The organism is Terrihabitans rhizophilus, from assembly GCF_033898525.1.
Taxonomy (GTDB): domain Bacteria; phylum Pseudomonadota; class Alphaproteobacteria; order Rhizobiales; family Methylopilaceae; genus Flaviflagellibacter; species Flaviflagellibacter rhizophilus.
On sequence record NZ_JAXAFJ010000010.1, the window covers coordinates 55343 to 105571 of the forward strand.

Below are 50229 nucleotides of genomic sequence, written 5' to 3' on the forward strand. Positions count from 1 at the left end.
CGCCTGTGGGCCCCGCTTCAGGCCCATTTCGGCCGGCGCGCCACCGGACCGCGGTCTGGCTGGCAAGCACGGGCATCGCAGCCCTGCTGGCTACCGGCGCTGCGGCGGAGACCATCGACAGCGAAGTCACGGTGCCCGGCACCCGGCCATCCCCTTTCATCGTGGCGGGCGACCTCACCGTGGGCGCGGTGACGTCCGGCTCGCTCCAGATCGTCGACGGCGGTGATGTCGCGAACGCCAATGGCACGGTTGGCGCAGCAGCGGGCGCCACCGGCTATACCCGGGTGAACGGCGCGGGTTCGACATGGACCAACAGCGGCAGCCTCACCGTCGGCGGCAACGGCACCGGAACCGTCGATGTGGTGTCGCAGGGAGCACTCACCTCCAATGGCGCCAGCATCGGCCTCGGCGCGGGTTCGACCGGCGCCGTCACGGTGGACCGGGAGGGAACCTGGACCAATGCCGGCGCGCTGACGATCGGCGGCGCAGGCACCGGAACGCTGAACGCCACGGCCAGCGGCAAGATCAGCAGCGGATCGGTATCCGTGGGCTCCAGCGGCGGCTCAGGCACGGTCTTCGTCAAGGGGCAGAGTTCGTCCGTCAGCACGGTCGGGCCGTTCCTCGTCAATGATGGAACCGTTGCCGTCGAAGGCGGCGGCACCGTGTCCAGCGGCTCGACCGCGCTTGGCGTGGCGGCCGGCAGCGGGGCCAATGTCCGCGTGCAGGATGCCGGTTCCCGCTGGGTCAGCACGGGTGCGTTCGATGTGGCACGATCGGGCAGCGCCTCCGTGCGCGTGGAATCGGGCGGCGCCATCAGCAGCGCCTCGTCGCGCATCGCGGACGGCACGGGCTCCATCGGCTCCGTCGTCGTCACCGGCACAGGATCGACATGGACGAACACCGGCGACCTCGTCGTCGGACGCGCCGGCAACGCAGCCCTGACGGTTGAGGGCGGCGGCACGGTCAACAGCGGGGCCGGATCCATCGGCATCAGCGGCACCAGTTCCGCCAAGGTCACCGGCACGGGATCGTCGTGGACCAGCACGTCCGGCCTGTCGATCGGCAGCGGCGGCAACGGCGACCTGACCGTGGAGGCCGGCGGACAGGTCAACAACACCACCGCCGTGCTCGGCGACACCGTGGCCGGCAACGGCACCATAAGGGTAACGGGTGCCGGGGCGCGCTGGACCAGCAGCGGGACGGTCGATATCGGACGCGCCGGACAGGGCACCCTGACGGTGGACGCGGGCGGTATCGCCAGCAGCGGCGGCGCCAGGATCGGCGGATCGGCGGGTCTGGAGTCTTCGGCGGTTGTTTCCGGCACCGGATCGGAATGGCGCAACACCGGCTCGCTCGATGTCGGCGCAACGGGGCGCGGCACGCTTGCCGTCAACAATTCCGGAGGCGTGCGGACCACCGCCTTCCGCGTCGGAGCGGAAGAAGCCGGCATCGGCACCGCGAGCGTCACGGGCACAGGCTCATTTCTCGTGACCCAGCAAGACCTCGTGGTCGGCGGTGCGGGACGCGGAACCATGAGCATCACCGCAGGCGCCACAGCTACGGCCGAGACCGTCATCGTCGGACAAGCCGCGACGGGTAACGGCACCCTCATTGTCAGCGGCGTGGATTCCAGGCTGACCTCGTCGAGCGTCGTGGTGGGCGGCGCGGGGGCGGGATCCCTGACGGTGGCAGCCGGCGGCACGCTCGACACGGAACGCGTGGTCATCGCGCAGGACGCGGCGAGCACGGGAGCCCTGAACATCGGCTCGGCCTCCACGGCGCCGTCGGAAGCCGTGGCTGCTGGCACCATCACCGCGAAGCGCATCGCCTTCGGCGCGGGCGCCGGCGTGCTGAACCTGAACCATTCCGAGACCGCGCTCGACATCGATGCCGATATCTCCGGCCGTGGCACCATCCGCCAGATTGGCGGCACGACCGTGCTCAGTGGCGACAGCGAGGCCTTCACCGGCACCGCCCGGGTGACAGGCGGCACGCTCCGGGTCAACGGCACGCTGGGCGGCAGTGTCCGGGTCGATGAGGGGCGCCTGGAAGGACGCGGCACCGTCGGCAGCACCGCCGTGGACCGGGGAACGCTGGCGCCAGACGGCATCTTCACCGTGAACGGCGACCTCGCGCTCGGCGGCAACGCGACCGTCGAGATGGGTGCGGAGACCGATGGCCGCTGGCGTGACCTGATCCGCGTGACCGGAACGGCCGATCTTGGCGGAACGCTCGAGATCACGAACGCGCCGGACCGTTACCGCGCACTTACCACCATCCTCACCGCGACGCAGGTGACGGGCGAGTTCGACGAACTTGTCGCCAGCTTCCCCTTCCTCGACGCGGAACTTGCCTACACCGCCACGAGCGTCGGCCTTTCGCTCGAGCGCAACGACGTGGCGTTCGAGGATGTTGCCCGCACCCGCAACCAGCGTGAGACGGCGCGGGCGGTCGGAACCCTCGCCGTTGACGGAGAGATCTACGATCGGGTTATCGTCTTGAGCGAGGAAAGGGCGCGGCAGGCCTTCGACAACCTGTCCGGCGAGGTTCACGCAAGCGCCCTCTCCGCCGGCTTCGCGGACGCCCTCACCTATCGCGGGGCCGCTCTGGCCCGGCTTCGGTCCTTGCAGCAGGAACCGCTCGCCCCTCCCGTCCGCGGTCCGCATATTGCGCTTGGCTTCGCAGGCCCCATAGCCGATGCCCCGACCCCCTATGTCGAGGAAGAGACGGCGGACGGCGTGATGCAGACCGCGTTCGGCGTCTGGGCGCAGGCTCTCGGCTCCTGGCGCCACACCCGCTCGGACGGCAATGCGGCAGCGATGGACGCCCAAAGCGGCGGCCTGATCGCAGGCGCAGACGCAGCCGGGGAATTCTGGCAGCTCGGATTTGCCGCAGGCTACGGATACACCTCGCTCGATGTGCCCGACCGCACGTCCAGCGCCAATCTGCAAAGCGCATCGGCCACGCTTTATGGGGGCGCGCTGCTGGGGCCGGTCAATCTCCGGCTTGGCGGCAGCTACGGCTTCAATGCGGTCGACACGGACCGCCGCGTTGCGATCGGCACCTTCGAGGACACGCTGACGGCAAGTTATGACGGCTACACCGCGCAGGGCTTCGCGGAGATCGGCGTGCCACTTAATTCCGGACTTGGCACGGTCGAGCCGTTCCTCGGCGGCGCGGTGGTGCGCGTCAACGGCGGCGAGTTCGCCGAGAGCGGTGGCGCTGCCGCACTCGAAAGTGCCAAGAGCGACAACGATCTCGCGCTGGCGACCTTGGGCGTGCGCGGCGAATGGGAACTTGGCCTGCTGCCCGGCCGCTTCAACGGATCAGTCGCTTGGCAGCACGCCTTCGGCGATGTGACGCCAGAGCGCGTGCTCGCTTTCCGCGCCGGCAGCGCCGGCTTCGAAATCAACGGCGTACCCGTGGATCGGGATCAATTGCTGGTGGAGGCCGAGCTGGCATTCGAAACCGGGGCGGCATCGCGGTTCGGCGTGAGCTATATCGGCGCTATCGGACCCGAGACACAAAGTCACGGCGTCCGCGGACGCTTCGAGGCGCGGTTCTAAGTTCGGGGATGTGCGGTAGCGGACCCGTATGTTTCGGGGTTGCATTTTGTTGGAATATGCACGCTTAAGTTGCCTCTGCTCTCCAGCAACCGAGGCCGCCCGTGCCCGACCGCGTCCATCATTCCATCAAGGCGCTCTACGAGGCTGCGCTCAACCCAAGGTTGTGGCCCGACGCGCTCGCGAAGATCGCGGAGCTGTTCGAAGCCCGGTGCGCCGTCATCGGCCCGCTGGCGCGCGCGGACCGACAAAGCATGGTGCTGTCATGCGGCTGCCCTGAAGCGGCCAATTCCTGGCTGGATACCGGGTCGCTGCAAGACGGTTTCTGCGATCTGCTGGCCGCCAAGCGCTATCCCATCTTCGATGAAGAGCATCTGTGGGTCGATGAAGAATTTGCCCCAGGCAAGGCGCGTCACGTTATTGCACCCCGCATCGGCATCGCAGTCGAGACGCTTCCCAACCACACCATCGGCTTGCTGATCAGCCGGGGCCCGGAAGGTGCGCAGCAGGCGGCAGCAGATCGAAGGCTCCTGGCCATCCTGCGCGGACATCTGGAACGGGCGGTTGCGCTTGCACGTGCCCGCCTTCAGCCCGAACAGGCCTGGGACGCACTGCCCCTGATCCTCGACAGCCTGGCACCGGCCGCCGCGCTGATCGACGGACGCGGCCGGGTCGTCTGCGCGAACCTCCACCTTCGCAGGCCGGGCACCGGCCTGACCACGGAGCGCGGCGTGCTGCGCACGGAGCACCCGGAAAACCAGCAAGCGCTCGAGGCCCTGCTGCGGGAGGTGCTGGAGAGAGGTGCCGACACCTCTCCCCGCCCCGTCGTCGTTCGCCGCGAGGGCCGCCACCCCATCATGATCCATGGGTTGCCGATACTGCTCGATCCCGAACCCGATCCGCTTTGGCCGCAGGCCATGCGCCAAAGGCTTGTGGTTCTGGCCTGTGATCCGGAACTCGCACGTGGGCCATCCAATGCACTCGACCTGAAGCTTCTTGGCCTTACCAGGACGGAGGCGCGCGTGGCTTCGTTGATCGCCGAGGGGTCCTCTCCCGATGAGATCGCGGCCATTTGCAACAGCGAGGCCTCCACCGTACGGGTGCACCTGAAGCGCATCTACGCAAAGCTTCAGGTCAGCGGGCAGGCCCAGCTGGCAGTACTGCTTGCGCGCATGGGCAACCCGCTGGGTGGTGCAAGGATGCAACAGCATCCGTGAGAAGCGCGACGTTCACTAAAACAACCTCCAGATGTACCAAGCAGGAGATGCTACTAAAGTCGCAAATTGGAAAAGCTCGCAGCAGCCGGGTTCGAAAGCCCGAGCCTGATCATAGGGGGCTTTCCGATGTCCAAGAAAATGCTGCTTCTCAGCGTGCCGATGGCACTGCTGCTTACCGCCTGCAACGGCGACGACCGCAAGCCTTCGGCTGGTCTGCCGGATAACGGCCCGCGCACCGTTACCGCGACAGCGGCAAACGATGACGTCGACCAGGCGATCGCGGCTGGTACGCGGGTCCAGGCGAGCAATACGGCGACCCTGACGCGCACCCGCACGCCCGATGGTGACGGTTCGACCACCACCGTCACCCGTTCCGCACCGAAGGTCGATATCGCCATTCAGGAAGTCGCTGAGGGACCTGACGGAGCGCGCCTGACGGTCGATGGCACGACCTATGAATTGACGGAGAACGAAGAGGGGAATTTCACAAGCGCAGACGACGCCAGCACCGAGGTGGTGGCTCGCCTGGTCAACGCCCCGAACGAACAGTCAGGGCTTGTCCGGTATGACATCCGTTCCGGCACGCCTGAGAGCAATTCGCTTGCTCTCGGCTTTGCCGCCTTCGGCGCTCTGACGCCGGAAGGCCGCGTTCCCACGGGTGCAACCGAGACGGCCACCTATGAGGGCCGCACGGCGATGAGCACCTTGGACGCCGACGGCAACCGCGAGAACTACAGCGGCAGCGCCACGGTCATCGCGAATTTCGGCGCCTCTGAAGGCGACCGCTTCAATGGTTCCGAATTCGGCCTCGGTGCCGGCAATGGCCGCTTGCGTGTGCGTGAAGGGTCCGCGAGCCACTCCGGCAATGCGTTCTCGGCTTCGCTGTCGACCAGTGAGAACACCGTGTTCGGCATGAACGGCTCGGGCACCATGAACGGAAACTTCTTCGGCTTCGACGCAGAGGAGGTCGCGGGCACTCTGACGGCGACGGGCAACGGCGTTGCCGGCTCCGGCGGCTTCGCCGCGAGCAGCGTCGCTCCGTAAGCGTCCGCAACTCACCAACACCACCTTCCGGCGGCAGCGTCGCCGGAAGGTTTCCTATCCATGCCGGGGAAACTGTATGGCTCGCATCTCGGCTATCGCTGTTCTGCTCTTGTGTCTTGCCGCCGCCGCACCTGCTTTGAGCGAGGGCGCGAAGGACGCGCCGGCTCGGTCTGGCCCCAGCGTTGTAGACCTCATCGCCAAAGGGCAATACGACCTCGCGCGTGATCAGACCCGCACCATCACCGAAGGCAAGCGCGATGCCGATGTGCAGCGCCTCTTCGTCGAAGGCCTGATCTTCGTCCACAAGGGAGAAGATGAGAACGCGATCGCCGTATTCGAGCAGATCGTGCGTTTCCGTCCGGCCTTTCGCCTTGCGCGCGTGCAGATCGCACAGGCCTATGCCCGTCGAGGCAATTACGACCTCGCGCGCGCACAGCTGAGCGACCTTGCCCAGCAATCTCAGAACCCCGTCGAACGCTCGGCCTTCGCACGCTACGCCGAACTGGCCCGGCAGGCCGAAATTACCAAGCGCGGCTACGATTACTCCATCTATTTCACCATCGCGCCGTCCACGAACCTGAACCGAGGCGCGGGCGGTGACACCATCCTGCTCGGCAATCGTGAATTCGTCATAGACGAGAACAGCCGCAGCAGTTCCGGCGTGGGCGTAGCCTTCGGCGGGGCCTATACCCGGAGCTTCAAGCTGGGCCAAGGCTCGCTGAACTGGCGCTCATCGCTGGACGGCAAGCTCTACGGCAACGAAGACTACAACCTCTTCGTCTTCGGCCAGTCGCTCATGTACACCCAGAGCTTCGGCCGCACGATCATGTCCATTGGTCCCGTGGCAGATGTGAAGACTTATGGCGACGAGTACTACAACACCCGCGTCGGCGGGCGGCTGGACGTGCTGCACCAGATCAACAAGTCCTGGAGCGCGCTCGCCTCCACCTCCCTGCTGCACCAGAGCTACGGACAGGGTCGCGAACATTTGGACGGCTGGATCGGCTCGTTCGACGCCATCGCCCGCTACCAATTCAACCCGCTGACCTTCGTTGCCTTCGGCGGCGGCGTCACGCGCGAGACCACGGAAGAAGACCGGCTCGACCATACCGATCTGCGGGCCTCGATGGTGGTGGGCCACAAATTCGGCAACGGCCTCTATCTCGAAGGCAAGCCGAATTACGAATACCACATCTATGATGGTGACTTCTTTGCACCCTTCATCGGTCCCCGCGAGGATCACCGGGTGGGCGCGGCAGTCTCAACCTCGTTCGACCGCCTGTCGTGGAAGGGCTTCACGCCGGTCCTGAGCTATGAATACTCGTATCAGTTCTCGAACGTGGACTTTTACGAATACGACAGCCACGACGTCTCGCTGAACGTGCGCCGCGTCTTCTGACGCGACGGTATCAATCCAGGCCTGCGGCTTTCTTGAGCGCCGCGTTCATGCGGTCCTGCCAGCCGACGCCGTCCTTCTGAAAAAACTCCAGCACATCCTTCTCGATGCGCAGCGATACCAGTTCACGCGCGCCGGGTAACACCACGGTCTTGGCCGGGCCTTCGACGGGCTTTGTGGTGGCGGCCTTGAAGGCCGCTTCCGCGGCGCGGCGGGGATCGTTGGGGCGGTTTCTGTTGCCGATGGTCATGCTGCTCTCGTCCTGCCGTTCTACTCTGCCGCCTGGTTCAAGGCATCGCCCTCATCCGGGGCATCGGGCCGGCCGGGAGCGGTTTCCCAGTCTAGATCCGGCAATGCGACGACACGATTGCCGCGCCGATCGGTTCGCACCGCAATCAAGCCTTTTTCCTCGACATAGGCCAGAAGCCGCCGTGCACGGCCGGGTGAGCGGCTGCCGCAGGTGCGGGCAAGCTGCAGATCACCGGGACACGGCGCCTTTTCCATGGCGGCGCGCGCCAGAACGAGGAACATGCCCTGCAAATCTTCCGTCAGCTGGGCGGACAACGCCACCGCCGCGTCCCAGTCGGTACCCGCAGCCGCTTCCACAGTGACGCCGGCGCGGGCGACGGCTATCTGGCGGCGGAATTCTGCCAGGTCCATCACCGCGCCGGGGATCTTCTGGATGCGGCATCGCATCACGAAATCCTGGTAGAGCACGGCCACGGGGCGAAACGACGCCTCCGGCGTTTCCAGCACCGCAGCCAGCACGGCCTCGATGCCGGCGGCGCGTGCCGCGTGGTCGATCTCCGGCTCGTCCGGCTGCGGGGCCACGACCTCCACCGGACGTGCCTCCGCAAGCTGGCGCAGCAGATCGGCAGTAGCCGTCGGACGGGCCGAGGCGCGGGCCGGGCGCTCATGCGTCACGGGCGCGAAGATCACGTCGGCTATGTTGTCGCGCGCTTCGGCCAGCGGGATCAGCTTGGGGCTGGTGGAGCGGGCCGAGGTTTCCACGCCACCGATCTTTACGTTCAGAGGCCGGCGCGACAATGCGGGGCCGAGCGCCACGAAACTGCCACGCGGCAGATCGCGGAAGCTTTCCGCGCCGCGGCGGTCCATGCCCAACAGGTCGGCGGCGCGCGCCATGTCGATGTCGAGGAAGGTGCGGCCCATCAGGAAGTTCGAGGCTTCCGCCGCCACGTTCTTCGCGAGCTTTGCCAAGCGCTGCGTGGCGATGACGCCCGCCAGCCCGCGCTTGCGCCCGCGCGACATCAGGTTCGCCATGGCACCTAGCGAAAGCTTGCGGGCCTCGTCCGAAACGTCGCCGGCTGCAGCGGGCGCAAAGAGCTGCGCCTCATCCACCACCACGAGGACCGGGTACCAGTGATCACGCTCGGCCTCGAACAAGCCGTTCAGGAAGGTGCCGGCGGCACGCATCTGGCCTTCGGCATCGAGACCTTCGAGGTTCAGCACGACGGAGACGCGGTGCTGGCGGATGCGCCGTGCGATCTCCTCGAGTTCCTCCTCGTCGCGGTCGGCGTCCACGACCACATGGCCGTAGCGCTCGGACAGGGTGACGAAGTCGCCCTCGGGATCGATGACGACCTGCTGCACCCACTCGGCGCTCTGCTCCAGGAGACGGCGCAGCAGATGCGATTTGCCCGAGCCGGAATTGCCCTGCACCAGAAGGCGCGTGGCGAGCAGTTCCTCGAGGTCCATGGGCACGGGCGCGCCATTCGGCTGCACGCCCAGTTCGACGGCGACTTGCATTGGGTGGATGTTGCCTGACCGTTCCTTGAGCCCTGTTCTAGCACGGGCAGTGCGGCTGTCGCATGCACTGATGCCGCGTCCACAGATTCGGGGGCTGATCTGCCTCATCCTGAGCTTGTCGAAGGATGCTCGACCGCAGTGTCGTGCGGCCATCCTTCGACAAGCTCAGGATGAGGTCGGTGAGTTCAGTCCAGGATCTCGTAGTGGATGGGCTTGAACGCGTAGTTGTTGGACTGCAGCGCCGAACAGGCCGTCAGCCCGATGATGAGGTCCATCTCCGCCGCGAAGACGGTGTAGTCGCCGGCGCGGCTGCGCGGCGGCTCCACCTTCAGCTCGCCGGTCGCGCCATCGACGGTCACGTTCATGAACACGTTGAAGGCGATGGGGATGCGGTCCGGGCCGATGCCGAACGGCGCCAGCGCGGCCGCAAGATTGCCGAAGCAGCCACGGTGCGGATGCTCGTCGCCATAGATGATGCGGAATGTGTCGGCGGAGCAGGGCGTCAGCAGGAAATCGTGCCGTCCGACACGGTCCTCCTCGAGGCGGAGCATGACATTGCTGCGGTTCGAATAGAGCGGATCGCCGGTCGTCAGGAAGATGCGGCTGGCATAGTCCAGCGTGCGGCCCGACGAGATGACCTCGTCGACGTCATCCGCGTTAAAGGCCAGCAGGTCCGCCACCTGCTCGCCTTCGGGATCGCTGACCTTCAGCCGCTGCCCCCGCTTCAGGGTGAACGCCACGCCGGAGCGGGGTTCGATCCTATGAAGCATCGGCCAGATCCTTGTGCGGCGCGTGGAACGGGCAGGTCCAGTCATTGGCCACCGCGCGCCCGCTGTATTGCCGTGCGGCGGACGCCTCGCCGTGACGTGCGATCATCGGGTTCGGCGTGCCGGCCAGCGCGAGGTCGCGCTTCAGGATGCTTTCGCGCAGGCGCTCATATCGGCCCTGCTCGCGCAGCATTTCGAACTGGCGGCGGATGTTGAACACGATTGCGGGGCTCTCGAACCGGCGCGCAGGGCGGCTGGCATTCGGATGCAGCCCGACCACGAAGAATGCCTCGCCGCCCACGCTGAACGAGAAGTGCGGGCTTTGCGGATCGGCGTCCACATCGGCGTCGTAGGGAACGCCGCGCCAGGCATCCTTGTCGGCAAGCGACTGCAGCCGCGCCCACAAATGCTCCTCGAACTCGGCTTCGGAGAGCCCCGTCGGGCCGTCGAAGACGACAATGAGGCTCTGGAACAGTGTGGGATCGGCGCGGTAGCGCTGGGCAAGCTCGAACAGTTGAGGATACAGCCGGAGATCGTCCCAGCCCGACGTGATGTCGCGAGCGGAGATCACCTCCATCTGGTCTTTGGCGAGAGCGGACTTGGCTCCCACGCAGGAAAACGAGGGATCACGGACGAACTGGCGGAAGCGCTCCGCCAGCGGGTTGTTCTTGTCGGTCATAGGGGCCTTACACGCGATACGTACGATTACGTCCGTGCCGCCCTATCGTTCCGGCGCCAAACTTAACGTGATTAAAGGTCCTTCACCTCGGTTTCGGGCCGGTCCTCGCCGTCCGCGACCTCCTGGTGCCAGCGGCCCTTCTCGTCTTGGTACTCGATCCCGTCCGTCTCGCCGGCAAGCTCCTGCTCCGCGGCAGCGTTCTGCGCGGCGGAGAGGGCATGATCGTGGGTGGGATGCGTCTCGGAGAACACGTCGCCGACCTTGTAGGCCCAGCCGCCATTGTGTTCGACGATCTCGTAAGTGACCTTGCTCACGCGCATTCCTCCCGGTGTTTCGAGACTCCAAACGCGCGGCATCCGCCGACGTTCCTCCGCACGGAAGCCTCTGGTCAGGCGGCCGAATGGCTGACGGGCTTTTTATCGTACGATACGAAACCCGTTCTCTTTGGAAGTGTTCTTGTTCCAGCAACGCAGCGCACCGCCTGCCGACCGGGAACATGCCTTGAGCAGCACGACACCATCCGGCGGCGGTCTCAACCGTCGCAACTTCCTCACCGCGACCGCAAGCGGCGCGGCCCTTCCCTTTGCTTCGAAAGCGATGGCCCAGATGCCGGACGCCAACCAAGCCGATGCCGATCCGCGCGACCTCGTGGACGTGAACCTGCGGATCAATGGCCGCGACCATGCCCTGAAGCTGGACGCCCGCACGACCCTTCTCGACACCCTTCGCGAGCATATCGGCCTGACCGGCTCCAAGAAGGGCTGCGATCAGGGCCAGTGCGGCGCCTGCACCGTGATGGTCGACGGCACTCGCGTGCTGTCCTGCTTCACGCTGGCGATCGCCGCGCAGGGCACCGAGATCACCACCATCGAGGGCCTCGCCGGCGAGGGCGGCGACCTGCACCCCATGCAGCAGGCCTTCGTGGACCATGACGCCTTCCAGTGCGGTTATTGCACCCCGGGCCAGATCATGTCCGCCGTCGCCTGCGTCAACGAGGGGCACGCCAGCTCTGACGACGAGATCCGCGAATATATGAGCGGCAATCTGTGCCGTTGCGCCGCCTATCCGAACATCGTGGCCGCGATCAACCAGGCCAAAGACGTGATGGGGAAAGCCTGATGCGCCCGTTCACCTACCAACGGGTCGACGCGCCCGAACAGGCCGTCATGGCCGCGCGCGCGCCGACCGCGAACGACACGCCGCCCACCATGGCGCAAGCCCAGTTCATCGGCGGCGGCACAACGCTGCTGGACCTGATGAAGCTGGACGTGATGCAGTCGCAGACCCTGGTCAATGTGGCGCATCTGCCGGCCCGCATCGAGATCACGGACAAGGGCCTTTACCTCACCGGCGCCGTGCGCATGGCGCAGGCCGCCGAGGATGAGAATGTTCGGCGCGAATTCCCCGTCATCGCCGACAGCCTGAAGCTGGCGGCCAGCCAGCAGCTGCGCAACATGGCGACACTCGCCGGCAATGTGCTGCAGCGCACGCGCTGCAACTATTTCCGCGACGTCTCCTACGCCCAGTGCAACAAGCGCAATCCGGGCTCCGGCTGCGCGGCGCTGGACGGCCATAACAGGCTGCATGCGATCCTCGGCACCAGCGAGCACTGCATCGCCTCCTATCCCGGCGACTTTGCGCAGGCGCTGATCGCGCTCGATGCGCAGGTCGAGGTGGCGGGGCCGAACGGCGCACGCAGCCTGCCCTTCGCGGACCTGCACCGCGAGCCGGGCGACACCCCGCACATCGAGACGGTGCTGGCGCCGGGCGAACTGATCACCGGCTTCACGGTGCCGCGCGGTGGATGGACCCGCAGGTCTCTGTACCTCAAGGTTCGCGACCGTGAATCCTATGCCTTCGCGACCGCCTCCGCCGCCGTGGCGCTGGAGATGGACGGCAGCACGGTGACGGAGGCGCGCATCGCGCTTGGCGGCGTCGCCACCAAGCCGTGGCGGGCTCGCGAGGCTGAGGCCGAACTGGTCGGCAAGACGCTGGACCAGCCTACCCTCGACGCCGCTGCCCGCGCTGCCTTCAAGGACGCCAAGGGCTACGAATACAACGCCTTCAAGGCGGAACTCGGCCGTCGCACGCTGACACGCGCGCTGCTCGACGCCGGGAAGATGGAGATCCGACCATGAGCGCCGCCGCACCCGAACCAAAAGCCAATATGGGACAGCCGGTCACGCGCTATGACGCCGTGGCCAAGGTGACCGGAGGGGCTCGCTACCCCTCCGACCAGAGCGTGGACCGACCGGCGCACGCTTTTCTCGTGATGAGCGCCATCGCCAAAGGCCGCATCACAGAACTGGACGAAGCCGACGCGCGCGCCGTTCCGGGCGTGCTCGACATCTTCACGCACAGGAACACCGGCGAACTCACCAAGACCGAGTACAAGCCCGGCGGGGGCGGTGCCTCCACCTCCATGCAGGGCTTCGGGCCGGAGATCGATCACGGCAAGCAGATCGTGGCCATGGTCGTGGCCGACACCTACGAGGCCGCGCGCGAAGCGGGCTATCGCCTGAAGATCAGCTATGCGGAAGAAGCGCCCACCGCGACCTTCGGCTCACCCGGCGCAGACGTGAAGGACGCGGACCCGGAAGGCAGCGAGGAAACCAAGAAGAACGAGCGCGAGAAGACCGGCGATGCCGATGCTGCGCTCGCCTCGGCGGCGGTAACGGTCGATGCCGAATATTTCATGCCGACGCAGCACCACAATCCGATCGAGCTCTTCACCACCACCTGCGTGTGGGAGGGGCCGAAGCTGACGATCCACGAGCCCAGCCAGTTCGTCTACGGCCTGAAGAACAACGTGGCGAAGCGGCTCGACATCAGCCCCGACGATATCCACGTGGTCAGCCCCTTCATCGGCGGCGCGTTCGGCTCCAAGGCGCAGATGACGCCGCGCACGGCGCTGGTGGCTTTGGCCGCAAAGAAGATCGGTCGTCCGGTGAAGCTCTTCGCCACCCGCGACCAAGGCTACACCGTGTCCACCTATCGGGCCGAGACCAGGCATCATGTGAAGCTGGGCGCGGACGAGAAGGGCAAGCTCGTCGCCTACTGGCACGAAGGGCAGGAGGTCACCTCCCGCCCGGACACCTATTCCGTGAGCGGCACGGAAGAGACGCAGCACCTCTACCATTTTGGCGCGGTGCACAGCCACGTGGACGTGGTGCACGCCGACCGCAACACGCCGGGCTTCATGCGTTCCCCGCCGGTCGTGCCCTATGTCTACGCTCTGGAAAGCGCGCTGGACGAACTGGCCGTCAAGCTGAAGATGGACCCGGTCGAACTTCGCCGCGTCAACGACTCGATGAAGGACAGCTTCGGCAAGGAATATACGAGCCGGTCCCTGATGGCCTGCTACGACGCCGCCGCGGAACGCTTCGGGTGGTCGGCCCGCAATCCCGAGCCCGGCTCCATGCGCGATGGCGACTGGCTGATCGGCTGGGGCTGCGCCACCGCCGTCTATCCCACGCATATCGGCGCGGCGGCCGTGCGCGTGCGGCTCAACGCCAATGGCGGCGTGCTGGTGCAGACGGCGGCACACGATCTCGGAACGGGTGCCTACACCGTCATCGCACAGGAGGCGGCGGATCGGCTGGGCGTGCCTTATGAGAACGTCGAGGTGGAGATCGGCGACAGTTCCCTGCCGGCGGCCACGGTCGCGGGCGGCTCCAACACCACGGCCAGCGTCTGCTCGGCCGTGATCAAAGCCTGTGCCGCAATCAGCAGCCGCCTCGTCGGCAGCAGCGCCGGGGTGGCTATGGGCGGCAATCTGGGGGCCCTGTTCCAGCAGGCGGGCGTCAGCCAGATCGAGGAGTATGCAGAATACGTCCCGCCGGGCGGCAGCGCGGACGCTATCGCAAAGCTGAGCAAGGGCCAGCCGACCCTCACTGGCGGCGGCTCGGGCGAGAAGCTGATGTATGCGCTCGGCGCTGAATTCGTGGAGGTGCGGATCAATGCCCGCACCCGCGAGATCCGCTGCCCTCGTGCGGTCGGCGCGTTCGCAGGAGGCCGCATCATGAACACGCGCACGGCCCACAGCCAGCTGATGGGGGGCATGATCTGGGGCATTTCCTCGGCCCTGCACGAAGAGACCGAGATCGACAAGAAGCGGGCCCGTTACGTCAACGACAACATCTCGGAATACCTCATCCCGGTGAACGCCGACATCAAGGACATCGACGTCATCATGCTCTCCGAGGAGGACAGCGAGGTGAACCCGGCCGGCGTGAAAGGCTTGGGGGAACTCGGCAATGTCGGAACGGCGGCCGCCATCGCGAACGCCGTCTACCATGCGACGGGCATCCGCGTGCGCGACCTGCCGATCCGCATCGAAGACCTGCTGGCGTGACAGGCCTGCCGCCGGCGGTATCGGGCGACTGGCCGGATTTCGGCCTGGTGGATGACATCAGGCCGGCGCTGGCGACAGCCATGGCAGCCGGCAAGGCTGCTGCCTTGGCCACCCTGCACGCCGCGCAGGGTGGCGCGCCGCGCGGGATCGGCGCGCAGATCCTGTTCACCGAGGACGATGCAGCCGGCTATGTGTCGGGCGGATGCGTGGAGGCCGACATCGCCCGCCACGCAATGGAAGTGCTCGGCAGTGGTGAACCCCGCCGTATCGTTTACGGGCGCGGGGGGCCGCTGGACATCCAACTGCCCTGCGGCGGGCGCATCGAACTGCTCGTGGAAAGGATTCTTCCCGACGACGCGGCGGCACGGCGCCTCGTTGATCTGATGGCCCGCCGGGAGGCCGCGCTCTGGCTGACCAACGGATATGAGCGGGCCGTTCTCGCGGAGGGCGAGGATTGCTCCCGGCTGCCAAGCGCGCTGCGAGGCGCGTTCGCACATGCGCACGGTGCATCCCCTGGCGACGGTTCGGCCATATATCGCGTCTACGAGCCCCCGCGCCGCGCGATCGTTCTCGGCAGCGACCCCACCGTGCTCGCATTTGCGTCCGTGGCGGCTATGATGGGCGTCGAGGTGACACTGGTCCGTCCGTCGGGCCCGGCATCGCCCCCGCCGGTTGCCGGCATCAGCTACAGGCGCGAGCGTCCGGGTGCAGCACTCGCCTCGTTGAAGCCGGACCGCTGGACCTCGGTGGTGATCGCCATGCACGACGAGATCAACGATCATGAGGCACTGATGGCGGCACTGCCGTCCCAAGCCTTCTATGTCGGCCTGCTCGGCAGCCGCAGGCGCCTTGGGGACAAGCTGGATCGCCTCCGAGACAGCGGTCTGGATGCGGCGGCGATCGCCCGCCTGCGCGCCCCCATCGGCCTGCCGCTCGGCGGCTCCTCGCCTTGGGAAATCGCGCTGTCGATCCTCGCCGAAATCACGCGGGATACAGATGCCATTCGCCTGAAGTCTTGGCCGGCGGCGGATGCCCGCGCAGCCTGAGGCCCGGTTCGCGGGCATCATCCTCGCAGCGGGACTTGGCAGCCGCTTCGGCGGCCGCAAGCTGCTCGCCCCTTTCCGCGGAGGCGTGCTGCTGGATAGGGCGGTGGATGCCGCCTTGGCCGCACCGCTCGATCCCGTGATCCTCGTCACCGGCGCGGATGCGCGGGACGTGGAAGCCGCGGCACGCGCGCGCGCCGCTTCTGCGGGACGGGATCTGCTCTGCGTCCATGCCGCCGAGCATGCAAATGGTCTCTCCGAAAGCCTGATGGCCGGTCTCGCCGCCGTGCCGGAACGGTGCGAAGGCGCCGTGGTCTTCCTCGGCGACATGCCGAACCTGCCCGCCGATATCGTCGCCCGCCTGATCGGCGCGCTGCGGCCCCGCCACCTCGCGGCGGCACCGCTGTTCCGGGGCCAGCGCGGGCATCCCGTTCTGCTGCGACGCGAGCTCTTCCCGTCCCTTCAGGATTTGCAGGGTGACAAGGGGGCGGGAACGGTCTTGCCGGGCCTCGATGATCGGCTGCTTCTCGTGGAGCACGACGATCCCGGCATCGTGTTCGATGTCGATCGCCCCGAAGACCTTCACAGTTCCTGACCAGCCACCATTTCTCGAAATATCACGTTCAAGAACACCGGCTATCAAGCCCTTCGGGATGGCCTAAGATGCGGCCGCCGAGGACATGAGGATGAACATGCTGATCGACACTGTCGCCCAAGCCATCTGGAACGAGCACGCCGGCGCGGAAGGCGCTGGCTCCTGGGAAGCGGCAGAGCCCGCGCTGCGCGAGCGCTTCCTTGGCTATGCCCGGGTCGCCGTCCAGGCCATGTCCCACCCGACGCCCCACATGCTGAGCGAAGGAAACCGGGCGCTGCAGACCTGGGAGCATTCGGAACATTACCGCAGCCCCGTGGACGGCATCTGGCACGCCATGATCGTGGCCGAGGTACCGGACCGCGAGCGGCCCCGCCGGGTAGGCTTCGACGAACTCTGACGGCGGCCTTTGCAGGGTGCGGACGCCGTCTCTACATAGAAGGCGATCCCTCAGGAGCCTTCCATGTCCGCTGCCCCGGCAACCTCCGACAATCCCCTGCTCCAGCCATGGACGGCGCCCTTCGGGGCTCCTCCCTTCGCCGAGATCAGGCCCGAGCATTTCGCACAGGCCTTCGAGGCGGGACTCGCAGAGAGCACAGCCGGGATGCTTGCGGTTGCCGCCGATGCGGACGAGCCGAGCTTCCAGAACACCATCGAGGCGCTGGAGGCGAACGGGCCGATCCTGCAGCGGGTCTCGTCGGTGTTCTTCAACCTTGCCGGCGCCGACACCAATGACGCCATAGAGGCCGTGGAGCGCGACATCGCGCCGGTGCTGTCGCGCCATTCCAGCGAGATGTTCCTGAACGGCGATCTGTTCCGCCGCATCGCCACCCTCTACGGGCAGCGGGACACACTCGCGCTGACGCCGGAGCAGCGCCGGGTGCTCGATCGCTATCATACGATGTTCGTGAGGAACGGCGCCGCGCTGCCGGAGGCGCAGAAGGCCCGTCTGGCCGCGATCAGCGAGCGTCTTGCCACGCTCTCCACCTCCTTCGGCCAGAACGTGCTGGCCGACGAACGCGCCTGGACGATGACGCTGGGAGCCGACGACCTCGACGGGCTTTCCGAAGCGCAGGTCGCCGCCGCCGCCAAAGCCGCCGAGGATCGTGGCGTCGCCGGCTACGTCATTACCCTGGCCCGCTCCAGCATCGAACCGTTCCTGCAATCCTCGACGCGGCGCGACCTGCGCGAGACAGCCTTCCGCGCCTGGACGGCACGCGGCGAGAACCCCGGCGCCACCGACAACCGGCTGGTCGTCGCCGAAATGGTGGCGTTGCGGGCCGAATATGCCCGCCTGCTCGGCTATGAGAGCTGGGCGCACTTCAAGCTCGAAGACGTGATGGCGAAGACGCCGGAGGCGGTGCGCGGCCTGTTGCATCAGGTGTGGACGCCGGCCAAGGCGCGCGCCGCCACCGAGCAGCGCGACCTGCAGAAGCTGGCCGCCGGGCGTGGCGACAACATCGAGATCGAGGCCTGGGACTGGCGCTTCTACACCGAGGCGCTGCGCAAGGAGCGCTACGATCTCGACGACGCCGAGGTGAAGCCATACCTGCAGCTGGAGCAGATCATCGCGGCCGCCTTCGACACCGCGACCCGGCTGTTCGGGGTTACGTTCGATGAGCGCCCGGACATGCCGGTCTACCATCCCGACGTGCGGGCCTGGGAGGTGCGCGACGCCGAAGGCGGTCATGTCGGCCTCTTCCTGGGCGATTACTTCGCCAGGCCCTCCAAGCACAGCGGTGCGTGGATGAGCGCCTTCCGCAGCCAGGAACGGCTGACCGGCGACATCCGTCCCATTATCGTCAACGTGATGAACTTCTCGAAGCCGCCCGAGGGCCAGCCCGCCCTCATCGGCATGGACGATGCGCGCACCCTATTCCACGAATTCGGCCACGGCCTGCACGGCCTGCTCTCGGACGTGACCTATCCGCTGATTTCCGGCACGGGGGTGGCGCGCGATTTCGTGGAGTTGCCGTCCCAGCTTTACGAGCACTGGCTGGAGCAGCCCGAAGTGCTGAGCCGCTTCGCGGTACACCATGAAACCGGCGACGCCATGCCCACCGAGATGCTGGACCGGCTACTCTCCGCGCGCCGCTTCAACCAGGGTTTCGCCACGGTGGAATACACCTCCTCTGCCTTGGTCGATCTGGATTTCCACCTGCTGACCGACACCGGAGAGCTCGACGCCGCACGGTTCGAACGCGACACGCTGGAGCGGATCGGCATGCCGCGCGCCATCTCCATGCGTCACCGCACCCCGCATTTCGGGCACATCTTCTCCGGCGGCTATTCGGCGGGTTACTACTCCTATCTATGGTCGGAGGTTCTCGACGCCGATGCCTTCGACGCCTTCCGCGAGGCAGGCGACATCTTCGACCCGGCCACGGCGCGGCGGCTCAAGGACTTCATCTACTCGGCCGGCGGACGGCAGGATCCGCATGAGGCCTACCGCGCTTTCCGGGGCCGCGATGCCTCGCCGGAAGCCCTGCTGAAGAAGCGCGGACTGGACGTGGCGGAACTGGCGAGCGGCGAGGTGTAGAGGGCACGCTCCGCCTCATCCTGATCTTGTCGAAGCACGCCTGCTCGCTCCGCGACCATCCTTTGACAGGCTCAGGATGAGGTTCGTTCTAGACTGAACGGCCCGTGGCAGCAGGGGCGGCGGCTTCCTATATTCTTTCGCAGAAACAGATAAGGAGCCTGCATGGCCACCACTGCGCACACGTCGAAGCTCGGCTTCGATCTCACACCGCCCGACGCCGACGAGATGGCACATCTGACGGCCGACCTGACGCCGGAGGAGAGCCATATCCTGCTCGACCACGGCACCGAACGGCCGTTCTGCGGGGTCTTCAACGGCAGCAAGGAAACGGGCGTCTTCACCTGCCGCGTCTGCGGCCTGCCCCTGTTCCGGTCCGCCGCGAAGTTCGAGTCCGGCACCGGTTGGCCGAGCTTCTTCGCTCCGGTCGATCCCGAGCACGTCAAGATCGTGCGCGATACGAGCTACGGCATGGTGCGTGAAGAGGTGCGCTGCGAGCGCTGCGACAGCCATATGGGCCATGTCTTCAACGACGGCCCGCGCCCGACCGGCCTCCGCTTCTGCATGAACTCGGCGTCCATGTCGTTCGTGCCGGAAGGCGAGGAGATCCCGGACAGGCTTGAGCGGGATGATCCGCAGACCGTGTGACAATGAAAAGGCCGGCGGCAGGAACCGCCGGCCTTCTTCTATCAGGCGGCCAGCTTCAAGCTCCCGCGCACCTCGGCCGCGATCTCGTAGGACCGCAGGCGCGCCGTGTGGTCGTACATCATCGAGGTCAGCATCAGCTCATCGGCGCCGGTCAGCGTGATGAAATCCTGCAGCCGCTCGTGCACCATGTCCGGTGTGCCGATGGCGGTGCAGGAGAGCACGCTGTCCAGCATCGCCCGGCTGCGGGGGTCGAGGCTCTCGAGATAGCCCGGCACCGGCGGCGGCAGCTTCTGCGGCTGGCCGGTGCGGAGCGCGACGAAGCTCTGCTGCGCGCTGGTCGCCAGCACCCTGGCCTCCTCGGCATCGTCGGCCGCGAAGATGTTGTAGCCGAGCATGACATAGGGCTTGTCCAATTGCTCGGAGGGGCGGAACGTCTCGCGGTAGATGCTGATGGCCGCCATCATGTCGCCCGGCGCGAAATGCGAGGCGAAGGCGTAGGGCAGCCCGAGATGGGCGGCGAGTTGCGCCCCGAAGGTGCTGGAACCGAGGATCCACAGCGGCACGTTCAGCCCTCCGCCCGGCACCGCCTTCAGCGCCTGGTTCGGCCCCGGCTCGGCAAAATAGGCCTGCAGCTCCAGCACGTCGCGGGGGAAGGTGTCGCCATTGGAGTCGAGGTTGCGGCGCAAAGCGCGCGCGGTCAGTCCGTCACTGCCGGGCGCACGGCCGAGACCGAGATCGATGCGGCCGGGATAGAGGCTCTCCAGCGTGCCGAACTGCTCCGCGATCTGCAGAGGCGCGTGGTTCGGAAGCATGATGCCGCCGGCGCCGACGCGGATGGTCGACGTGCCCTCCGCGAGATAGCCGATCAGCACCGAGGTCGCGGCGCTTGCCACGCCGGGGATGTTGTGGTGCTCGGCCACCCAGTAGCGGCCATAGCCCCAGCGCTCGGCATGCTGCGCGAGGTCGCGGCTGTTGCGGAAAGCGAGGGCGGCATCGCCACCTTCGATGATGGGGGAGAGGTCGAGGACCGAAAACGGGATCATGCAGGCGATGTAGTGATCGCTAGTCAAATCCCAAGAGGCTCGGGCAGGCTTAATTCACTGCCCCCCAGAAACGCCAAGAGCGGCCAGTGGCCGCTCTTCTTGTCCGAACCGATGAGGTTCGAGGTCCGTCTTCAGCCGCGCTTGAAGGCGCGGGCCGGGATACCAAGGATCTGGAGATCCGCAGCGGCCGGAACGTGATGGTTGCGGGCTGCTTCACCAGCGCGGATGGCAGCGCCGAGCATCTGGAAGACATTGATAACAGTCGTCATTTCTCTGTTCCCTTCTCTGTTGAAGGGAATATGATCTCAAACTACATGCATGAGTAGTGATTTAAAACAGGCTCAGCCATGCGCTGTGCGCATATCTCTGTCATGGTTCCTTAAACTTTTACGCAATCGTCATCTTACCGCCCGTAGATATCCTCGAACCTCTCGATATCGTCCTCACCGAGATAGCTGCCGGTCTGGACCTCGATCACCTCAAGGTCGATCTTGCCGGGATTGCGCAGGCGATGCATGGCCCCCTGCGGTATATAGGTCGACTCGTTTTCCGAGATGATCTTGCGCTCGTCACCGATGGTGACCTCGGCGGTCCCTCGCACCACCACCCAATGCTCGGCGCGGTGATAATGCTTCTGCAGCGACAGCGTGCCGCCCGGCTTCACGACGATGCGCTTGACCTGGAAGCGGCCTCCGGAATCCAGCGACTGATAGAACCCCCAGGGGCGGTAGCCCCGCGCATGGGCGCTGGCCTGGGCGTATTTGCGGTCGCGCAGATGGCCGACGATGGATTTCACGCCATCGGCGTCGCCCCGGTTCGCCACCATGACGGCGTCGTCATCCACCACGACGACGAGGTCTTTCATTCCGGCAAGCGCCAGCACCGGGCGGTCGCTGATGGCGATGCAGTTCTCGCTGCCGACAAGTTCGACGGTGCCGCGCGTGACATTGCCGCGAGCGTCCTTCTGGCTGGCGTCCCAGATGGCACCCCAGGTGCCGATGTCGGACCAGCCGCAATCGACCGGCACGACCGACACGCGCGCGCTGCGTTCCATGACGGAATAATCGATGCTCTTCGGCACCACTGCGAGGAAGGGCTCACGCGCCAGCAACAGAAAGCCGAGATCCCCCTCGATGCCGCGGACGGCCTCCTCCACTGCCGCGGCGCTGTCGGGCTCGAACTCGGCATAATCCTCCAGCATGGCGGATGCGGAGAACAGGAAATTGCCCGAGTTCCACATATAGCCGTCGGCAACGTAGCGTGCCGCCGTCTCGGCATCGGGCTTCTCGACGAACTCGGCGACCGGGTTCAGCCCGCCCGGGCCCTCGTCCGTTTCCGGGCGGATATAGCCGTAGCCGGTGGCCGGCGAGGAGGGCTCCACGCCGAACACGACGATGCGCCCCGCCATGGCCGCAGGCAGCGCCGTCTCGCAGGCCGCGCGGAACAGGTCGGGCCGCTCCACGAGGTGATCGGCCGCCAATGTCAGCAGGACGGCATGGGGATCGCGGCTGTGGACGAGGTGGGCCGCAGCCGCGATGGCCGGGCCGGAGTCGCGCCGCGCCGGTTCCAGCAGCACATCCGCCGCAACGCCGAGCGCCTCCAGCTGCTCGGCAACGAGGAAACGGTGGTCGGCATTGGCCACGATCAGGGGTTTGGCGAAAAGCTCCGGATCCTGCACCCGCAGCACCGCCTCCTGAAAGCTCGAACGCTCGCCCACGAGAGCGATGAACTGCTTCGGGCGGCTCTCGCGAGAGGCCGGCCATAGCCTTGCACCGGCTCCCCCGCACAGGATCACCGGCACGATCTTCGTTGCCAACATGCGCACCCCCATCGGCCTGCAACCAGGCAAAACCACTACGTCGAACGCTGACATGCTGCGGCGAGGCGCAGGCGCCTCACCGCGTATTGCGCTCAGCCACCCCGAGTGCCCAGTCGAGAAGCCGGCCCGCCTGCTCCTGGCCGGCGGCTTCCACATACACCCGCAGTTCCGGAGCGTTCCCCGAAGCCCTGAAATGAACCACATCGCCGGAGGCCGCGCGAATGCGGACCCCGTCCAGGGCACCGACATCGTCGAGAGGGCCGAGATCCCCCAGCTCCCGCTGGACGAAGGCGGCATCTCCGAGGCGCTCGAGAAAGGCTGCCGAGCGAGAGGGGTCGACGTCCTTCAGCCGGTCGCTGCGCGCCGAGGTGAAACCGGCCGAGGCAGCCACTTCGGACAGCCGCCGACCTGCCGCGATCTCCGACAGCGCACACAGGATCGGCAGCATGGCGTCGCGCGTCATCAACGCCTCGATGACGCCATGGCCGCGCGGCACCGCCGATCCGAGCAGGACGCCGCCGTTCGCCTCGAAGCCGAGCACCGGACCGGTGGCGGTGCGAAGCGCCTCGACCATGCCCTCGATCACAAAAGGTGAACCCACCCTGGTGCGCCGCACGCCTGCGAACGCGCCAGAGGTCTCGATCCCGGAATTGGACGTCACGGGCGTGACCACAATCTCCGCGCCGAGCTGCCGGGCGGACAGGACGCCCAGGAGATCGCCACGGAGGAAATGGCCGGTCTCGTCGGCGACCAGAGGCCGGTCGGCATCGCCGTCTGTCGAGACGATGGCGTCGAGGCGCGTTTCGGACGCCCATTGCAGCGCGAGCGCCTTGTCCTCTTCGCGTAGTGCCTCCGTATCGACGGGCACGAAACTGTCGGAGCGGCCAAGCGGCACCGCCTCGGCGCCCAGCGCCGTGACGATCTGCACCATGAGGTCGCGCGCCACGGACGAATGCTGGTAGACGCCGACGCGCAAGCCCCTCAGGCCTTCCGACCCGAACGTCTCGGTGTAGCGCCGCGTATAGTCGGGCAGCACGTCCACGGTTTGCATGGCGGAACGCGCCGCAGGTGGCTGGAACAGGTCCGGCGCGAGCGCGGCGTGCAAGGTGGAGATCCGGACCTCGTCGGCCTTATCGATCTCGCCCGAGGCGCGGTAGAATTTCAGCCCATTGCGGTCATCCGGAATATGACTGCCCGTGACCATCAGCGAAGGCAGGCCATGCCGCTGGCCATGAAGGGCAAGCGCCGGCGTCGGCACTTCCCCCGCGTCGAGCGGGATCAGGCCCGCGCCCGACAGGGCGGCCCCGCACAGAGCCGCGATATCCGGGCTGCTGCGCCGGAGATCGCGCCCGATGAGCACCTCACCCGTCCATCCAGGTGGCGCATCGGCTTTCAGCATCTCCGCGAACGCGGAGGTATAGGCATAAGCCGGCACGCCGTTCAGTTCGTCCGCGAGCCCGCGCAGGCCGCTCGTTCCGAACTTCAGGGAAGACTGGGTCAACGGGCACCTCGGATCCGGAAAGCTGCCGCTGCTACGACCGGAGCATGTTTGCAACCATGAGATGCATAAGGGTGGAAGATCAAGAGTTTATGTCCCTTCCTCCGCCATCCCTATCGCCCGTAGATCGTGTCCAGTGTCCGGCTGACGGTGACGAGGCGTTCGGCCTCGAGATCGAAACATTCGCCACCCGCAAGGCGCATGGCCCAGTCGGCGCCTGCACGTCCGCCCCATTGATCGGGTGGAGTGGCCAAAGTCTCGCGCGACGTGCCGCGATAGCGCTCGGCCACGAAGTCGTAGAAGGAGCCGTCGACATTGCGCAGCGCCGCGCCACCCTCGGTGCCGTAGAAGGCGGCCGAGATGACAGCGTCGCAGCCCGCCTGCAGACGCCATGAGCACGCGAGTTGGACAGCCGCGCCCGTGTCGAGCTGCAGTGTCGCAAGCGCGTAGTCCTCTACGCGGCCAGCACCGGCGAGCGGTTCGCCGCCGGCGAACAGCGTGCCCTTGGCGTGGGAGACGGTGGGGAAATCCAGCGCCCACAATGCAAGATCGACCAGATGGACACCGAGATCCATGACGCAGCCGCCGCCCGACTGCGCGGGGTCGTAGAACCAGGCTTTGTCCGGGCCATAGGCGTTGTGGAAGACAAGATCCACCGCATAGATGCGCCCGAGTTCGCCACCGCGCAGCAGGTCGCGGATGCGCTGCATGCCCGCCGTGTAGCGATAGGAGAAGTCGACGCCCAGCAAGCGGTCCGCCGCCCGCGCGGCCTCAACCACGGCTTGGGCCTCGCCCGCATCACGCCCCAGCGGCTTCTGGCAGAACACAGCTGCCCCCGCCCGAAGAGCCGCTATGGACTGTTCGGCGTGCATGGCGCTCGGTGTCGCGATGACCACGCCGTCGAGGCCGAGCGCCAGCATCTCATCCAGCGAGGACACGACCTGTGCATGGGGCGCCAGCTTCAGCGCCTCCACCACCATGTCCGCGGAGGTGTCGGCGACGGCGACCGCATCGACCGTGCCGGTCGCGAGCATGGCCTCCATGCGGTGGCGGCCGATCCAGCCGGTGCCGAGGAAGCCGAGGCGGGGACGTGTCGCGGCCATCAATAGGTCACCAGCGCCTTGAGGAAACCGTCCGGCCGGTCGCGCGTGGCGTCCAGCGCCTCGTCCAGCCGCTCCAGCGGGAAGCGGTGCGTGTAGAGCTCCGAGGGGTCGAGCCGCCCGGAGGCCACCGCCTCCACCGCTTCGCGTATGCCCTGCATGTAGACCTCGGGATCGCGCTCATGCGCGTTGATCACGTCCAGTCCTCGCCAGTTCCACATCTGCATGTTGACCTGACGTGGGCCGTCCTGATGGTAGCCGGCGATGATGAGGCGGCCGCGCTCCCGCGTCAGTTCGGCGGCGAGGTCGAGAGGCCATTGCTTGCCGACGGCTTCGATAACCCGGTCGCAGAACGTGCCTCCGGTCAACTCGCGCACCCGTTCGATGATGGCCCAATGGTCTTCCATCGGGATGGTCTCGGCCGCGCCCATGCGGCGCGCCACGTCGAGCGAGAAGGGGCGACGGGAAATGGCGATGACGCGCGCACCCGCCTGGCTGGCAAGCCGCGTCAGGACTGCGCCGAGGAAGCCGATGCCGACGATGGCGACCGTCTGCCCGGCCGCGATCTCGCTGCGGCGGAAGATGTTCATCGCGCATCCCAGTGGCTCGCCGGGGAAGGGCTGGCCGGCCAGGCTGTCCGGCAGGCGCACCACGGCGGAGGCGTCCGCGACGTCGTAATCGGCGTAGCTCTTGTAGGAGAGCGCGGCGACGCGATCACCCACAGCAAGCCCCTGCACGCCGGGACCTAGCGCATCCACCACGCCCCAGCCCTCATGGCCGAGCGCGCCCGGCTCGGTGGGGAACTGCATCCAGTCCGGACCCGACCATGGCGTGAGGTTGGAGGCGCACACGCCGCAGCCTTCCAGGCGGATGCGGACCTGCCCCTCGCCCGGCTCCGGGATCGAGGTGTCCGAAACCGTCATCTGCCCCGCGCCCGTCAGCACCGCCGCACGCATACCTGCCGCCTCACTCATGGCCCGCTCCGTTTTCCCGCGGCCCCTGTTAGCCCCGACGCGGTGCGCCCTCAAGCGCGATGCGGCCGGAACCGCCGGCGCGTTCCGGATGTTTGGAGGGCGAAGCCGCAGCACCAGCGACCACGCTGCGCGACCTCGACCCCCGAAGGTACCCGCCCGATGCGTGCTGCTGTCGTCCTGAACTCCACGGCAGGCGCCGATGTGGGACAGTCCACCACGGCCGACCAGGTGCTGGCTTGCCTGAGGGCGGCCGGGCTCGACGCCGAACTGGCGGGCCGACCCGATAACAGCCTGCCTGAGAAATTCGAGGCGGCCGTGGCCTCTCGGCCTGACGTCGTCGTGGTCGGCGGCGGCGATGGCAGCATCGCCTGCGCGGCGCAGCGGCTGAAGGGCCAGGACATCCCCCTCGGCATCATCCCGCTCGGCACCATGAACCTGATGGCCAAGGATCTCGGCCTCCCGCTGGAACTGGAAGGCGCGGTTTCGGTCATCGCTGCCAGCAATATTCGAAGGATCGATGTCGGCGTGCTCAACGGCCACGTGTTCCTGTGCAAGGCCATGGTGGGATTGCCGGCGAACATCGCGCAATTGCGCGAGCACGGACGGGGCAAGATGAACGCTCGCGGCTGGTTGAGGCTGCTCCGGCACCTGGCCGTGGGGCTGAACCGGTATCCGCTGCTGTCGATGGCCCTGCTTATCGATGGACAGACGAAGCGGGTGCGCACGCGCGCCATCGCCGTGTCCTGCAACGCCTATGATGAGGGGTTCGGCCGCGTCCTGCGTCGGTCCCACCTCGATCGCGGGGAACTGGTCCTCTACATCCCGCACGGTCTGACGTTGTGGAAGCTGCTGCGTCTCGGCGCGGGGCTCGCCACCGGCACCTGGCAGAAGCAGGAAGGCCTGGAAAGTCACCCGCTCAAGGAACTCGAAGTGCTGAGCCCTCGAAAGCTTCTCCGCGCCATGTTGGACGGCGAGGTGCGCCTGCTGGAGACGCCGCTGCGCTTTTCCGTAGAGGCCGGCGCCCTGCGTGTCATGGCGCCGCTCCCCATTGCCGACACCGACACACCAGCCGCGACGGAGGTCAGATGACCCGCCTTGCCCATGTCTCCGACCTCCACTTCGGGCGTACCGATCCCGTCGTGGTCGATGCCCTGCGCGAGGAGATCCGAGCCGACGCCCCCGACATGGTGGTGGTGTCGGGCGACCTGACGCAGAGCGCCACGCCGGACGAGTTCAGGCAGGCCAAGGCCTTCCTCGACAGCCTTGGCCGCCCAGTCTTCGCCGTGCCCGGAAACCACGACATACCGCCGACCAATCTCTGGGAACGCTTCACCGATCCCTACAAGCGCTGGCGGCGCTACTACTCGGACGCCAAGGAGCCCGTCTGGTGCAATGACGAGGTGGCGCTGCTCGGCATCAACACCGCACGCCGCATCGGCTGGCACTGGAACTGGGCTTACGGCCGCATCACAAAAGACCAGCTCGAAGATCTGGAGCACCGGCTGGCAGCCTTGCCTAAAGGAGTCGTGCGCATCGTGGTCGCGCATCATCCGTTCCTCCCGCCGGAAAAAGCGCCGGACACCAAGCTGGTCGGCCGGGTCGACAGGGCGCTGGAACTGTTCGCACGCCACGATGTGCGGATCGTCGTCGCAGGCCATCTCCATCGCGCCTATTCGCGGCTGGCAAAGGCGGGCTCTGGCTCGGGTGTCATGGTGGTGCAGGCCGGCACCGCGACATCGACGCGGCTGCGCGACGAGGCGAATGCCTACAACCGCTTCCTGGTGACTGAAGGTGTCGTGTCGATGGAGACGCGGGTGTGGAACGGCGCGTCCTGGGAGACGGGCTTCACCTCGGCGAACCTGCTCGCCCCGCAGCCGGACACCGTCAAGGAAGTGGTGGCGGAGCCCGGCCCGGGCGTGGCGAAGGTTACTGAATCGGCGGGCTAATCTCGTCCGGATTGGGATTGGGCATCTCGTCGGGCAATTGCTCCGGCGGGGGCTCCTCGATCGGCGCGGGCGGCACCGGCTCGGGCATCGGCGGCGGGATGGGCTGCGGCTCGGGCGTCGGTATGCCGGGCTCGTTTCCGGGAATGGACATCGCTCTCTCCGTGGCTTGTCAGGGTCAACGGACGCCCTGCCGTGCGGTTCCGCACAGGCTAGTCGGCGAAGGCCTCGGCGCGGGCGCGGTCGAGTTCGTCGGCATAACGCCGCACGGCATGGCTCTCGCTGAGCAGCCCCACACAGCGCAGGCCTGAGTCCACCACCGCCAGTTCCTCGGCCTCGGTGCGGTCGAAGACGGCGATAGCCTCCTTTACGGTCATGCCGGGGGTGACGACGTCGGATTGGCTGCGCAGCAGGTCACCGACCGTTCGGGCGCTCTCGTCGTCCGGAGAGAAGGCGTCGGGTAGATAGAGCACGCCCGCATACTGGCCGGTGCCGTTGACCGCGATCAGCCTCTCGGCGGACCCCAGCGGAAACGCCGCGCGGATCTCCTCAAGCGGCTGGTCCTCGCGGATGAGGGTGACACCGCGTTTCATCAGCCGCTCGACGGTGAGGTTCCTCAGCCAGCCGACATCGTGCGCGCTGCGGATCGTCTCGCCGCGCAGATGCAGGCGCCATGTCGAGAAGGAGTAGCCGAACAGCTCCCGCACAGTGAGCCCGGAGACGATGGCGGCCGTGAGCGCCGCGCCGGTGATGACGTAGTCGCCGGTCATTTCCAGCACGAGGAACGTCATCGTCAACGGCCCGCCGACCACCGCGACGCCGAGCGCGCTCATCCCGATGACCGCCGAAACCAGCGGATCGAAGGGTATTGCGGGCAGGAGCCAGGCCACTGCCGCCGCGAACAGCTTCCCGAGCAGGGCGCCGAGGAACAACGACGCGAAGAACAGGCCGCCCCTGAAGCCGGACCCGAGCGAAACCGCGGACGCGACCGCCTTGAGTACGACCAGCACGGCGAGCCCGCCGACGGCGATGTGCGGCACCAGTTCGTGATGCAAGGCGGCGTGCCCGCTGGACAGCACCTGCGGGGAGATCAGCGCAAGACCGCCGACGATAAGCCCACCGAGCATCGGGCGCACCGCATCGGGCAGGCGGGTCGCCTTGAAACCTGCCTCGACGGTGCTGACGCCACGCATGATCGCGATGCCGAGCAGCCCGCACACCACGCCGAGCACGATGAACAGGCTGTATTCCGCAGGGCCGGTCTGCGGGGCCAGCGTGAGGTGCAGCGGCACCGCGCCATAGCCGAGCGCCCGCACGGTGAGCGAAGCGCTGAGGGCCGCAGCCATCACGGGCGCGGCGCCGGCAATGGAATAGGTGCCGATGATCAGTTCGAACGCATAGAACGCGCCTGTCAGCGGCGCGTCGAATGCAGCCGAGATGCCGGCCGCCGCCCCGGCACCCACCATGAGCCGCATATCGCTGCGCCGAAGCCGGAACCGCAGCCCCAGCTTGGAGGCAAGCGCGGAGCTGACCTGCGTGTAGGCCGCTTCGAGCCCAACGGACGCTCCGCAGGCATTGGACACCAGCGTCTGGACCGCAACCATGACACTGTCGGTGAACGACATGCGTCCGCCATGCAGCGCGTTCGCTTCGATGGGGTCGACCGCCGGGCGTGGGCGGGCGCGGCGGGAGAGCATGATGATGAGGCCCAGCACCAGACCGCCGCCCGCCGGGATCAGCGCCATCCAAGGGGTGGCCAGGACGCCTGAGCCGCTCAACCGGCTGTCGTCCGGCAAGCTGTAGAGAAAGCGCTGGATACCCCAGGCGGTCTGGCTGATGAGGGTGACCACGCCGCCGCCAGCTACGCCGATGAGGGCCGCGAGGACGACCAGCGCAAGTTCCCGGCGCCGCACCAGCCCACGAAGGCGCGCCCACGTCTTCACCCACGAAGAGGAGACGGGGCTCTGGCGTTTGGGCGTCATGCTCCCCCCATACACCGGTCAGCCGCTGCCTGCCATCGCACCCGACTGGTGCAGTGAAGAGGTGACCTGCAAAATGTCCGGTGTCCCATATCTATTCTTCCTGCTACAGAAAAGGCCGCACGTGGGAAGAAGTCGATGCCGGGCATGCAGGTTCTAGGGCAGCGCTACGCCTTCGTAGTGCTCGGCGCGGTGTTTTGCTGCCTTCTGGTCTCGGCCGGCCTCCGCAGCACGCCCGGCGTCCTGATCCTGCCTCTGGAGCAAGGCTTCGGCTGGAGCCGGGACGTCGTCTCGCTGTCGGCCGCCATCGGGATCTTCCTGTACGGCCTCGTGGGACCGTTCGCCGCCGCGTTCATGGAACGCTACGGGCTGCGCCGAACGATCATGGGGGCGCTGTGCGTGATGGCCGGGTCCACCGCCGCATCCTCGCTGATGAGCGAGCCATGGCATCTCGTCCTGAGCTGGGGCGTTCTGTCGGGGCTCGGCTCCGGATGCCTTGCGCTGGTGCTCGGCGCAACCGTGGTGAACCGCTGGTTCGCCACCAATCGCGGGCTCATGATGGGCGTACTTACCGCCAGCACGGCCAGCGGGACGCTCGTGTTCCTGCCGGCCTTGGCCGCTATCGCTGAGACCTATGGCTGGCAGGCGGTGGTGCTGACCATCGGGGCGGCTTGCGCGCTGCTGGTGCCCGTTGTTTTCCTGCTCGTTCCCGAGCGTCCCTACGATGTGGGGCTGGTTCCCTATGGTGCGGCCGGCGCTCCGCAGCCGCCCGAGCCCCGGACCGGACTGCTCGATCTTGCCGTGGGCAGCCTTGTCGTGGCCGCACGCACCCGCACCTTCTGGTACCTGTTCACGACCTTCTTCATCTGTGGTTTCACGACGAATGGCCTGGTGGGCACCCACCTCATTGCCTTCTGCGGCGACATGGGAATCTCCCAGATCCATGCGGCCAGCCTGCTGGCCCTGATGGGTCTCTTCGATCTGGTGGGCACGACCCTTTCCGGCTGGCTGACGGACAGGTTCGATCCGCGCCGCCTGCTGTTCGTCTATTACGCCGTGCGGGGCCTATCCCTCCTTTATCTGCCCTTCTCCGACTTCTCGGTGCAGGCGCTCACTGTCTTCGCCGTGTTCTATGGGCTGGACTGGATCGCGACAGTTCCGCCTACGCTGCGCCTGGCCTCGGAGAGGTTTGGTGACCAGCGCGCGCCCGTCATCTTCGGCTGGATCGTCGTCGGCCATCAGATCGGCGCCGCGTCCGCTGCGTATCTCGGCGGCTATATGCGCACCGTGCAGGGCAATTACTTCGACATGTTCCTGCTGGCTGGCGCGACCGCCGTATTCGCCGCCTTTGTCGCTCTGCTGGTGCGCCGCGAAAATCTGCCAAAGCCTGCCTAGGCGCGCAAAATCCTTTGCGCAGCCATTGTTCCCGCTGAAGGCCGGGCCATCTGATTTCTCGTTGAGGAGAGACGATGATGGTGGCTGCAGCGACAGGTGCGATCCCGGGTTCGAAACTGAGCGGAAAGGCGGAGCGCCTTGCCCGCATCAACCGGCTCTCGCGCATCATGGACAGTGCCTTCGCCATTCCCGGGACGCGCATCCGGCTGGGCGCGGACACCCTGATCGGGCTGGCCCCCGGCGTCGGCGATCTCGTGACGCAGGCCGTGTCGGCCTACATCATCTACGAGGCGCACCGTCTGGGAATACCGAAGCACAAGCTGCTCAGGATGGGCGGTAATCTTCTGGTCGACACCGTCATCGGCGCCGTGCCGCTGCTGGGCGATATCGGCGACATGTTCTTCCGGGCGAACAACCGCAACATGCGCATCATCCGCGAACATCTGGAGACGCTGCCGGACTAATCCTCGGCGGCGTGCTTCGGGAGCTTCTCGCAGATGCCGTAGAGGCGCTCGCGCCGGTCCATCTCAGCCCAGACGTCCTCCGGCTTCACGTCCAGCGCCGTCCATAGCACCGTGAGGTTGTAGATCAGGTCGACGCTCTCCAGTATGACGGCATCGCGGTCCCGCACCACCGCGTCCAGCGCGACCTCTACGGCCTCCTCCGCCAGCTTCTTGGCCATCTTCGGCACGCCGTCATTGATGAGCTTCGCCGTCCGCGAACGGGGCTCCTTCGTCGGGCAGGCAAGAATGGCTTCGTAGAGCCGGGAGATAGGATCGGTCATGGCGGCATAAACCTAAAGAACGGCCTACTGCCTAGGCCATACATACGTGATTAGAAAGAGCACCAGCGTACAGAGCTCAACAAAAACGCAGGCAGAACAAACAGCTTCATCAAGTCAGTCGCGCCTCATGCGGGAGTTTGATAAAGAACGCAGGTGCTCGCCCATTCGCGCGCTGCACCGTAACCAGCAAAGGACCCGATGCCCGTCTTTGAAATCGTGATCATCCTCGCGTTGATCATCCTGAATGGCTTTTTCGCCATGTCGGAATTGGCCGTGGTTTCATCCCGGCAAGCACGTCTTCAAGGGCTGGCAAGAGACGGGGATGTAAGGGCCGCACGGGCGCTCAAGCTCGCGGAAGATCCCAGCCGGTTCCTCTCGGCGGTCCAGATCGGCATCACGCTCATCGGCATCCTGACCGGCGCGTTCGGCGGCGCCACCATCGCGGAACGCCTCTCGGGCTGGCTGTCGCAATTTCCGGCCATTGCCGCCTACAGCAATCCCATTTCGGTGGCGGTCGTCGTCATCATCATCACCTATCTGTCGTTGATCCTCGGCGAACTCGTGCCCAAGCGCATCGCGCTGGCCGCGCCCGAGAAGATCGCCATGATGGTGTCGGGCCCGCTCCTCATCGTCGCCAAGGTGGCAAAGCCCTTCGTCTCGCTGCTCAGCGTCTCCGGCAGTGGCGTGCTGGCGCTGCTCGGCATCAAGGAAACCGACAAGGAGCAGGTGACCGAAGAAGAGGTCCGCACGGTTATCGCCGAAGGAACTGCCTCCGGCGTCATCGATCCGGTGGAGCGCGCCATGCTGGAAGGCGTGCTGCGCCTGGCAGACCGCCCGATCCGCGCCATCATGGTTCCGCGTCCCGACATCGTCTGGATCGACATGGATGATCCGGAAGAGCAGATCCGCCATGAACTCGTCACCGGAACCGCGTCTCGTGTGGTGGTGGCCAAGGGCGGGAACATCGACGAACCGCTCGGCGTGGTCCGCAAGAAGGACCTGCTGGCGCAGATGCTGCGCGGAGAGCCGCTCGACATCCCGTCCTGCATGGTCCAGCCGCTCTACGTGCCGGAGGGCATCTCGGTCCTGACGCTGCTCAACATGTTCAAGACCCAGCCGGCCCATCTCGCCATCGTGGTCGACGAGTTCGGCTCCGTGGAGGGCCTTGTCACGCCCACCGACGTTCTGGAAGCGATCGCAGGCGACTTCATCCATGGCAGCATGGGCGAGGTGCCCGAGATCCTGCCGCGCGGTGACGGCTCTTACCTCGTCGATGGTGCTGCTTCGCTCGACTCCATCAAGGAGACATTCGGCATCAAGATGCGGGAGGAGGATGACTTCCACACCGTCGCAGGCCTGGTGCTCGACGCCCTTGGGCGCATTCCGGAAACGGGCGAACGCCTTCAGATCGGCACCTGGTCGGTCGAAGTCGTTGATATGGACGGGCGGCGCATCGACAAGCTGCTGTTCTCGCCATTGACCCATGCGAACGAAGGCCTTCCGGCAATTCCGGAGGCCTGACGGACTTGCCTAGGAACTGGGCAGCGCCTGCGCTCCGATTGTGCTTGTGCCGCCTCGCCTACCTTTTAATCTATGTAGATGCACGGTCCTGTTGCGGCCGTGCGCCCGCCGGTTGAACCCTCCTGCCCCGGACGCGTTATCTCCATCATGATCAGGCAGCCAGAATGAGCACAGGGATCGGCTTCGATGAAATGTCGGCCCATGGCGGCAACTGCCGAGATCCCTACAAGGTGCTGCAGGACTGGCTGAAAACAGCTCCGCCCGAACTTCTCGAGGGCCGTCGGCAAGAGGCGGAGCTGATGTTCCGCCGGGTGGGCATCACCTTCGCGGTCTATGGGGAGACGGAGGGCGAGGAGCGCCTGATCCCGTTCGACATCATTCCCCGCATCCTCACGAGCGAGGAATGGGGCCGCCTGGCGCGGGGACTGGAGCAGCGTGTGCGCGCGCTGAACCTGTTCCTGAAGGATGTCTACGGCGCACGGGAGATCCTGAAGGCAGGCATCGTCCCGGAGGATCTGGTTTTCCAGAACCCGTATTACCGCCCCCAGATGAACGGCATCACGACTTCGGGTGACGTGTTCGTGCAGGTGGCAGGGGTGGACGTGGTGCGCACCGACGACCACGACTTCTACGTTCTCGAGGACAATCTGCGCACGCCGTCGGGCGTGTCCTACATGCTCGAAGGCCGCGAGGTGATGATGCGGCTGTTCCCGGACCTCATGCAGCAGCAGCGTGTGCTGCCCATCGAAAATTACCCGAACGAGTTGCTGGCCACCCTGAAGTCCATGGCCCCTCCCGGCGCGCCGGCGGACCCGAGCGTGGTGCTGCTGACGCCCGGCTCCCTGAACAGCGCCTATTACGAGCACTCCTTCCTCGCCGACCGGCTGGGCATCACGCTTGTCGAGGGCCGCGATCTCCTGGTGCGGGAGGACGTCGTCTATATGCGCACCACGCAGGGGCCGCAGCGCGTCGACGTTATCTACAGCCGCATCGACGACGATTTCCTGGACCCGCTGACGTTCCGTCCCGATTCCGGCCTCGGCGCTCCGGGGCTGATCGACGCCTACCGCGCTGGGAAGGTCACGATCTGCAACGCGCCCGGCACAGGCGTCGCCGACGACAAGGCCATCTACTCCTACGTGCCAGACATCATCCGGTTCTTCCTGAAGGAGGAGCCACTGCTGAAGAACGTGCCGACCTGGCGCTGCCGGGAGCCGGAGAGCCTGGCCTATGTTCTGGAGCGACTGGACGAATTGGTCGTCAAGGAAGTCCACGGCTCCGGCGGCTATGGCATGCTCGTCGGCCCGCATGCGACGGCGGAGCAGCGCGAGGACTTCCGCCAGCGCATCCTCGCCAATCCGGCAAACTACATCGCGCAGCCCACGCTCTCGCTGTCCACCTGTCCCGTCTTCGCGGATGGCGGCCTTGCGCCCCGGCACGTCGATCTCCGCCCGTTCGTTCTGACGGGCCGCAACGGTGTCACCATCGTGCCCGGCGGGCTGACCCGCGTGGCGCTGAAGCAGGGCTCGCTGGTGGTGAACTCCAGCCAGGGCGGCGGGACCAAGGACACATGGGTGCTGAGCGAATGATACCCCTGCCTCCGGACCTGCCATGCTGAGCCGCGACGCCGACAGCCTCTACTGGCTCGCCCGCTATGTGGAGCGCGCGGAGAACACCGCCCGCGTGCTCGATGTCGCGAGCCGTCTTGCATCCATGCCGGTGTCCTACGCCGCCGGCCACGGCAATGAATGGGAGTCCGCGCTTCTCACCGCGAGCGCGTCCGAACTGTTCCGCGAAGCCTATGGCGAAGTGACGCCCGAGCGGGTGATCGAATTCCTGGCCGTGTCCGACGCCAATCCATCCAGCATCCGCCGCTGCCTCGAAACGGCGCGGCAGAACGCCCGTGCGGTCCGGGGTTCGCTGACCTCCGAGATGTGGGACGCCATCAACGGCTCATGGCTCGATATGCGCAAGTTCAAGGCGCGCGACTTCCGCCTCGAGGCCCTGCCGACCTTCCTGAACTGGGTGAAGGAGGCCTCGCTGCGCTTCGACGGCTCCGCCATGCGCACCATGCTGCGCGACGATGCGCACTGGTTCAGCCGTCTCGGCGTCTATATCGAGCGCGCGGACAACACGGCGCGCGTGCTGGACGTGAAGTACCATGTGCTGCTGCCGCGCGAGGCCCATGTCGGCGGAGCCATCGATTATTACCAATGGGCGGCCATCCTGCGCTCGGTGTCCGCGCTCGTCAGCTATCAATGGGTCTATCACCAGAACCTGAAGCCCTGGCTGGTGGCGGATTTCCTGATCCTGCGCGGGGAAATGCCGCGATCGCTGGCCGCCTGCTATGCCGCGCTGTCCAACCACCTGGACGACCTCTCCCGCGCCTATGGCACGGCGGGGCCCTCGCAGAAGCTGGCGCGGCAGGTGCATGCGCGCCTGGAGCAGGGAAAGATCGAGGACATCTTCCAGGGCGGGTTGCACGAATTCCTGCAGGACTTCCTGGCCGACAACAACCGTCTCGGCGCAGCCATCGCCGAGCAATACCTGCACTGACATGCGCATCCGCATCACGCACGACACCGTGTACCGCTACAGCACGCCCGTGCGCGCGCTCATCCAGGTGCTGCGGATGTCGCCGCTCCACCACGAAGGGCAGTTCGTCGCGCGCTGGGACGTGAGGGCCGAAGGCGACCTGCGGCTGAAGCGGCGCGAGGACTGGTACGGCAACACCGTGCATGCCCTGAGCATGGCCGGGCCGGTGAATGAAATCTGCCTGCGCGCGACCGGCGAGGTGGAGACCGAGGACACCAGCGGCGTGATGCGCCGGACCGTGGAGCGCTTCCCGCCGGCCCTGTTCCTGCGAGGCACGCGGCTGACGGAATCCGACGCCGAACTGGCGGCGTTCGCGGCGGACACCGTCAGCGGGATAAGCGATCCCCTTGAACGTATGCATGCGCTGATGGGTGCGCTGCACTCCCGGATGGCGTTCGACACCGGCGCCACCGATGTGGTGACCACGGCGGGTGAAGCCTTCAAGTCCGGCCATGGCGTCTGCCAGGACTTCACCCACATCTTCCTCGCCGCCGCGCGAGGGCTCGGCATCCCGGCCCGCTACGTCTCCGGATATCTCTACAAGCCCGACGAGGAAGAACAGGAAGCCACCCATGCGTGGACGGAGGCCCATATTCTCGGCCTCGGCTGGACGGCCTTCGATCCCACCAACGGCATCTGCACGACCGATGGTTATGTGAGGGTGGCCGTCGGGCTCGATTATCTCGACTGCGCGCCGGTGCGTGGATCCTTCAAGGGCGCGACGGTCGAGAACATGAGCGTGCACCTCAAGATCACGAGCGCGGCCCGGTCCCGGACCTGATAGAAGCGCCGAAAAGATCGGGTGGGGGACGCGTCATGACCTATTGCGTGGGCATTCTCGTGCACAACGGGCTGGTGATGATCGCCGACACCCGCACCAATGCGGGCATCGACAACATCGCCACCTTCCGCAAGCTGCACGTGTTCGAGATGCCGGGCGAGCGCGCGATAGGGCTGGCCACCAGCGGCAATCTCTCGGTGAGCCAGTCGGTGCTCTCCGTCCTCGAAGAGGGCATCGCCAATCCCGAAACCGGGCAGGTCGAGACGCTCTACAACGTCCAGAACATGTTCCAGGCCGCCCACCTTGTGGGGCGCGCCATCCGCCGGGTGTTCGAGGTGGATGGCGCATCCCTGGAGCAGCACGGCCTGCGCTTCGACATCAAGGTGCTGCTGGGCGGGCAGATCGGGCACACGCCCATGCGGCTGTTCCACGTCTATTCCGAAGGCAATGCCATAGAGGCCACGGTGGACACGCCGTTCCTGCAGATCGGCGAGCCGAAATACGGCAAGCCGATCCTCGACCGCGCGATGTCCCACGAGGTGGATATCCGCGACGCGCTGAAGATCGGCCTGATCTCCATGGACTCCACGCTGCAATCCAATCTCAGCGTGGGCCTGCCCGTCGATGTCTTCGTCGCGCAGCGGGATGAGCTCAAGGCTGCCGTGCGCTGCCGCATTACGGAACAGGACGCCTACTTCCGCGACCTTCGCGAGCGGTGGTCGTCCGCACTGCGGGCCGCGCACCAGTCGATCCCGCATCCGCCCTACATCGAGAACATCTGATCAGCGCTCCGCACGGCGGGGATGATTCATGACATAGCCGGCGACATCGTCCGCCACGGTGCCGAGGAACGAGAGCGGCCGCAGGAAGGCCAGGATGATGCCGAAGTGCCCGCCCGGGTAGAAGGCTTCCCGCACGTCAATGCCGTTCTCGCGCAGGCGTGCGGCAAGGCGGCGGGTGTTGCCGTCGCTCACGGTCTTGTCGGAGGTGCCGGTGCCAAGAAATGCGGGCGGCGCCCCGGACGTGACGAAGTTGATGGGGTGCGTCTCCGCACGGTTCGGTCCTCCGAACACGTCGATGAGGTCCTTACGGGTCAACGGACCGAAATCGTAGGGGCCGGACAGTCCAATCATGCCCGCGAGATCACGCTTCGGATCGAGCCCGATCGATCCCAGCCATTGCGGATCGAAGGCCAGCATGGCGGCGGTGTGGGCGCCGGCCGAATGGCCCATCAAGAACAGGCGCCGGGGATCGCCGCCGAAACGGGCCGCATTGGCCTTGGCCCACGCCGTCGCCGCCGCGCCGTCTTCCAGAAAGACGGGGAAGCGTACCTCTGGAGAGAGCCGGTAATCCGCGACCATGGTGACAATGCCGCGCCGCGCCAAAGCCTTGCCGACGAACTCATAGAGCCCCCGGCTGCCCATCTGCCACGAGCCGCCATAGAAGAAGAGCACGACCGGTGCCGCCGATGCGCCCTCCGGCTGGTAGACGTCAAGCATGCCGCGCGGTCCGGGCCTGAAGGCCTGATCTGCCGTGACGATCACCTTCCCCGCCGGCAGTACCAGGGACAGGGCGCGGTCCACGACCAGCCAGAAGATGCCGAACGCGACGACCGCCAGCACGAGCGTCCGCGACAAGAGCCGTTTCACATCCAAGACGCACCATCCCCGCATGATGGCGCGAACGCCGACGCCGGATCGATGTAGGCGCATTTCCGCACATGGCAAACGCTAGACGATTGACCGATGCCCGGCAGCCTTGCCGAACGGGCGTGGAAGCCACACCTGCCCTGCAGATCATCCTCCAGGAGCCCTCCCGAATGTCCGAAGACAAGCTTTTCCAGCCCACCAGCATCGGCGACATCCAGGTCGCCAACCGCATCGTCATGGCACCCCTGACGCGCAACCGTGCCAAGGCAGGCCAGGTGCCCAGCGACCTCGCCCCCACCTATTACGCGCAGCGCGCCAGCGCCGGCCTGATCGTCACCGAAGCCACCCAGGTGCGCCCCGATGCGCAAGGCTATCTCGACACGCCCGGCCTGCACACGCCCGAGCAGATCGAAGGCTGGAAAAAGGTGACGAACGCTGTCCACGAGGCCGGCGGCAAGATCGTCGTCCAGCTCTGGCATGTCGGGCGCATTTCCCACACCTCGCTTCTCGGCGGAAAGGCGCCGGTCGCGCCATCCGCCATCCGGGCGAAGACCAAGACTTACATCGCCGGCGGCTTCGGCGAGGTCTCCGAGCCCCGCGCGCTGGAACTCGATGAGATCCCTGCCATCGTGGAGGATTTCGGCAAAGCTGCGGCCAACGCGATCAAGGCCGGCTTCGACGGCGTCGAAATCCATGGCGCCAACGGCTACCTTATCGACCAATTCCTGCGGGACGGCGCCAACAAGCGCACCGATCGCTATGGCGGCTCCATCGAGAACCGCGTGCGCTTCCTGACCGAGGTGGTGGATGCCGTGGTGGCCGCCGCAGGCGCCGGACGAACGGGCATCCGCCTCTCGCCGGTGACCCCCGCCAACGACCTGACCGATTCCGATCCGCAGCCGCTGTTCAACCTCGCGGTCGCCGAGATCGCCAAGCGGAACCTGGCGTTCCTGCACATGATCGAGGGCGCCACGCAGGGCCCGCGAGACATCGCACCGGACTTCGACTTCGCAGGCCTCCGGAAGATGTTCCCGGGCAGCTACATCGCGAACAACGGCTACGATCTCGAACTGGCCCGCCAGCGGGTGAACAGCGGCGACGTGGACCTCGTGGCCTTTGGCCGCGCCTTCATCTCGAACCCGGATCTTGTGGAACGGCTGAAGAAGGGCGCCGCTCTCGCCGAGGGCGACCGCGCGACCTTCTATGGCGGTGGAGCCGAGGGCTACACCGATTATCCCACGCTGGACGCCGCCTGATGGCTGCGCGGCGCGAGGTCGAAGCGGCGCTTCGGTATCTCGCGCCGCGCATTCCGGACTTCGAGTTCGGGGCCGTCGCCGATCATGCGATGATCAGCCCCGGCCTCAGCATGGCCACGCCGGAACAGGCCGCTTGGTTGTCCATGACGGCCTATATCCGCCATGCGCTCACCGAATACGATGATCTGCTCGACGACGGCTATGATCGGGAAAGTGCCCGCCACTTCGTGCTTGATGCGATCAACGAGCATCTCCAAGCCTGGGGCGTGAAGCGGCGCCTCAGCGAAGACGGGGACGCTCCCAAGGACTGATTGCCGTTCATCGGCAAAGGCGCGATGCTCACACCCAGCATCCGCAGGAATTGAAAGAGGAAGCCGGCCCATGACCGCACCCGCTGCCAGCAGCAACGCCCTGGACATGTCCAATTACTGGATGCCGTTCACGGCAAACCGGCAGTTCAAGGCCAAGCCGCGGATCATCACCGGCGCGAAGGGCATGCACTTCACCACCGACGATGGCCGCACGTTGCTGGATTCCTCCGCCGGCCTGTGGTGTGTCAATGCAGGCCATGCCCGCCCGGAGATCGCGGACGCGGTGCACCGCCAGTTGATGACGCTGGACTACTCGCCCGCCTTCCAGATGGGGCAGCCCGGCGCTTTCGAATTCGCCGCGCGGCTGGCCAAGCTGACGCCCGAGGGTATGGACCGGGTGTTCTTCACCAATTCCGGATCGGAGTCGGTCGATACTGCGCTGAAGGTTGCGCTGGCCTATCACAAGGCGCGCGGCGAGGGCGGGCGTACGCGCTTCATCGGCCGCGAGAAGGGCTATAACGGCGTAGGCTTTGGCGGCATTTCGGTCGGCGGTCTCGTCAACAATCGTCGTCAGTTCAATGGCCAGATGCTGCCTTCGGTCGATCACCTGCCGCACACCGTGGATATCGCGAAGAACGCCTTCAGCCGCGGCCTGCCGGAGCACGGCGCCGAAAAGGCCGATGTGCTGGAAGGCCTAATCGCGCTGCATGGCGCGGACACCATTGCAGCGGTGATCGTCGAGCCCGTGTCCGGCTCGGCCGGCGTACTGCCGCCGCCCAAGGGCTACCTGGAGCGGCTACGCGCCATTACCGAGAAGCACGGCATCCTGCTGATCTTCGATGAGGTCATCACCGGCTTCGGGCGGCTCGGCACACCGTTCGCAGGTCAGTTCTTCGGCATTACGCCGGACCTGATGACGGCTGCCAAGGGCATCACCAATGGCGTGATTCCGATGGGCGCCGTCTTCGTGAAGCGCGAGGTGCACGATGCGCTGATGACAGGGCCGGACAACGCCATGGAGCTGTTCCACGGCTACACCTATTCCGGCCATCCCGTCGCCTGCGCGGCGGGCCTCGCAACGCTCGACATCTATGAGCGGGAGGGCCTGCTGACGCGCGGCGCTTCCATCGCCCAGCACTTCGAGGACGCGGTGCACAGCCTCAAGGGCCGCCCGAACGTGATCGACATCCGCAATGTGGGCCTGATGGGTGCGGTGGAACTGGCTCCTCGTGCCGGCGCCATCGGTGCACGCGGCATGGCCGTCCTGCAGGACTGCTTCGATTCGGGCCTGCTGATCCGCAATGCGGGCGACACGCTGGTGATGTCGCCGCCGCTCATTGCGACGACCGACGAGATCGACCAGATGGTCGACATGCTGGGCACGGTGCTCGACCGTACCGCCTGACGCGGCGGTTTGACGGGCGGGCCGAAGAGACGGCCCGCCCGCCGGCCTAATCCCATTCGGGCGCCAGATTGGCGGGATTGAGGATGCGTCCATCCCGGCTTCCGAGGGCGAACAGCCGCGCCATGTCGTCGGCGTCGAGCACGAAGTCCCAGATGCCGAAATTCTCGATGGCGCGATCCCGGCTCAGCGTCTTCGAGAGCACCAGGACATCCTCTTGCTGCACCATCCAGCGAAGCACCACCTGGGCCGGCGACTTGCCGTGCTTCCGGCCGATCTCGCCGATGACGGGATCCTTGAACACGCGGCCCTCGGCCATCGCAAAATAGGCTGTGACCGACATGCCGTTCTGCCGGGCAAGGTCCAGCACAGGCGATTGGTCGAGGAACGGCTGGTACTCGACCTGATTGGTCGCGAGCGGGGCATCGCTCAGCCGGATCGCCTCCTTCATCAGTGCCGTCGAATAGTTGCTGACGCCGATATTGCGCGCCTTTCCTGACGCGCGGGCGGCATTCAGCTCGCCGATCTGCTCTTCCAGCGGCACGGCCGGGTTCGGCCAGTGCAGGAGCAGAAGGTCCACGTAGTCGGTCCGCAGCTTGTCGAGGCTCTCGTCCACGGAGCGGCCGAAGTCGCCGGACCGGAACTTGTCGACCCAGACCTTGGTGGTCAGGAAGATGTCCTGGCGCGGCACGCCGGAGGTCGCGATGGCCTCGCCCACGGCGGCTTCATTGCCGTAGATCTGGGCAGTGTCGACGTGGCGGAAGCCGATCTCGATGGCGGCAGGAACCATGCGCAGCACATCCTCGCTGCTGACGCGGAAGGTGCCGAAGCCAATTGCGGGAATGTTGGCGCCGTTGGCGGCTAACGTGTGCATGAGGGGCATCTCCAGATGTGCTCCTTACCTGTTGTCGCTGGAGCCAAAATCCAGAGACTGTCCGGCTTCAACCGTCGCCGCGCATGAAGCGGCGGGACTGGTGCCGCCATTGCCGCACGTTTTGCGCAGCGGTCCACAGGCGCGGGCTCTGCTTGATGGCTCGCTTCGCGCGTCGGCCGATCGCCAGTCCGGGTGCCGCCAGATAGCCGCGGGCCGTCAGCGGGATGACGCTGTCGAAGACCGGCTCCTGGTCTGTCCAGATGCGTTTGTATTCGAAATCGCCGATGCCCATGTCGATGGAGCGGACGCCCGTCTCCAGCAGATCATCCATGAGCAGGGCCATGAGAATGCTGATGAGCGACACGCGAGCCGCCGGGCCGGTCGTGGTCGAGTTCATGTACATCGAATAGTGCGTGCCGGAATAGGCTCCGCAGCATGTGGCCACGATCTCGTTGCCGGCATAGAGCGCGTGGAAGGCGAGCGCCGGGTGCGCTTCTTCGAAACCATGGGCGGCGAGGTTCTGGAAGAACCGGACGAACCAGTCTTCGGCGAAGACGTTCTCGACGCCCATCTCGCCAAGTCGGCGGCCGCGCTGATCCAGAAATGCCGCGTGCACGCACCGCAGTGCGTCGGGATCCGTCGCACGGCGAAGGGCGACCGCTCCATGCCCCTCTTCGAGCCGCCGCATGCCGCGCTCGACATTCTTGCGTTCCTTGCGGCTCAATCCGTGTTCCCGGAACGGTCCGTCGCCCCGCTCGATCTTTCCGCAATAAAGGCCGCTGGCGGCCATGCCGTGGTGAAACTGCAGCATGGGGTTTGGAATCCCGGCCCAGGACCGCGGCTGATTGTGCAGGGAGAGGAGATCGAAGCCCGTGGTCCGGGATGCGTGGCGCAAGGCGTGCAGCAGATCATGCCGCGTCAGGTTGGTGGCCTCAGCGGCTATGATAGGCCAGTCGCTGTTGGAGATGCAGGACCCGATGAGGCGCGCCCGTGTCACCCCGAACCGCGGCGGTTCGAGTACGAGAGGAAGCAAGGCAAGCGGTCCCCCGTCGTCCGAGAGCGCGAGGATTGCAAACCTCCCGCCGCACTCGCCGCCTGCCGCAGCGAACCCGGCCATCCAGTCATAGCGCTGATAGGGGGTTAGGACAGCCGTGCCTTCGAGCGCGCGCCAGAACGGCTCCGCCTCTTCCAGGGTTCGGAAGACGTCGACCCGCAGCTTTGCAGTCGCGGCAAGGACGGGCGGCGTCATGTTGTTGGCTTCCGCCTCATCCTGTCCTGCATGTGCCGAACCTAGCGGATGAGCCCTAATCAAGGTTGAACAATCGAGCGATGCATCCTCAAGATGAGCTTTGCGTTAACAGGCTTGTCATCGCGGCGCGTCCTCTCGTCACCTTGGAATGGCAGCCATGCAAACTTACATGGGATGGCAATCAAAGGGAGTCGTCCGCGTGAACCGTAAACTCGTCCGCCTGCTAAGCCTCGTCGCAACGTCAGCCATGCTGTCGCTGGCGGCCGTGGACTATGCCGACGCGCGTGCTGGCGGAGGCCGCAGCTTCGGCAGCCGCGGTTCACGCACCTTCCAGGCTCCCCCTGCCACTCCGACGGCGCCGCGCGCAGCAGCCCCGATGGAACGCTCGGCCACGCAGCCCGGCGCAGCCACTTCGGTTCCGCGCACAGGCGCTGCCGCCGGCGCACAGGCCACGCGTGGCCGCTTCGGCGGTGGATTCGCCGGTGGTCTCCTTGGCGGTCTCGTGGGTGCCGGCTTGTTCGGCATGCTGATGGGCCACGGGTTCATGGGCGGCTTCAGCGGCTTCGCGTCGATTTTCGGGCTTCTTCTCCAGATCGGCATCATCTTCCTGGTCGTGCGGCTCGTCATGGGCTGGTTCCGCAATCGTTCGGCGAAGCCGGCCATGGCCGCGGCCGGCGGCCCCGCAGCCGGTGCGCAGGGCGGCCCGCAGCCCGGCCCGTTCGGCATGAACCGTATGAGCTCCGGCACCGGTTTCGGCTCGGCAACTGCCGCACCAGCCACGGAGGATTTCCAGGTCACGGCCGCAGATCAGGAGGCGTTCGGCGAAGCTTTGGTCGAGATCCAGACGGCCTATGGCCGCGAGGATATCAGCGCCCTCCGCACCCGCCTGACGCCTGAAATGGTCACGAACTTCTCGGACGACCTGGCCGACAATGCCAGCCAGGGCGTCATCAACGAGATCTCGGATGTTACCCTGCTTCAGGGCGACGTGGCCGAGGCATGGCGCGAGAACGGCGCGGAATATGCCAGTGCCGCCATGCGCTTCTCGATGCGCGATGTGTTCCGCGACCGCCAGACGGGCGCCCTCAAGGAGGGCGAACAGGAAGCGCCGGTCGAGGCGACGGAAGTCTGGACGTTCCGCCGCGCGCCCGGCGGCCGCTGGCTGCTCGCGGCGATCCAGCAGGCCTGAGGCTTCGAGGCGCCGGTCTTACCCGGCGCCTTTTTTCCGTCCGGTCACACTCCGGGTGTGGAACGTTCCAGCTGGCCCCACACATAGCCGTAGCCCGGCAGCGTGATCTGGACCTGTCCGTCCTGGAACGTGAACTCTTCTCCGGACACAAGATCCTTCAACACTCCTTCGCCGGACAGGCCTGAGCTGACATCCACGGCTGCCGGCTTCCTGGAGAAGTTGTGCAGCACGATCAGCCCGCCGCCATCGCTCTGGCAACGATGACCGAGAACGGCCTCGTGGCCTGTATGGATGGCCTGCATGGCGGCGCGGGCGATCGCATCGCTTGAGCGCCTGAGACGGGCAAAGCGGCGGATCTTGTTGAGCAGCGAATCCGGGTCGGCCTCCTGCTCCTCGACATTGACCTTGCGGTGCGAGAACGCGCCTTCGGTGACGACCGGCTGGATAAGCTGCTTCGCGGGAGCGTCAGAGAAGCCCGCATTCTTTCCGGCGGTCCACTGCATGGGCACCCGAACCGATGTACGGCCGCTCTGCGAGAGGTCCTCGCCCATGCCGATCTCGTCCCCGTAGACGATGGTGGGTGACCCTGGCAGGGAGAACAGCAGCGAATATAGCATCTCCAGCCGCTTCGGATCGCCGTTCAGCATGGGGGCCAGGCGACGCCTGATGCCGCGATTGTACAGGCGCATCCCCTCTTCCGGCGCAAACACGTCGCAGGTCTCCAGCCGCTCATGGTCGGGCAGGCGCGACAGGTCCAGCTCGTCCAGCGTGCGCAGGAAGTTCGCCCAGCCGCAGCCATCCGGTGGCACCGGCAAGAGCGTCATCGCCTCGGCCAGCGGAGCGGCCTTCTCGCGGGCAAGGGCAAGATAGAGATACGAGTTCAGCAGGAAGTTGAAGAGCAGGCCGAGCTGGTCGCCCTTGCCGAAATACTTCTTGATCTCGGCCGGCTTCACATTGGCCTCGCCGACCAGAAGCCCGTCCTTCATGTGGGCGCACACCGCGTCGTGCATGTCCTTGAGGGGGCCGTGCGGGTCCTCCGGCTCGGAGTTTGCCAATCCGTTCGCGCCGACGATGATGGGCGCGGCATCCACCCGGAAGCCGGCGAGGCCGAACGACATCCAGAAGTCGATGACCTTGCGTATCTCGCGCCGCACCTCCGGGTTCGCGACGTTCAGGTCCGGCTGGTAGTGGTAGAAGCGATGGAAGTAGTAGGCGTGCGCGATCTCGTCATAGGTCCACACGCCGTCTTCCTCGCCGGGGAAAATGGGCGCGTCCTCCTCCTCGAGGCGCGGCGGCATGTCCGTCCAAATGTAATAGTCGTGGAAGCCGCTCTTCGGCTCGCGGCGCGCGGCCTCGAACCAGGGATGCTCGTTCGAGGTGTGGTTGACCACCAGGTCGGCGATGACGCGGATGCCCTGTTCGCCGGCCTTCTGCACGAAGCGGATGAAGTCCTGCAGCGTGCCGACCTTCGGATCGACGCGGTAGAAGTCGCTGATGTCGTAGCCGTTGTCGCGCCCGGGGGAGTCGAAGAACGGCATCAGCCAGACGATGGTGACGCCCAGGCGGCTCAGATAGGGCAGCTTGCCGGTAAGACCCTCGAAGTCGCCGATGCCGTCGCCGTTCGAGTCGGCAAAGCGCTTCACGTCCACGCTGTAGATGACAGCGTCCTGATACCACATCGTCTGCTCCCGGCTTGTGCCCCCAGGGCGGAACGCAGCCGGCACGGGCACGTTCCCCCAAACAGCAAGGGAGAGCGTGCATGGCCGAGTGGTGGAAGACCGGGATCATCTATCAGATCTATCCGCGCTCCTTTCAGGACAGCGACGGCGACGGGATAGGTGACCTGAACGGCATCCGCCGCAGGCTTCCCTACCTTGCCGAGCTTGGCGTGCAGGCAGTCTGGATCTCCCCGATCTTCGTCTCGCCCATGGCCGATTTCGGCTACGACATCGCGGATTACACGGGCATCGAGCCGATGTTCGGCACGATGGCGGACTTCGAAGCGCTCGTGGCGGAGGCGCATGGGCTCGGCCTCAAGATCATCCTCGACCTCGTGCCGAACCACACCTCGGACCAGCACGACTGGTTCCGGGAAAGCCGCAGTTCGCGGGAGAACCCGAAGCGTGACTGGTACATCTGGCGGGACGGGCGCGACGGCGGACCGCCTAACAACTGGATCAGCAATTTCGGCGGCAGCGCCTGGGCCTGGGACGAGGCCACCGGGCAATATTACTATCACGCCTTCCTTGCCGGGCAGCCGGACCTGAACTGGCGCAATCCTGAGGTGCGCGCCGCCATGCACGACGTGCTGCGCTTCTGGCTGGATCGCGGCGTGGACGGCTTCCGCGTGGACGTGATCTGGCACCTGATGAAGGACCCGGATCTTCGCGACAACCCGGAGAACCCCGCCTACATGCCGAACCAGCCGGACATCTCGCGGCTGCTGCAGGAGCACTCGGCGGATCACCCCGACGTGCATGACGTCATCGTCGAACTGCGCCGCGTCGTGGACGAATACGACGAGCGCGTCCTTATCGGGGAAATCTACCTGCCGCTCGACCGGCTGATGGCCTATTACGGCCGCGATCTCGACGAGACGCACCTGCCCTTCAACTTTCAGCTTCTCCAGACCGCGTGGAACGCCCGCGACGTGGCTCGCGTGGTGGAGGAGTACGAGGCGGCGCTTCCGCCAGGCGGGTGGCCGAACTGGGTGCTCGGCAATCACGATCAGCCCCGCATCGCCGCCCGCGTGGGCGAGGAGCAGGCGCGCGTGGCGGCCATGCTGCTGCTGACCCTGCGCGGCACCCCCACGATGTATTACGGCGACGAAATCGGCATCGGTCGGGTAGCCATCCCACCGGATCGGGTTCAGGACCCCTGGGAGAAAAACGAGGCCGGGCTCGGCTTCGGCCGTGATCCCCAGCGCACGCCGATGCAGTGGGACCGGAGCGCACATGCCGGCTTCTCGACCGCGGAGCCGTGGTTGCCGCTGGCCGAGGATTGGCCGATGCGCAACGTCGCCGCGCTGTCCGGCAATCAGCAAGGCATTCTGAGCCTGTACCGGACGCTTGTGCGGCTGCGACAGGAACATCCGGCTCTGGTGCTCGGCTCCTATGAGGCAGTCACGGTCACCGATCAGGTTCTCGTCTTCGCGAGAACGGCCGGCGACGAACGCCTCGTCGTGGCGCTGAATTTCAGCGGCCAGCGCCAGACCGTCACGCTGCCGCAAGCGGGGCTGACGCCGCTCTGCTCGACGGCATCGATGCCGCTCCAGCCATTCGGCTCCGCAGAGCTGACGCTGGAGCCGAACGAGGGCTTGATCCTCGCCTAGCCCCGGGCTGATCGGTGCGCCTCCGCACCCAGACACCAATTCGCCAGCCGATAGCCAGACCCCGCCGAACCGCGTTATGTGAAGGAAATGACGACACCTACCGACGATCAGCTCACGAAGCTTGGCGCCACGCTCGAGATCTTCTCGCGGCGCTACAAGCTCGCCGAGGCACTGGGCGCGGAGAAGCCGATCAACGAACTCGACAAGCAGGTGCTGTTCTTCGTGGCGAGGCATCCCGGATGCGGGCCCAGTGATATCGCCCGCTTCCTCGCCGTGCCGGCGACCACCACCACATCGGCCACCGACCGGCTGGTGAAACGCGGGCTTCTCGAACGCCAGCGACCGGAGCAGGACCGGCGTGCCATTGCCCTGCATCTGACGGATGCCGGCACGGCGCGGGTGGCGGCCTTCCTGTCCGTCTACCGCGACCTGCACCTCCGGATGCTGGCGCCGTTGTCGACGTCGGAGCGTGAGGTCCTGATCGGACTGATGGAAAAGATCGTTTCCAACGAACATTGAATTATACGACGTTCGTTCTATCTTGTCCTGGGAGACGATGATGTCGACCGGGGAGAACGACGATGGCGATCACCGTGAACGGGCACGAAGTCGTGCCGCCGGACGATGCTCGCGTGTCCCTGCTGGACCTGCTGCGAGAAAGGCTGCATCTCACCGGCACCAAGATCGGCTGCAATCAGGGTGCGTGCGGCGCCTGCACAGTCCTGATCGATGGCGAGCGCGTTCTGTCCTGCCTGACACTCGCCGTGCAGGCGGATGGGCGCGAGGTCACCACGATCGAGGGCCTCGGTTCAGTGGGCGATCTCAATCCGCTGCAGCAGGCCTTCATCGACCACGACGGCTTCCAGTGCGGCTACTGCACACCCGGCCAGATTTGTGCCGCGACTGCTATGCTGCGCGAGGTGGCGGCAGGCGTGCCGAGCTACCTGACCCACGACCTGACGGCGCCACTCGAGCTAACCCGCGAGGAAATCCGGGAACGGATGAGCGGCAATCTGTGCCGCTGCGGCGCTCATAACGGCATCGTCGACGCGATCCTCGCCGTGGCAACGGAGAAGGCGGCATGAGGCCGGTCGATTACACCCGCGCCGCCTCTGTTCAGGACGCGCTCGCGCGCGACGCTGCGGCCGGTGAAATGCTGCTCGGCGGCGGCACGAACCTGATCGACCTGATGCGCAAGAACGTGGAGCAGCCGACGCGGCTGATCGACGTGACCGGCCTTTCGCGGTCGATCGAGGCCACGGACGGCGGCGGCCTCCTGATCGGCGCGGCGGCGCGCAACAGCGCGGTCGCGGCGCACCCGCTGGTCCGCGCGCACTACCCCATGCTCGCACGCGCCACTCTGGCGGGCGCATCGGCGCAGATCCGAAATATGGCGACGGTGGGCGGCAACCTCATGCAGCGGACGCGCTGCCTGTACTTCGCCGACGCCGCCGGGTCGCGCTGCAACAAGAGGGAGCCCGGCAGCGGCTGCGACGCCATCGGCGGGTTCAACCGCTACCATGCGATCCTCGGCGCCTCGCCGTCCTGCATCGCGACCCATCCCTCCGATATGGCGGTGGCGCTCGCCGCGCTGGACGCGCGCATCCAGATCGCCGGGCGGGACGGCGTGCGAACGGTCCCGCTGACCGATTTCCACCTGCTGCCCGGGGATCATCCCGCGCAGGAGACCGCGCTCGCGCCCGGCGAGGTCATCGTCGCAATCGAACTGCTGCTATCGGCCGCCGCAGCGCACTCCACCTATCGCAAGGTGCGCGACCGGGCGAGCTACGCCTTCGCGCTGGTGTCGGTCGCGGCCGGCATGAAGGTCGAGGACGGGCGTATACAGGATGTGCGGATCGCCCTGGGCGGCGTCGCCGCGAAGCCGTGGCGCGCCCTGCGGGCCGAAGCTGCGTTGCGCGGCGGGCCCGCC

At 66.3% G+C, this 50229-nt stretch carries 46 protein-coding genes and 1 pseudogene (1 of these 47 running past the window's edge); 30 read left to right on the forward strand and 17 right to left on the reverse strand.

All coding sequences use genetic code 11. The features are described 5' to 3' along the window. The 4 genes from SCD90_RS14370 to SCD90_RS14385 form a co-directional block, all read left to right on the forward strand. Positions 1-3566 carry the 3' portion of an autotransporter domain-containing protein gene (locus tag SCD90_RS14370; protein ID WP_319845392.1) on the forward strand. It extends 67 nt beyond the left edge of the window, so 3566 of the gene's 3633 nt are visible here — the last part of the coding sequence; its start codon lies off the left edge, out of view; the stop codon is at positions 3564-3566. A 101-nt stretch (positions 3567-3667) separates the two neighbouring features. Beyond that, positions 3668-4780 carry a helix-turn-helix transcriptional regulator gene (locus SCD90_RS14375; protein WP_319845394.1) on the forward strand — a complete coding sequence of 371 codons (1113 nt, stop codon included), beginning with the start codon at positions 3668-3670 and terminating at the stop codon, positions 4778-4780. 126 nt (positions 4781-4906) lie between these two features. Then, positions 4907-5824, forward strand: a complete 918-nt coding sequence (locus tag SCD90_RS14380) for a HupA family protein (protein ID WP_319845395.1) — start codon at positions 4907-4909, stop codon at positions 5822-5824. Positions 5825-5900: 76 nt separating this feature from the next. Continuing rightward, complete coding sequence (locus SCD90_RS14385) at positions 5901-7223, forward strand: surface lipoprotein assembly modifier (RefSeq protein ID WP_319845396.1); 1323 nt, start codon at positions 5901-5903, stop codon at positions 7221-7223. Positions 7224-7233: 10 nt separating this feature from the next. Here SCD90_RS14385 and SCD90_RS14390 read toward each other — a convergent pair whose 3' ends face one another. The 5 genes from SCD90_RS14390 to SCD90_RS14410 form a co-directional block, all read right to left on the reverse strand. Then, positions 7234-7470 carry a BrnA antitoxin family protein gene (locus SCD90_RS14390; RefSeq protein ID WP_319845397.1) on the reverse strand — a complete coding sequence of 79 codons (237 nt, stop codon included), beginning with the start codon at positions 7468-7470 and terminating at the stop codon, positions 7234-7236. Between the two features lie 20 nt (positions 7471-7490). Beyond that, positions 7491-8987 carry an ATP-binding protein gene (locus tag SCD90_RS14395; protein WP_319845398.1) on the reverse strand — a complete coding sequence of 499 codons (1497 nt, stop codon included), beginning with the start codon at positions 8985-8987 and terminating at the stop codon, positions 7491-7493. 185 nt (positions 8988-9172) lie between these two features. Beyond that, positions 9173-9757 (reverse strand): urea carboxylase-associated family protein, encoded by a 585-nt coding sequence (locus SCD90_RS14400; RefSeq protein ID WP_319845399.1) that lies wholly within the window; start codon positions 9755-9757, stop codon positions 9173-9175. Continuing rightward, positions 9747-10433 (reverse strand): guanitoxin biosynthesis heme-dependent pre-guanitoxin N-hydroxylase GntA, encoded by a 687-nt coding sequence (gene gntA / locus SCD90_RS14405; RefSeq protein ID WP_319845400.1) that lies wholly within the window; start codon positions 10431-10433, stop codon positions 9747-9749. Before gntA ends, SCD90_RS14400 begins: the two co-directional genes overlap by 11 nt. 71 nt (positions 10434-10504) lie before the next feature. Next, positions 10505-10747: a hypothetical protein gene (locus SCD90_RS14410; protein WP_319845401.1), complete on the reverse strand. Its 243-nt coding sequence runs from the start codon at positions 10745-10747 to the stop codon at positions 10505-10507. 187 nt (positions 10748-10934) lie between these two features. Between SCD90_RS14410 and SCD90_RS14415 the strand changes: the two genes are divergently transcribed. From SCD90_RS14415 to msrB, 8 genes are all read left to right on the forward strand, one after another. Beyond that, entirely contained in the window at positions 10935-11552 is a 618-nt protein-coding gene (locus SCD90_RS14415; RefSeq protein ID WP_319845402.1) for a (2Fe-2S)-binding protein, read from the forward strand. After that, a complete protein-coding gene (locus SCD90_RS14420) occupies positions 11552-12571 on the forward strand; it encodes an FAD binding domain-containing protein (RefSeq protein ID WP_319845403.1) in 1020 nt (339 codons plus the stop codon). The genes SCD90_RS14415 and SCD90_RS14420 overlap by 1 nt, the downstream gene beginning before the upstream one ends. Beyond that, positions 12568-14787, forward strand: coding sequence for a xanthine dehydrogenase family protein molybdopterin-binding subunit (locus tag SCD90_RS14425; RefSeq protein WP_319845404.1), 2220 nt, complete (start codon positions 12568-12570; stop codon positions 14785-14787). Before SCD90_RS14420 ends, SCD90_RS14425 begins: the two co-directional genes overlap by 4 nt. After that, positions 14784-15833, forward strand: a complete 1050-nt coding sequence (locus SCD90_RS14430; RefSeq protein ID WP_319845405.1) for an XdhC family protein — start codon at positions 14784-14786, stop codon at positions 15831-15833. The genes SCD90_RS14425 and SCD90_RS14430 overlap by 4 nt, the downstream gene beginning before the upstream one ends. After that, on the forward strand, positions 15817-16425 hold the full coding sequence (locus SCD90_RS14435) for a nucleotidyltransferase family protein (protein WP_319845406.1): 609 nt from the start codon (positions 15817-15819) through the stop codon (positions 16423-16425). The genes SCD90_RS14430 and SCD90_RS14435 overlap by 17 nt, the downstream gene beginning before the upstream one ends. A 97-nt stretch (positions 16426-16522) precedes the next feature. Beyond that, the gene (locus SCD90_RS14440) at positions 16523-16822 is read left to right on the forward strand and encodes a hypothetical protein (protein ID WP_319845407.1); all 300 of its coding nucleotides are present in this window, start codon (positions 16523-16525) and stop codon (positions 16820-16822) included. A gap of 63 nt (positions 16823-16885) precedes the next feature. Next, complete coding sequence (locus SCD90_RS14445) at positions 16886-18961, forward strand: M3 family metallopeptidase (RefSeq protein ID WP_319845408.1); 2076 nt, start codon at positions 16886-16888, stop codon at positions 18959-18961. Positions 18962-19123: 162 nt separating this feature from the next. Then, complete coding sequence (msrB, locus tag SCD90_RS14450) at positions 19124-19606, forward strand: peptide-methionine (R)-S-oxide reductase MsrB (RefSeq protein WP_319845409.1); 483 nt, start codon at positions 19124-19126, stop codon at positions 19604-19606. Positions 19607-19647: 41 nt separating this feature from the next. Here the strand turns inward: msrB and SCD90_RS14455 are convergent, their stop codons facing one another. Next, a complete protein-coding gene (locus tag SCD90_RS14455) occupies positions 19648-20649 on the reverse strand; it encodes an LLM class flavin-dependent oxidoreductase (RefSeq protein WP_319845410.1) in 1002 nt (333 codons plus the stop codon). 86 nt (positions 20650-20735) lie between these two features. Between SCD90_RS14455 and SCD90_RS14460 the strand changes: the two genes are divergently transcribed. Then, positions 20736-20975, forward strand: coding sequence for a hypothetical protein (locus SCD90_RS14460; RefSeq protein ID WP_319845411.1), 240 nt, complete (start codon positions 20736-20738; stop codon positions 20973-20975). Positions 20976-21052: 77 nt separating this feature from the next. On the opposite strand, the gene SCD90_RS14465 is transcribed toward SCD90_RS14460, so the two are convergent. The 4 genes from SCD90_RS14465 to SCD90_RS14480 form a co-directional block, all read right to left on the reverse strand. Continuing rightward, positions 21053-22465, reverse strand: a complete 1413-nt coding sequence (locus SCD90_RS14465) for a mannose-1-phosphate guanylyltransferase/mannose-6-phosphate isomerase (protein WP_319845440.1) — start codon at positions 22463-22465, stop codon at positions 21053-21055. Positions 22466-22544: 79 nt separating this feature from the next. After that, on the reverse strand, positions 22545-23969 hold the full coding sequence (locus SCD90_RS14470; protein ID WP_319845412.1) for a phosphomannomutase: 1425 nt from the start codon (positions 23967-23969) through the stop codon (positions 22545-22547). A gap of 110 nt (positions 23970-24079) precedes the next feature. Next, positions 24080-25069: a Gfo/Idh/MocA family protein gene (locus SCD90_RS14475; RefSeq protein ID WP_319845413.1), complete on the reverse strand. Its 990-nt coding sequence runs from the start codon at positions 25067-25069 to the stop codon at positions 24080-24082. Then, positions 25069-26040 (reverse strand): MDR/zinc-dependent alcohol dehydrogenase-like family protein, encoded by a 972-nt coding sequence (locus tag SCD90_RS14480; RefSeq protein WP_319845414.1) that lies wholly within the window; start codon positions 26038-26040, stop codon positions 25069-25071. Before SCD90_RS14480 ends, SCD90_RS14475 begins: the two co-directional genes overlap by 1 nt. Positions 26041-26199: 159 nt before the next feature. Between SCD90_RS14480 and SCD90_RS14485 the strand changes: the two genes are divergently transcribed. Beyond that, the gene (locus SCD90_RS14485; RefSeq protein ID WP_319845415.1) at positions 26200-27129 is read left to right on the forward strand and encodes a diacylglycerol/lipid kinase family protein; all 930 of its coding nucleotides are present in this window, start codon (positions 26200-26202) and stop codon (positions 27127-27129) included. Beyond that, the gene (locus SCD90_RS14490; RefSeq protein WP_319845416.1) at positions 27126-27986 is read left to right on the forward strand and encodes a metallophosphoesterase family protein; all 861 of its coding nucleotides are present in this window, start codon (positions 27126-27128) and stop codon (positions 27984-27986) included. The genes SCD90_RS14485 and SCD90_RS14490 overlap by 4 nt, the downstream gene beginning before the upstream one ends. On the opposite strand, the gene SCD90_RS14495 is transcribed toward SCD90_RS14490, so the two are convergent. Both SCD90_RS14495 and SCD90_RS14500 read right to left on the reverse strand, forming a co-directional pair. After that, the gene (locus SCD90_RS14495) at positions 27967-28137 is read right to left on the reverse strand and encodes a hypothetical protein (RefSeq protein WP_319845417.1); all 171 of its coding nucleotides are present in this window, start codon (positions 28135-28137) and stop codon (positions 27967-27969) included. The genes SCD90_RS14490 and SCD90_RS14495 overlap by 20 nt on opposite strands. 58 nt (positions 28138-28195) lie before the next feature. Next, complete coding sequence (locus SCD90_RS14500) at positions 28196-29965, reverse strand: chloride channel protein (RefSeq protein ID WP_319845418.1); 1770 nt, start codon at positions 29963-29965, stop codon at positions 28196-28198. A gap of 135 nt (positions 29966-30100) precedes the next feature. Between SCD90_RS14500 and SCD90_RS14505 the strand changes: the two genes are divergently transcribed. Together SCD90_RS14505 and SCD90_RS14510 are read left to right on the forward strand one after the other, a co-directional pair. Then, positions 30101-31357, forward strand: a complete 1257-nt coding sequence (locus tag SCD90_RS14505) for an MFS transporter (protein ID WP_319845419.1) — start codon at positions 30101-30103, stop codon at positions 31355-31357. Between the two features lie 74 nt (positions 31358-31431). Then, the gene (locus SCD90_RS14510; RefSeq protein WP_319845420.1) at positions 31432-31821 is read left to right on the forward strand and encodes a DUF4112 domain-containing protein; all 390 of its coding nucleotides are present in this window, start codon (positions 31432-31434) and stop codon (positions 31819-31821) included. 14 nt (positions 31822-31835) lie between these two features. On the opposite strand, the pseudogene hisE reads toward SCD90_RS14510, so the two are convergent. Continuing rightward, a pseudogene (gene hisE, locus SCD90_RS14515) lies at positions 31836-32141 on the reverse strand (phosphoribosyl-ATP diphosphatase); the annotation flags it as partial. 198 nt (positions 32142-32339) lie between these two features. Here hisE and SCD90_RS14520 point away from each other — a divergent pair. From SCD90_RS14520 to SCD90_RS14540, 5 genes are all read left to right on the forward strand, one after another. Beyond that, positions 32340-33662 (forward strand): hemolysin family protein, encoded by a 1323-nt coding sequence (locus SCD90_RS14520; protein ID WP_319845421.1) that lies wholly within the window; start codon positions 32340-32342, stop codon positions 33660-33662. A 164-nt stretch (positions 33663-33826) separates the two neighbouring features. Continuing rightward, complete coding sequence (locus tag SCD90_RS14525) at positions 33827-35251, forward strand: circularly permuted type 2 ATP-grasp protein (RefSeq protein WP_319845422.1); 1425 nt, start codon at positions 33827-33829, stop codon at positions 35249-35251. Positions 35252-35273: 22 nt separating this feature from the next. Continuing rightward, on the forward strand, positions 35274-36218 hold the full coding sequence (locus SCD90_RS14530; RefSeq protein WP_319845423.1) for an alpha-E domain-containing protein: 945 nt from the start codon (positions 35274-35276) through the stop codon (positions 36216-36218). Position 36219: 1 nt separating this feature from the next. Further along, on the forward strand, positions 36220-37038 hold the full coding sequence (locus SCD90_RS14535; protein ID WP_319845424.1) for a transglutaminase family protein: 819 nt from the start codon (positions 36220-36222) through the stop codon (positions 37036-37038). A gap of 35 nt (positions 37039-37073) precedes the next feature. After that, a complete protein-coding gene (locus SCD90_RS14540; protein ID WP_319845425.1) occupies positions 37074-37820 on the forward strand; it encodes a proteasome-type protease in 747 nt (248 codons plus the stop codon). Here the strand turns inward: SCD90_RS14540 and SCD90_RS14545 are convergent, their stop codons facing one another. Continuing rightward, positions 37821-38675, reverse strand: coding sequence for an alpha/beta hydrolase (locus SCD90_RS14545; protein WP_319845426.1), 855 nt, complete (start codon positions 38673-38675; stop codon positions 37821-37823). A 182-nt stretch (positions 38676-38857) separates the two neighbouring features. Here SCD90_RS14545 and SCD90_RS14550 point away from each other — a divergent pair, with 182 nt between their 5' ends. From SCD90_RS14550 to aptA, 3 genes are all read left to right on the forward strand, one after another. Further along, complete coding sequence (locus SCD90_RS14550) at positions 38858-39943, forward strand: alkene reductase (protein ID WP_319845427.1); 1086 nt, start codon at positions 38858-38860, stop codon at positions 39941-39943. Continuing rightward, complete coding sequence (locus tag SCD90_RS14555; RefSeq protein ID WP_319845428.1) at positions 39943-40254, forward strand: DUF2293 domain-containing protein; 312 nt, start codon at positions 39943-39945, stop codon at positions 40252-40254. The genes SCD90_RS14550 and SCD90_RS14555 overlap by 1 nt, the downstream gene beginning before the upstream one ends. Before the next feature lie 70 nt (positions 40255-40324). Beyond that, positions 40325-41659 carry an omega-aminotransferase AptA gene (gene aptA, locus SCD90_RS14560; RefSeq protein ID WP_319845429.1) on the forward strand — a complete coding sequence of 445 codons (1335 nt, stop codon included), beginning with the start codon at positions 40325-40327 and terminating at the stop codon, positions 41657-41659. A 46-nt stretch (positions 41660-41705) separates the two neighbouring features. Here aptA and SCD90_RS14565 read toward each other — a convergent pair whose 3' ends face one another. After that, positions 41706-42530 carry an aldo/keto reductase gene (locus SCD90_RS14565; protein WP_319845430.1) on the reverse strand — a complete coding sequence of 275 codons (825 nt, stop codon included), beginning with the start codon at positions 42528-42530 and terminating at the stop codon, positions 41706-41708. 67 nt (positions 42531-42597) lie between these two features. After that, complete coding sequence (locus tag SCD90_RS14570) at positions 42598-43779, reverse strand: GNAT family N-acetyltransferase (RefSeq protein WP_319845431.1); 1182 nt, start codon at positions 43777-43779, stop codon at positions 42598-42600. A gap of 199 nt (positions 43780-43978) precedes the next feature. Here SCD90_RS14570 and SCD90_RS14575 point away from each other — a divergent pair, with 199 nt between their 5' ends. After that, on the forward strand, positions 43979-44968 hold the full coding sequence (locus SCD90_RS14575) for a TIM44-like domain-containing protein (RefSeq protein ID WP_319845432.1): 990 nt from the start codon (positions 43979-43981) through the stop codon (positions 44966-44968). 44 nt (positions 44969-45012) lie between these two features. Here the strand turns inward: SCD90_RS14575 and SCD90_RS14580 are convergent, their stop codons facing one another. Then, positions 45013-46647 (reverse strand): alpha-amylase family protein, encoded by a 1635-nt coding sequence (locus SCD90_RS14580; RefSeq protein ID WP_319845433.1) that lies wholly within the window; start codon positions 46645-46647, stop codon positions 45013-45015. Between the two features lie 80 nt (positions 46648-46727). Here SCD90_RS14580 and SCD90_RS14585 point away from each other — a divergent pair, with 80 nt between their 5' ends. The 4 genes from SCD90_RS14585 to SCD90_RS14600 form a co-directional block, all read left to right on the forward strand. Next, positions 46728-48299 (forward strand): alpha-amylase family glycosyl hydrolase, encoded by a 1572-nt coding sequence (locus SCD90_RS14585; protein ID WP_319845434.1) that lies wholly within the window; start codon positions 46728-46730, stop codon positions 48297-48299. An 87-nt stretch (positions 48300-48386) separates the two neighbouring features. Then, positions 48387-48818 (forward strand): MarR family winged helix-turn-helix transcriptional regulator, encoded by a 432-nt coding sequence (locus tag SCD90_RS14590; protein ID WP_319845435.1) that lies wholly within the window; start codon positions 48387-48389, stop codon positions 48816-48818. Between the two features lie 62 nt (positions 48819-48880). Then, positions 48881-49384: a 2Fe-2S iron-sulfur cluster-binding protein gene (locus SCD90_RS14595; RefSeq protein WP_319845436.1), complete on the forward strand. Its 504-nt coding sequence runs from the start codon at positions 48881-48883 to the stop codon at positions 49382-49384. Then, the coding region (locus tag SCD90_RS14600; protein ID WP_319845437.1) for an FAD binding domain-containing protein at positions 49381-50229 on the forward strand (849 nt) is incomplete at its 3' end. The genes SCD90_RS14595 and SCD90_RS14600, both read left to right, overlap by 4 nt.

Bases quoted from the DNA above. Each gene is read 5' to 3' on its own strand.
- SCD90_RS14565 (WP_319845430.1), bottom strand. From the start codon at position 42,530: ATGCACACGTTAGCCGCCAACGGCGCCAACATTCCCGCAATTGGCTTC.
- SCD90_RS14520 (WP_319845421.1), top strand. From the start codon at position 32,340: ATGCCCGTCTTTGAAATCGTGATCATCCTCGCGTTGATCATCCTGAAT.
- SCD90_RS14540 (WP_319845425.1), top strand. From the start codon at position 37,074: ATGACCTATTGCGTGGGCATTCTCGTGCACAACGGGCTGGTGATGATC.
- SCD90_RS14500 (WP_319845418.1), bottom strand. From the start codon at position 29,965: ATGACGCCCAAACGCCAGAGCCCCGTCTCCTCTTCGTGGGTGAAGACG.
- SCD90_RS14435 (WP_319845406.1), top strand. From the start codon at position 15,817: ATGCCCGCGCAGCCTGAGGCCCGGTTCGCGGGCATCATCCTCGCAGCG.
- SCD90_RS14475 (WP_319845413.1), bottom strand. From the start codon at position 25,069: ATGGCCGCGACACGTCCCCGCCTCGGCTTCCTCGGCACCGGCTGGATC.
- gntA (WP_319845400.1), bottom strand. From the start codon at position 10,433: ATGACCGACAAGAACAACCCGCTGGCGGAGCGCTTCCGCCAGTTCGTC.
- aptA (WP_319845429.1), top strand. From the start codon at position 40,325: ATGACCGCACCCGCTGCCAGCAGCAACGCCCTGGACATGTCCAATTAC.
- SCD90_RS14395 (WP_319845398.1), bottom strand. From the start codon at position 8,987: ATGCAAGTCGCCGTCGAACTGGGCGTGCAGCCGAATGGCGCGCCCGTG.
- SCD90_RS14550 (WP_319845427.1), top strand. From the start codon at position 38,858: ATGTCCGAAGACAAGCTTTTCCAGCCCACCAGCATCGGCGACATCCAG.
- SCD90_RS14400 (WP_319845399.1), bottom strand. From the start codon at position 9,757: ATGCTTCATAGGATCGAACCCCGCTCCGGCGTGGCGTTCACCCTGAAG.
- SCD90_RS14570 (WP_319845431.1), bottom strand. From the start codon at position 43,779: ATGACGCCGCCCGTCCTTGCCGCGACTGCAAAGCTGCGGGTCGACGTC.
- SCD90_RS14440 (WP_319845407.1), top strand. From the start codon at position 16,523: ATGCTGATCGACACTGTCGCCCAAGCCATCTGGAACGAGCACGCCGGC.
- SCD90_RS14555 (WP_319845428.1), top strand. From the start codon at position 39,943: ATGGCTGCGCGGCGCGAGGTCGAAGCGGCGCTTCGGTATCTCGCGCCG.
- SCD90_RS14535 (WP_319845424.1), top strand. From the start codon at position 36,220: ATGCGCATCCGCATCACGCACGACACCGTGTACCGCTACAGCACGCCC.
- SCD90_RS14445 (WP_319845408.1), top strand. From the start codon at position 16,886: ATGTCCGCTGCCCCGGCAACCTCCGACAATCCCCTGCTCCAGCCATGG.
- SCD90_RS14585 (WP_319845434.1), top strand. From the start codon at position 46,728: ATGGCCGAGTGGTGGAAGACCGGGATCATCTATCAGATCTATCCGCGC.
- SCD90_RS14385 (WP_319845396.1), top strand. From the start codon at position 5,901: ATGGCTCGCATCTCGGCTATCGCTGTTCTGCTCTTGTGTCTTGCCGCC.
- SCD90_RS14485 (WP_319845415.1), top strand. From the start codon at position 26,200: ATGCGTGCTGCTGTCGTCCTGAACTCCACGGCAGGCGCCGATGTGGGA.
- SCD90_RS14590 (WP_319845435.1), top strand. From the start codon at position 48,387: ATGACGACACCTACCGACGATCAGCTCACGAAGCTTGGCGCCACGCTC.
- SCD90_RS14390 (WP_319845397.1), bottom strand. From the start codon at position 7,470: ATGACCATCGGCAACAGAAACCGCCCCAACGATCCCCGCCGCGCCGCG.
- SCD90_RS14480 (WP_319845414.1), bottom strand. From the start codon at position 26,040: ATGAGTGAGGCGGCAGGTATGCGTGCGGCGGTGCTGACGGGCGCGGGG.
- SCD90_RS14490 (WP_319845416.1), top strand. From the start codon at position 27,126: ATGACCCGCCTTGCCCATGTCTCCGACCTCCACTTCGGGCGTACCGAT.
- SCD90_RS14530 (WP_319845423.1), top strand. From the start codon at position 35,274: ATGCTGAGCCGCGACGCCGACAGCCTCTACTGGCTCGCCCGCTATGTG.
- SCD90_RS14525 (WP_319845422.1), top strand. From the start codon at position 33,827: ATGAGCACAGGGATCGGCTTCGATGAAATGTCGGCCCATGGCGGCAAC.
- SCD90_RS14455 (WP_319845410.1), bottom strand. From the start codon at position 20,649: ATGATCCCGTTTTCGGTCCTCGACCTCTCCCCCATCATCGAAGGTGGC.
- SCD90_RS14380 (WP_319845395.1), top strand. From the start codon at position 4,907: ATGTCCAAGAAAATGCTGCTTCTCAGCGTGCCGATGGCACTGCTGCTT.
- SCD90_RS14425 (WP_319845404.1), top strand. From the start codon at position 12,568: ATGAGCGCCGCCGCACCCGAACCAAAAGCCAATATGGGACAGCCGGTC.
- SCD90_RS14420 (WP_319845403.1), top strand. From the start codon at position 11,552: ATGCGCCCGTTCACCTACCAACGGGTCGACGCGCCCGAACAGGCCGTC.
- SCD90_RS14495 (WP_319845417.1), bottom strand. From the start codon at position 28,137: ATGTCCATTCCCGGAAACGAGCCCGGCATACCGACGCCCGAGCCGCAG.
- SCD90_RS14595 (WP_319845436.1), top strand. From the start codon at position 48,881: ATGGCGATCACCGTGAACGGGCACGAAGTCGTGCCGCCGGACGATGCT.
- SCD90_RS14580 (WP_319845433.1), bottom strand. From the start codon at position 46,647: ATGTGGTATCAGGACGCTGTCATCTACAGCGTGGACGTGAAGCGCTTT.
- SCD90_RS14505 (WP_319845419.1), top strand. From the start codon at position 30,101: ATGCCGGGCATGCAGGTTCTAGGGCAGCGCTACGCCTTCGTAGTGCTC.
- msrB (WP_319845409.1), top strand. From the start codon at position 19,124: ATGGCCACCACTGCGCACACGTCGAAGCTCGGCTTCGATCTCACACCG.
- SCD90_RS14510 (WP_319845420.1), top strand. From the start codon at position 31,432: ATGATGGTGGCTGCAGCGACAGGTGCGATCCCGGGTTCGAAACTGAGC.